Consider the following 57,671-nt stretch of genomic DNA (forward strand, 5'->3'; position numbering starts at 1 on the left):
TACCCGCATGATTATCGGCCCGGTGAAGGGCATTGAGAGAATGATTAACCGGCTGGGGGAGGGAAAATCCCTGGATGACGCCGCGCTGTTTACCGGTCCGCGCGAGTTGCGCTCCGTCGGCAAACGCATTATCTGGCTGAGCGAACGCCTTGCCTGGCTGGAATCCCAGCGGCATCAGTTCCTGCGCCATCTTTCCCATGAGCTGAAAACGCCGCTGGCCAGCATGCGCGAAGGGACAGAGCTGCTTGCCGACCGGGTGGCCGGGCCGCTGACGCCCGAGCAGCAGGAGATCGTGGAGATTCTGGATAACAGCAGCCGCAACCTGCAAAAGCTGATTGAGCAGCTGCTGGACTACAACCGCAAACAGGCCGATGGCCCGATTGCGCGCGAGACGGTCAACCTGGCCGATCTGGTGGAAAACGTGGTTTCCGCCCACAGCCTGCCAGCAAGAGCTAAAATGATGCATACCGAACTGGCGCTCAGCGAGCGTTTTTGCGAAGCGGAGCCTGCTCTGCTGGTGAGCGTACTGGATAATCTCTACTCCAATGCGGTGCACTATGGTGCTGAATCCGGTAACATTCGAATCCATAGCTATCGGCACGGCGAGCAGGTGCGCATTGACGTCATTAACAACGGCGAGCCGATCCCGCCCGCAGAGAGAAACATGATTTTTGAGCCTTTTTATCAGGGAAGCCACCAGCGTAAAGGGGCGGTAAAAGGCAGCGGTCTGGGGCTGAGCATTGCCCGCGACTGTGTACGGCAAATGCAGGGCGAGCTGAGCCTGGTTGATGATAAATCCGGGCTAATCTGTTTTCGTATCACGCTCCCCGTCGCCGAGTCTGGAAAAAATAACGTATAACTATCGGGTGATTATGTCCCACTTCTTCGCACTTGTCCGTCCCCTCAGGGGATGGCTGCTGTCAGGCATTTCGTGCCTGGCGCTGGCGGGATGTTCCGCCTCTACATCACCACACGCTGCGGATGGCAAAACGCTCTCCGCGCTGCCGCAGCACCAGGTCGCCGATTTTCTTTCGGTCGAGTGCGCCGACATCTGGACCCTGCAGAGCGACGCCAGCGATAAAAACCCGCTGTACTGGCTGCGGGGAATTGACTGCGCGGATCGCCTTGCTCCGGTACAGGCGCGGGCTGAAGCCCGGCAGCACGATGCCAACAGCTGGCAGGATGCCTTTAAGCGCGGCATTTTGCTGGCCGATGCCAAAATCACGCCCAATGAGCGTCGCGATCTGGTGGCCAGCCTGGATACCTTTAGCCCGCAAATTGCCGCCCAGGTTCGCCCGCTCTATCAGCTCTGGCGCGATGCCCAGGGCCGGCAGCTTCAGCTGATTGACGAGCGCTCCCGCTACGCCAAACTGCAGCAGTCAAGCGATGCGGAGCTTGAGACGCTGCGTCAGCAGGAAATTGAATTACGCAATCAGCTCGAGCTGACGACCCGCAAGCTGGAGAATCTCACCGATATCGAGCGTCAGCTCTCCAGCCGTAAACCCGGCGGGAACTTTAGCTCAGACGCCGGGCACGGCAGCGATAAAGTCCCGGAGGTGATTCATGACGATCCGTAAACCCGCCCGCCTGCTGTTAGTGGACGACGATCCGGGCCTGCTGAAGTTGCTGGGCATGCGTCTTGTCAGCGAAGGATACAGCGTGCTGACCGCCGAGAGCGGGCCGGAGGCGCTGCGCATGCTGGGCCGTGATAAAGTGGATCTGGTGGTCAGCGATCTGCGGATGGACGAGATGGACGGCCTTCAGCTGTTCAGCGAAATCCAGAAGGTGCAGCCGGGAATGCCGGTGATTATTCTCACCGCGCACGGTTCCATTCCGGACGCCGTCGCCGCGACCCAGCAGGGTGTGTTTAGCTTTCTCACCAAGCCGGTGGATAAAGACGCCCTGTATAAAGCCATTGATGACGCGCTGGAGCAGAGCGCGCCGACGACCGATGAGCGCTGGCGCCAGGCGATTGTGACCCGTAGCCCGCTGATGGAGCGCCTGCTGGAGCAGGCCGGGATGGTGGCGCAGTCGGACGTGAGCGTGCTGATTAACGGCCAGAGCGGTACCGGCAAGGAGATTATCGCCCAGGCCATCCATAACGCCAGCCCGCGCCGGGACAAACCCTTTGTCGCTATTAACTGCGGCGCGCTCCCCGAACAGCTGCTGGAGTCGGAGCTATTCGGCCATGCGCGCGGCGCCTTTACCGGCGCGGTCAGCAACCGGGAGGGGCTATTTCAGGCCGCGGAAGGCGGCACGCTGTTTCTGGATGAGATCGGCGATATGCCGGTGGCGTTACAGGTAAAACTGCTGCGCGTTTTACAAGAGCGTAAAGTCCGCCCGCTGGGCAGCAATCGCGATATCGACATTGATGTGCGGATTATTTCTGCGACCCATCGCGACCTGCCAAAAGCGATGGCGCGCGGTGAGTTTCGCGAAGATCTGTTTTACCGCCTGAACGTGGTGAATCTGAAAATCCCGCCGCTGGCCGAGCGTACGGAAGATATTCCGCTGCTGGCGAACCATCTGCTGCGCCAGTCTGCCGATCGCCATAAACCCTTTGTACGCGCATTCTCCACGGATGCGATGAAGCGGCTGATGGCCGCCAAATGGCCGGGCAACGTGCGCCAGCTGGTGAACGTGATTGAGCAGTGCGTGGCGCTGACCTCTTCGCCGGTCATTAGCGACGCGCTGGTGGAACAGGCGCTGGAAGGGGAAAACACCGCGCTGCCGACGTTTGTCGAGGCGCGGAACCAGTTTGAGCTCAATTACCTGCGCAAGCTGCTGCAAATTACCAAAGGTAACGTCACGCATGCGGCGCGGATGGCGGGGCGCAACCGCACCGAATTTTATAAGCTGCTGTCGCGCCACGAGCTCGACGCTAACGACTTTAAAGAGTAGCTCCGTAGGATGACGCAAGTTATGATACGGTTAGCAACCGGTTACGCGACTAAGACAGGAACACCATGAAAAAGATTGATGCGATTATTAAACCTTTCAAACTGGATGACGTGCGCGAAGCGCTGGCCGAAGTCGGCATCACCGGGATGACGGTAACGGAAGTGAAAGGCTTTGGCCGCCAGAAGGGGCATACCGAGCTGTATCGCGGCGCGGAGTATATGGTGGATTTTCTGCCGAAAGTGAAAATCGAAATCGTTGTCACCGATGATATCGTCGACACCTGCGTGGATACCATCATCCGTACGGCGCAGACCGGCAAAATCGGCGACGGTAAAATCTTTGTCTTCGATGTCGCGCGCGTGATTCGTATCCGCACCGGCGAAGAAGACGACGCGGCGATTTAAGCTTAAAAAACGGATGATGGCTTAAGAACTTCAATTCCGTCCAGATTTGTAGCCCCGGTAAGCGCACCGCCACCGGGGTTATTATACCGGGTTACAGCACCTTATGCGGCCCGAAACATTCGTAATGGATGTTGTCCTTATTGACTCCCAATTCAACCAGCTGCTGCGCGGCAAATTGCATAAACGCCACCGGGCCGCAGAGATAGAACTGCATCTGCGGGTCGCCGATCTTGTCGGCCAGGGCCGATAAATCCATCAAACCTTCGCTATCAAACGCGTCCGCCTGACGGTCCGCTTCGCTCGGACTGCGGTACCAGACGTGAGAAGTAAACTTCGGCAGCGTTTCACCCAGCGCTTTCACTTCGTCCGCGAAGGCGTGCACGTCGCCGTTCTCTGCCGCATGGAACCAGTTCACCTGCGCCGGATGCTGCGCTTTCGCCAGTACGTCAAGCATCGCCAGCATCGGCGTCTGCCCCACGCCGCCGGAGAGCAGCGTGACCGGCGTTTCTGGCGCCACGTTGAGGAAGAAATCTCCTGCTGGTGCCGCCAGATAAACCACATCGCCTTCTTGCGCAGAATCATGCAGCCAGTTCGACACCTGCCCGCCGTTTTCGCGCTTAACCGCAATGCGATAGCCTTTGCCGTCGGGTTTGCGGGTCAGGGAGTACTGACGAATTTCCTGATGCGGGAAACCTTCCGGCTTCAGCCAGACCGCCAGATACTGGCCCGGATGGTATTCAGCCACGGCGCCGCCGTCGACCGGCTCAAACTCAAAGCTGGTAATCAGCGCGCTGCGCGGCGTTTTTTTAGCGATGCGGAACGCGCGGGTGCCTTCCCAGCCGCCGGTTTTGCTGGCGCTTTCGTTATAGATTTGCGCTTCACGATTAATAAAGACGTTGGCCAGTACGCCGTAGGCCTTGCCCCAGGCATCCAGTACTTCCTGGCCCGGGCTGAACATTTCGTCAAGAGTGGCCAGCAGGTGGGTACCGACAATGTTGTACTGCTCGGGCTGGATCTGGAAGCTGGTGTGCTTCTGGGCGATTTTCTCCACCGCCGGCAGCAGGGCAGGCAGGTTCTCAAGATTGCTGGCATAGGCGGCAATAGCGTTGAACAGCGCCTCGCGCTGGTCGCCGTTGCGCTGATTGCTCATATTGAAGATTTCTTTGAGTTCAGGATTATGAGCAAACATCCGGTCGTAAAAATGGGCGGTCAGTTTCGGACCGGTTTCAACCAGCAGGGGGATGGTGGCTTTCACCGTAGCGATGGTTTGCGCGTCGAGCATAGCAGCTTCCTTTGTAGGTTATCTTAATGATGCATTTTGAATGCATCTTATAAAAATACCCCTGCTTTGTAAATGGTTCTTTAACGTTTTGCCCTACGGCAGTGACAACATGAAATATTCGCATCACAAACCTGAAAACAAATCCGTTGATAATTGCAGGAGCTTTATTGCTCAAAGCCTTGTGTTACGCGGAGCCAATCGTTTGCGTAAAATCCTTTGTCAAGACCTGTTATCACAGAATGATTCAGTTATACTGTGGGCCGTTGTCCAATCGGACCGCCTTTTAAGGCCGAAATTCTATTGTTAGCTGAGTCAGGAGATGCGGATGTTAAAGCGTGAAATGAACATTGCCGATTATGATGCCGAACTGTGGCAGGCTATGGAGCAAGAAAAAGTACGTCAGGAAGAGCACATCGAACTGATCGCCTCCGAAAACTACACCAGCCCACGCGTTATGCAGGCGCAGGGCTCTCAGCTGACTAACAAATACGCTGAAGGCTATCCGGGTAAGCGCTACTACGGCGGCTGTGAATACGTCGATATCGTTGAGCAACTGGCTATCGACCGCGCGAAAGAGCTGTTTGGCGCTGACTACGCTAACGTGCAGCCGCACTCCGGTTCCCAGGCCAACTTCGCGGTCTATACCGCTCTGCTGCAGCCGGGCGACACCGTTCTGGGTATGAACCTGGCGCAAGGCGGTCACCTGACTCACGGTTCTCCGGTTAACTTCTCAGGCAAACTGTATAACATCATTCCTTACGGCATTGATGAGTCCGGCAAAATTGACTACGAAGATATGGCGAAGCAGGCTCAGGAACACAAACCGAAGATGATTATCGGTGGTTTCTCTGCCTACTCCGGTATCGTTGACTGGGCAAAAATGCGCGAAATCGCTGACAGCATTGGCGCATACCTGTTCGTTGACATGGCCCACGTTGCCGGTCTGATCGCCGCAGGCGTTTACCCGAACCCGGTTCCGCATGCTCACGTCGTGACCACCACCACCCACAAAACCCTGGCTGGTCCGCGCGGCGGCCTGATCCTGGCGAAAGGCGGCAGCGAAGAGCTGTACAAAAAACTGAACTCTGCCGTATTCCCGAGCGCCCAGGGCGGCCCGCTGATGCACGTTATCGCGGCCAAAGCCGTCGCGCTGAAAGAAGCGATGGAGCCAGAGTTCAAAGTTTACCAGCAGCAGGTAGCGAAAAACGCTAAAGCGATGGTCGAAGTATTCCTGAACCGCGGCTACAAAGTGGTTTCCGGCGGCACTGAAAACCATCTGTTCCTGCTGGATCTGGTCGATAAAAACCTGACCGGTAAAGAAGCTGACGCAGCCCTGGGCCGCGCCAACATCACCGTCAACAAAAACAGCGTGCCGAACGATCCGAAGAGCCCGTTTGTGACCTCTGGTATCCGTATCGGTTCTCCGGCGGTGACCCGTCGCGGCTTTAAGGAAGCAGAAGTCAAAGAGCTGGCCGGCTGGATGTGCGACGTGCTGGACAACATCAATGACGAAGCGGTCATTGAGCGCGTGAAGGGTAAAGTGCTGGATATCTGCGCACGCTTCCCGGTCTATGCGTAAGCGTTAGCGTTGAGCTAAAAAAGGCCGCTGATGCGGCCTTTTTTGTGCCTGTTGATTAGCGGCGGTCGAGCGAAATCGCTCCGGGCCCGGTTATTGCCAGCAGCAGGAAGGCGCCGGCAATGCTGACGTTTTTCCAGAAGTTAATCATGTTCGGTAGTACCGCATCGCCGGACATATTCCAGTAGTGATGGCCAATCACCGCGGTGCCAAGAGTATAAAAAATAAAGATCACCGCCAGCGGGCGGGTGAAAAAGCCCAGCACAATTAAAATGGCCGCCGGCACCTCCATAATAATGGCAATGATGGCCGCAAGCGTTGGCATCGGCGCGCCGGAGGAGGCCATATACTGCACCGTGCCGCTAAAGCCGAGCAGCTTGGGATAACCGAAAAGAATAAACAGCACCACTACCGCGATACGCGCAATCAGCAGCAGCAGAGAGCGGGAGGAACCAAAGTCAAAGTAGCGTAGAGTGTTCATGATCAGCTCGTTATGAGAGACGTGTGATTTAAACGTAATACACAAATTTGCGCTCCGCCACGTCCCCTGACGATTAACGTAGCGTCTGCAGTTGCTCCTCAACATACAGATAACCGATCCCCATCAGCTGCTGAGCGCGGGTCAGTGTGCCAAAACCGATTTGGGTGGCATGCGCTCTCGGCGTATCGCCGTGGTCAAACGGATTAAAGCCGGTTTGTTTGACGATACTCTCCAGCCACTGTTCGCCAAAAGCACAGCTGCGACCGTATAGCCAGATCTGGTTAATATTTAAAATATTTAAGAAATTATAAAGGCTTAAGCCAATGGCGTTGGCCGCGCTGTCAACCCATGCGCGAATATGCACGTCCCCCTTTTCCCAGGCCTCAATGAGCGATGCCGTGGTTAACTGCTCCGGGGAGCGCTGCGCCTCAGGCTGGGTTTTGAGCCACATTCGCGCCTGTTTTTTCAACGCGCTGAGGGAGGCTACGGTTTCAAGACAGCCGTATCTGCCGCAGTCGCAGGCCTTGCCGTCAGGATTCACAATCGTGTGTCCAATCTGCCCGCTGCCGTAGAGGCTTCCTCGATAAATCTGATCGTTAATCACAAACGATGAGCCAATACCGTAATCGACGTTGATCACGCAAAAATCCGGTTGTGGGCCCTGATGCTGCCATTTCTCGGCCAGCGCCAGCATCACGCAGTCATTATCTACCCGCACCTGCACGCCGAGCTGTTCTTCCAGCAGATACTTTATTTCAATCGGCGTTTTCCAGCGCGCCTGGGGCATGGTTTGTGAAACGCCGGTTATCGGATCTACCTGACCATGGACGCCAAGCGCCAGATGAATACTGTGCTGCGGGTAGAGCCGGTGGATACGCCGCCAGCATGCAATAATGCTCTCCAGCAGGGCCTGCGGCGTAGGCGCGTCGATGGGCACATGCTGGCAGCCGTCAACTGCCAGTAGACGGGCGTCGGCAAGCTGATACTCAATACTGGTTGGCGTGATATTCATGCATAGCGTCCAGGCTCCGCGCGCGGGGATCTGGTAGCTTCCGCTGTTCATTCCGCGTTTGCTCATTTTTTCCGTGGAATGGTCGATCAGTCCCTCGCTGAGCAGCTCTTCAAGAATATTGCTCACCGCCGGAATAGAGAGTCCGGTGAGCTGAGAAAGCTGGGATTTACTCAGCTGCTTCTCCCGCCAGAGATGAGCCAGAAAAATGGATTTATTGGTCTGTCTGACCCGGGCGTTATTTAAACCGGTACGCTGCATACACTTAACTCCCTTAACTATATAGCGTGAGCATTGCGCATTTTAGCAGCTAAGTGACGATATAAACTCCTCTCATAGCGAATTTTACCTTACTTTGTTTAGTGGAGGCGTCATGTACGGTTCGGTTAAGGTCTGGCAGGAGATAATCACATTACCTACGTGGACAACGGGGGCGGAGGATCCGAATCCCATGTTTCTGGAAAAACGCGTTTATCAAGGTTCTTCCGGTAACGTCTATCCCTACGGCGTGATTGACACCCTGACCGGCGAACGTGAGATGCGCGATTATCAGGCAGTATGGATGGAGAATGATTTCATTCGAATTATGCTGTTACCGGAACTCGGCGGCCGTATACATCGGGCGTATGACAAGGTTAAACAGCGCGATTTCGTGTATTACAATGAAGTGGTGAAGCCCGCCCTGGTGGGGCTGCTGGGGCCCTGGATTTCCGGCGGTATCGAGTTCAACTGGCCGCAGCATCATCGCCCGACGACCTTTATGCCGGTCGACTTTTCGATCCAGTGCGGGGAAAACGGCGTGCAGACCGTATGGATGGGGGAAGCGGAGCCCATGCGCGGTTTGCAGGTCATGACCGGGTTTACACTTTATCCTGACCGCGCGCTGATTGAAATTACCGGCAAGGTCTTTAACGGTAACGCCACGCCGCGTCATTTCCTGTGGTGGGCCAACCCGGCGGTAAAAGGCGGCGATGCTCATCAGAGCGTTTTTCCGCCCGACGTCACCGCCGTGTTCGATCACGGCAAGCGTGATGTTTCCGCTTTCCCTATTGCCACCGGCACCTACTACAAAGTCGACTATTCTGCTGGCGTCGATATCTCCCGTTATAAAAACGTTCCTGTACCCACCTCGTATATGGCGGAGAAATCGGACTACGATTTTGTCGGCGCTTATCACCACGACGAGCGCGGTGGGCTACTGCATGTCGCCGACCACCACGTTTCGCCGGGCAAAAAACAGTGGAGCTGGGGCTATGGCGACTTTGGCCAGGCGTGGGACCGCAATCTGACCGACGAAAACGGCCCCTATATTGAGCTAATGACCGGCGTCTACACCGATAACCAGCCTGACTTTACCTGGCTTGCGCCTTATGAAGAGAAGGTGTTTGTGCAAAATTTCCTTCCCTATAGCGAGCTGGGGATGGTGCAAAATGCCAATACGCAGCTGGCGCTGAAGCTGGTTCGCGATTCTGAGCAGCTGCAGCTCGGCGTTTACGCCATTGCGCCGCTGGAAAATATTGTTGTTGAACTCAGCGCGGAAAAGCAGCCGCTGTATGAGACTCAGCTTACGCTGAAGCCGGGAGAGAGCTGGCGGCATACGCTGCCGCAAAATGACGCCGGTCGTTTGACCATTAAGGTAAAAACCGCAGACAACCAGCTGCTGCTGGATTATCGCGAACATATTACTCAGCAGACGTCGCTGCCCGAACCGGCCTCTGCGCCGGCGATGCCTGAAGAGATTCACAACTGTGATGAGCTCTATTTTATCGGCCAGCATCTTGAACAATACAATCACGCCAGCCGCTATGCCGCAGATTACTATCGCCGGGCGATAGCCCTCGATCCGCAGGATTATCGTAATAATGTTGCTCTCGGGACGCTGGCGTTTAACCAGGCCGACTGGGTTTTAGCGGAGCAATGTGCCCGCGCCGCGCTACTTCGCGCTCATCGTCTGAATAAAAATCCGCGCGATGGCGAAGCCAGTATGCTGCTTGCCAGCGCGCTGGAAAGGCAGGGAGATGAACAAGGCGCCTGGGATCACTATTACAAAGCATCCTGGAGCGGTAACTGCCGCGATGCTGCATGGTGGGCGCTGGCGCGGCTGGCGATGAAGCGCGGTGATACGGTCGACGCGCTGGAAAAGGTCAACACCAGCCTGCAGTTCAACGCCAGCAACCATCTGGCTATGGGGCTGAAAGCGCTGGCGTTAGCGAAGAGCGGGCGGACGAAAGCGGCGCAGGAGTATATTTTCGCCTGCCTTAAACCATACCCGTTGAGCTATCCGCTGCACTGCGTGCGCTGGATGATTGAGCCCGGCGACGAAGCGCGAGAGAACCTGCTGCGGGTAACGGGGCGCAGAGGGATCAACGGCAGCCTGCTGGCGGGCTGGCTGCTCTCCATCGGTCAGAAGCAGGCGGCGAAGGAGGTGCTTGAGGTTCTGGATTGCCAGGAAGCGCTGCCGATGCTGTGGCGCGCCTCGTTAAGTGATGACGCGAATAAACGGCAACAGTTAATTGCCGAAGCCGAGCGCTGCCATCCGCAAAAAGTGCGTTTCCCCAATACGCTCGATGAAGTCCGGATGCTGCAAACTCTGAGCGATAGCGCTTTTGCCCGCTATCTGCTCGGTTGTTTCTGGTACAGCAAACGTCGCTATGAAGAGGCGGTCAGCTGCTGGCGCGAGACGCTGGAAAAATCTCCCGACTACGCGCCCGCTCATCGCCTGCTCGGGGTCTACGCCTGGAACAAACAACAGGATGCCGCGCAGGCGCTGGCTTATCTGCAGCGGGCCGTAGAGCTTGAGCCCGAAAATGCGCGCTTCCTCTTTGAGCTTGATTTCCTGAAAAAATCGCTGGGTACGCCGGTAAACGAACGACTGGAAACGCTGGCGGCGCGCAAAGCGGTGGTGCTGAAGCGGGACGATCTGACCGCTGAGCTGCTAAGCCTGTGGAACGCGGCCGGCCATTATGCCGATGCCGCCGCTATTCTCGGTACGCGCGTGTTTCATCCCTGGGAAGGCGGGGAAGGGAGAATCACCGGTCAGTATTTGCTCAATCAGCTGCATCGGGCTTTGCAGTTTATCGAACGCGAGGCGTTTACGCAGGCCGCGCACTGTCTGAAAGACGCATTACGCTATCCCGATAATCTGGGGGAGGGGCGACTGCCCGGGCAGACGGACAACGATATCTGGTATTTGCTGGGCTACTGCGCGGAACAGGCTGGGGATGCGCAGCAGGCAGCAGAATATTACCAGCTTGCCCTACAAGGAGGCTCAACGCTGGACGCCGGGCGTTACTACAACGATCAGCCCGCTGATTACCTTTTCTGGCAGGGCATCGCGCTGCGTAAGGGCGGTAACCCGGCGCAGGCCGAGCAGCACTTCCAGAATTTTATCGCCTGGGCCGGGCAGCATCGGGATGACGTTCCGCAAGCCGACTTTTTTGCCGTCTCTCTCCCGGATTTGGTGGTGCTTGATGTCTCAGCGCAGCAGCAGCACCAGCAGCACTGTTTGTTTATTGAAGCGCTGGGCCATCTGGGGCTGGGCAACTTATCCGCCAGCCAGCAGGCGATGCAGCAACTGCTGCAGCTGAACCCGGCTCATGATAAGGCGCATTTGATTCGTCACGCCCTGCAAAGCGGCATGTTTTCCTGAACCTGAACCTGAAACGGGCGGGCCTGGCCCGCCTGAACCCTACTGTTCCCTGCGTTTCCCTTATAGAGGAATCATTATGAATAACGCGCAGACACATCTGAAAATGGGCTACGTCTGGACTATCTGTCTGGTCGCCGCCTGCGGTGGTTTACTGTTTGGCTATGACTGGGTAGTCATTGGCGGCGCAAAGCCGTTTTATGAAGCCTGGTTTTCCATTACCGACCCGGCGCAGTCCGGCTGGGCAATGAGCTCGGCGCTGGTGGGCTGCGTTTTCGGCGCATTAATCTCGGGATGGTGCGCCGATAAACTCGGGCGTAAGCTGCCATTAATACTTTCCGCCGTGCTGTTCAGCGCTTCCGCGTGGGGGACGGCGGTCGCCAGTAGTTTCGACATGTTTGTGGTTTATCGCATTGTGGGCGGCGTGGGGATTGGTCTGGCATCCGCTCTCAGCCCGCTTTACATTGCCGAAGTCAGTCCGGCAGAAAAAAGAGGGCGCTTTGTTGCGGTCAACCAGCTCACTATCGTGATTGGCGTGCTGGCCGCTCAGCTTATCAACCTGATGATTGCGGAGCCGGTGGCGACGGGGGCAACGCAGCAGATGATTGTGGAAACCTGGAACGGACAGATGGGCTGGCGCTGGATGTTCGGTGCGGAACTGGTTCCGGCGCTGGCGTTTCTGGTCCTGATGTTTTTTGTTCCCGAATCGCCGCGCTGGCTCATGAAGGCCGGTAAGCCGGAGCGTGCCCGAGCCGCGCTGGAACGCATTGGTTCCGCCGACTATGCCGACAGAATATTACGCGACATCGCGCACACGCTGGAAAAAGATAACCATAAAGTATCCTATGGCGCACTGCTGGCTCCGCAGGTTAAACCGATCGTTATCATTGGCATGGTTCTCGCCGTCTTCCAGCAGTGGTGCGGAATTAACGTCATCTTTAACTACGCACAGGAGATTTTTGCCTCAGCGGGCTTCGATATTAACAGCACGCTTAAATCGATCGTCGCGACGGGGGTTGTAAACCTGGTATTTACCCTCGCCGCGCTGCCGCTGGTGGATAAAATCGGCCGCCGTAAACTGATGCTGCTTGGCGCTTCAGGCTTAACCCTGATCTATGTGCTGATTGCCGGCGCTTACGCCATGGGAATTATGGGCTGGCCGGTACTGTTGCTGGTGCTGGCGGCTATTGCTATTTACGCCTTGACCCTGGCGCCGGTCACCTGGGTGCTACTGGCGGAAATCTTCCCCAACCGCGTTCGCGGACTCGCGATGTCTTTAGGCACCCTGGCGCTGTGGATTGCCTGTTTCTTGTTAACCTACACTTTCCCGCTGCTTAATGCCGGGCTGGGCGCGGCGGGCAGCTTCCTGCTGTATAGCGTCATTTGCGCTGCCGGCTATCTCTATATTCTGCGCAACGTGCCGGAAACGAAAGGGGTAACTCTCGAAGCCCTGGAAGAACAGCTGGCGCAACGCCATACGGGCGTTAATGCGGCGAAGCAGGAGCAGACGCGCTAATGGCGGAAGAGTGGATTCTGGAGAACGCGCATCTGCGGATGTGCGTCTCTTCTCTGGGCGGCAAAGTGCAAAGTTTATTCTCGCGGCAATACCAGGCGCCGGTGCTATATGAAAATCCCGCCGGCGGTATGTTTCCGATGCTGCCGATGGCCAATCGCGTCGCCGGAAACCGCTTTATTTTTCAGGGACGCGAGATAGTCCTGCCTCGTCACCACGCCGACGCGCATTTTTTTCTCCACGGCGACGGGTGGCTACAGCGCTGGGATATCATTGCGCGCGACGGCGACTTTTGCGTGTTACAGCTGCGTCGGCAACATGCCTGCGGTTTCGATTACCTGGCGCAGATCCGCTACCATCTGCTGCGTAACCAACTGATAGCATCGCTGACGCTTACCCACTGCGGTAGCACGCCTATCCCCTACGGCTGCGGTTTTCATCCCTTTTTCTCCTTTGATAAGCGCAGCACGGTGCAGTTTGCCGCCAGTGGCTACTGGCCGGAAGGGGAACAGCACCTTCCTCTGAACTGGCAAAGCCATCTTCCCGGCTATGCCGATTTCAGTCACCCGCAGTACGGTGAGGATCGCTGGCTAAACGTCGGCTATTCCGGCTGGAGTGGACGAGCGAGGATAGTAAGTAATGTGATGAATATCGCAATTCTTTCGCAAACTTCGTGGTTGATGCTCTTCAGAATGCAGGGTGAACCGTTCCTTTGCCTCGAGCCGCAAACTCACCCGGTAAACGCCCATAACATGGACGGTCAGCCGGGGCTGCGGGTTTTGGGCGCCGGAGATACGCTGAATTTTTCGCTAAAAATAGACGTTCAGGGGCGCGAGTAGCGCCATTTATGGGGCGAGGGCATCTTGCACCCGCCCCGCTTTATCGCCAGACTGTCGCCTCCATTCGGGAGGGAATTATGGTCTTGCACTCCACGCGCTGGCTGGCGCTAAGTTATTTCACCTACTTCTTTAGCTACGGCATCTTCCTGCCTTTCTGGAGCGTCTGGCTTTCCGGACTTGGCCTGACGCCGGAAACGATCGGCATGCTGCTCGGCGCCGGGCTGGTGTCGCGATTTCTTGGCAGCCTGCTGATTGCCCCGCGGGTCAGCGACCCGTCCCGTCTTATCTCTTCTCTGCGCATTCTGGCGCTGCTGACGCTGCTCTTCGCGCTCGCATTTTGGATCGGCCACCAGGTCGCCTGGCTAATGGTGATTATCGTCGGCTTTAACCTCTTTTTCTCGCCGCTGGTGCCGCTGACCGACGCGCTGGCGAATACCTGGCAAAAGCAGATCACCATGGACTACGGGCGCGTGCGCCTGTGGGGATCGATCGCTTTCGTGATTGGCTCGGCACTGACCGGGAAGCTGGTCAGCCTGTATGACTACCGGATGATTCTGGTGATGCTCAGCATCGGTATCGCGTCAATGCTGATCGGCATGCTGCTGAAACCGTCGGTGCAGCCGCAGGGGGAATCCCGCCACCAGGAAGCGGCCGGGCTGTCGGCCTGGCTTACGCTGGTGCGGCAAAGCTGGCGCTTCCTCGCCTGCGTCTGTTTGCTGCAGGGGGCGCACGCCGCCTACTATGGGTTCAGCGCAATCTACTGGCAGGAGGCGGGGTATTCCGCCTCCGCCGTGGGCTATTTGTGGTCGCTGGGCGTGGTGGCGGAGGTGGTGATTTTCGCGCTGAGCAAAAAAGTCTTCCGCCGTTTTAGTGCCCGCGATCTGCTGCTGCTGTCCGCGGCGTGCGGAGTGATTCGCTGGACGCTAATGGGCTGGACGACGGCGCTACCCTGGCTTATCGTCGCGCAGATCCTCCACTGCGGCACCTTTACGGTGTGCCATCTGGCGGCGATGCGCTATATCGCGGCTCGCCAGGGAAGCGAAGTGATCCGCCTGCAGGCTGTCTACTCCGCAGTAGCGATGGGCGGCAGCATTGCGGTAATGACGGTATTTGCCGGCTTTCTCTACCAGCATCTGCACCAGGGCGTTTTCTGGGTGATGGCGCTGGTGGCCTTACCGGCGCTGGTGGTGCGGCCAAAAGCGGTGGCTTAGGCCTCGAGCATCTTGCAAATCTGCTGCTGCTGATGAGCGCTGAACGTCTCGTCGGCATGAAACAGCGGCGGTGAAAACAGCGGTAGCGCCGTGGTATAGGGAGTGACGATCAGCGTCACTTCCTTCGGCGCGCCCTCTTTCTGAAAGGTGCTTACGCTCAAATACTTGATATTGAGCGGCAGCAGGGTTAACTCGCGCAGCTGCTGCTCCAGCGACTGCTCAAGGTCAGGATTATCATCGGTAAGCAGAACCACCTGCTTCTCCTGCAGATCGTTTTTTTGCATCAACCACGCGCCGAAAATCACCGCGATTAAACTGACTTCCTCCTGGCTAAAGCGGACCTGCCAGCTGGCTTCGAACTCCTCCAGCGCCGCCTGAGTGGTGCGCATCAAACGGGGATACAGACGGCCAATCTCCTCTGGCAACGCGTTATCGATACCGATAGCGAAAACGCTGCGGTGTAGCGCCTGCGAGAGATGTATATAGAGCTGATCGCTTAGACCCTGCTCATCGCTGAACGGACGCCCCGCCAGGTTCTGAAAGCGGTGAATCAGCCCGGAGATGGCCAGATGCAGACGCCGGTCCTGCTGGTGCCCGTCGCGGATGGGATCGGGGGTTTTCAGCAGCATAAACAGCAGGGTCAGAAACAGCTGTTCTCCGGCATGGGGCGTCGTCGCCACCCGACGCTGCCAGTGGCGAACAATCTCCTCCGCGAGGGTAAACTCGGCGGCGGCCTGCGCCCAGCGCTGCTGCTCGTGGGTGAAAGAGGGGCTCTGCCCAAGGTGGTGCTGCAGTAAACAATACTGTAAATAAAGACGCAGAAAATGCACGTCGCGGCAGTCAAACTGCCGGTTCAGGGTCCGGGCGCAGCGGTTCACCAGGGCCTGGAGATTGGTGTCGTCATACAGCGTGCGCGCGATACCTTGCTGTTTAAGCTGCGTTTTTAATGCCGGGGTAAAATGGTGGCTGACAAAATGCGGGCATAGACGCAGCCCGCGGCGCAGAGCGTGCAGCAGGCACAAGCGTTGATCGAGCGCGGCGCCTTCCATCCGATAGCTGCCGTCCGCTTGTGAAGTCAGGGTCAAGCGGTGATAACGCTGAATTTCGCGTCCCGTCTCCGCGATGTCCTGCCTGGCGGTATCCTCATCAACCTGAGTGAGGCTACCCAGCCATTCGGGCGTCACGGATTGCCCGGGCAGATAAAACATCAGGAGCACCTGGCTACGGCGCTGTGGACTGGAAAGCACAGATGGTGGTTCAATCACTGTCATCATCCGGTTAGTTCCAGTTAGGGTTTTCGTTAAGCGTAGTTAATGTATTCAGGGTGAGCAGGGCACGCCCGCGTCTTTACATCAGGATTGCTGGCGCGGTTCACAGAATTTTTCACGTGAGGAACAGATGAAGAGAGTGAAACAATGCGTCAGCGCAGCGTTTTTCATGTTTTTATCGCTATCCGCGGCGGCGCATCCGCACAGTTTCATCAGTTTGCAAACGGAGGCCGTGGCGGAAAATGGCCTGCTCACCGGCTTTAAAATGCGCTGGACGATGGATGAAATCACCTCCGCCGATCTGCTCTATGATGCGGGCAACGCTAAACCCGGTAGCGAAATCTGGAAAAAGCTGGCGGCGGAAGTGATGGCGAACGTGCTGGGCCAGCACTATTTCAGCGAGCTATGGCATAACGGCCAGCGGGTAAAGTTTGATAATCGACCCGACGGCTATGGCCTGGAGCGCAGCGGCCATCAGGCGGTGCTCACCTTTACCCTACCGCTGGCGAAGCCGCAGCCTCTGGCCGGGCAAACCTTTACCTTTTCAACCTACGACCCGACCTATTACGTTGATATGTATTATGACAAAGACGCTGATTTCGCTCTGCCGGCGGCGATGAAGACAAGCTGCTCGGCAAAAGTGATGACGCCGAAGCCTAACGAAAAAATGTTGTCCTACGCGCAGTCGCTGGATAAAGCGGATGCGCCGCCGGAGGATATGGAACTGGGGAATTACTTCGCGCAAAAGGTGACGCTGCAATGTCGCTGATTTTTACTCAAAACAGCCGTTCTCCGCGCTGGCGTCAGCTTTGGCCGCTGGCGCTCTTTTTGCTGCTGGCGGCAGGGGCTGGCTTCTGGCTATGGCAGGCCTGGCCGCAGGTGCTGCTGCAAAGCGCGGTCTGGCAGCGCGCGCTGAATCTTGAACTAAGCCGGCTTCTGCAGGCGGTAGCGGAAAATCCCTCCGCCGCCGGGCTGTCGCTGCTGGGGTTTAGCTTCGTCTACGGCGTCCTGCACGCGCTGGGGCCGGGGCACGGTAAAGTGGTGATTACCACCTGGCTGGCGACCCATCCTTCGAAGCTGAAATCCAGCATTGGCCTGACCCTGGCCGCCTCGCTGCTGCAGGGGCTGGTGGCCATCGCTTTAGTGGTGGTCGTGCTTACCCTGCTACGTCTTCCGGCAAGAGCGCTGCACCTGAGCAGCTTCTGGCTGGAAAAGGGAAGCTATTTGCTGGTCGGCGCGCTGGGCCTGTTGCTGTGCTGGCGGGCGCTGAAAAAGCTGCGGATGCTGCTGCGGCGACCGAAATTTACCGCTTTTACCCCGCATCATGTTCATCACGCCAACTGCGGCTGCGGGCATCAGCATCTACCGGCGCCGGAACAGCTGCAAAGCGGCGATGACTGGCGGGCGCGGCTGGCGATTGTGCTGTCGATGGGGATGCGGCCTTGCTCCGGAGCCATTATGGTGCTGCTGTTCAGTAAGGTTATCGGCGTATTTGGCTGGGGGATGGCGGCCGCGATGGCGATGGCGGCGGGAACCTCGCTCACCATTAGCGCGCTGGCGCTGCTGGTTCACGGATTCCGTCAACTGGCGGTCAGGCTGAGCGCGAACCGGGCGCCGGCGCCATGGAAGCAGGTAGGCTGGGCGACGCTGGCGCTGGCCGGCGGCGTGATTTTGCTGGCGGCGGCTATCGTGATGTGGAGTAGTGCGATACCTCCGGGCGGCGGCCTGCGTCCGTTTTAACGGGATAAAAAAAGGAAGCCGCGGCTTCCTTTTTGCTTTTCATTCAGTGAGAGATTAACGCTTCAGCGCTTCGCTCAGATGCTCGCGCATATTGGCCAGCATGGCTTTTACAACGCGCGGGTTGCCTGCAACGATGTTGCCGGTCAGCAGGTAGTTATGGCCGCCGGTAAAGTCGCAGACGATAGCGCCTGCTTCACGGGCGATCAGCTCGCCTGCCGCGAAATCCCACGGTTTCAGCGCGATTTCAAAGTAGCCGTCAACGCGGCCAGCGGCAACGTAGGCCAGATCCAGGGCCGCGGAACCGGTGCGGCGGAAATCCGCGCATTCGGTATACATGTTGCCGAGGATATTCATGTAAGAGGTCGCGTGCTGTTTTGCTTTGAACGGGAAGCCGGTGGCGATAATCGTGCCATCCAGATCGCGAGCGCTGCTGCCGCGCAGACGGTAGCCGTTCAGCTGCGCGCCCTGGCCGCGGGTCGCGGTGAACAGTTCGTTACGCATCGGATCGTAAACCACGGCGACTTCAGTACGGCCTTTAATGCGTACGGCGATGGACACGGAGAAGTGCGGCAGACGTTTTACGAAGTTGGTGGTGCCATCCAGTGGATCGATAACCCATTGAACATCCTGATCTTCACCTGCGTGTTCACCGCTTTCTTCGGTGATGATGGTGTGCTGCGGGTAAGATTTGCGAATGGTTTCGATAATCATCGCCTCGGCGGCTTTATCGACGTTAGTCACAAAATCATTGCTGCCTTTCTGGCTGGTTTCTACGGAGTCAGGGGTTTCGTAGTGCTTGGCAATTAAATTACCCGCCTTGCGCGCTGCGCGCACGGCGATGTTCAGCATCGGATGCATCGGTCTCTCTCACTGGATGTTAAAGAACGGGAAAAAACGGCGCATATAGTAACAGTGAAATCTGCCTATGTCTCCGTTTTATGATAGCATGCACGAATAATCTTTAGCCGAAGAACCATAATGCTGCAAAATATTCGAATCGTACTGGTAGAAACCTCACACACCGGCAATATGGGCTCTGTCGCCCGCGCAATGAAAACCATGGGGTTAACCAACCTCTGGCTGGTCAATCCGCTGGTTAAACCCGATTCTCAGGCCATCGCTCTGGCGGCCGGCGCCAGCGACGTGATTGGCAATGCCAACATCGTCGACACCCTCGATGAAGCGCTGGCGGGCTGTAGCCTGGTTGTCGGAACCAGCGCCCGCTCCCGCACGCTGCCGTGGCCGATGCTCGATCCGCGCGAATGCGGCCTGAAAAGCGTCGCCGAAGCGCAGCATGCGCCGGTTGCGCTGGTATTTGGCCGCGAACGCGTTGGCCTGACTAACGACGAGCTACAGAAGTGTCACTATCACGTGGCGATTGCCGCTAACCCGGAATACAGCTCGCTGAACCTGGCGATGGCGGTGCAGGTCATCGCCTATGAAGTGCGTATGGCATGGCTGGCGGCGCAGGAGCAAAATGAGCCCGTCGTCGAGCATGAAGAAACGCCTTATCCACTGGTGGATGATTTAGAGCGTTTCTACGGCCATCTGGAGCAGACGCTGCTGGCAACCGGGTTTATCCGCGCCAGTCATCCGGGCCAGGTGATGAACAAGCTGCGCCGTTTGTTTACCCGCGCCCGCCCGGAAAGCCAGGAGCTGAACATCCTGCGCGGTATGCTGGCGTCAATTGAGCAGAAGAATAAAGAATAGCGCTGTCTGTTTGCCGGGGGGCGCTGCGCTTACCCGGCCTACCGATCGCCTCCCCCGATGGGGGAGGGCATCAGATCGCGCTTAAGTAAAACGGCACGGAAAGCCAAATACCTGACTAAAACAGTCAAGTAAATAGTTGACCAATTTACTCGGGAATGTCAGACTTGCCTTGCTATGCAATACCCATATTAATAAAAAGCCCGGGCAGGGGCGAGTTTGAGGTTAAGTAAGACATGAGACTGACATCTAAAGGGCGTTATGCCGTGACCGCGATGCTTGACGTTGCGCTCAACTCTGAATCGGGTCCGGTTCCGTTGGCTGATATTTCAGAGCGTCAGGGAATTTCGCTTTCCTATCTGGAACAGCTGTTCTCTCGCCTGCGCAAAAATGGTCTGGTTTCCAGCGTACGTGGTCCAGGCGGCGGTTATCTGTTAGGTAAAGAAGCGGGTAGCATCGCGGTTGGCGAAGTTATCAGCGCAGTAGACGAATCCGTTGACGCCACCCGTTGTCAGGGCAAAGGCGGCTGCCAGGGCGGCGATAAGTGTCTTACTCACGCGCTGTGGCGCGATCTGAGCGAGCGACTGACCGGTTTTCTGAATAACATCACGCTGGGCGAACTGGTGAATAACCAGGAAATCCTGGATGTCTCCGGTCGTCAGCACAACCATGAATCCCAGCGTAATACCCGTGCTCAGGACGCTATTGACGTCAAACTGCGCGCGTAGTTCTCGTTCAGTTTCATCTTGCAGCTATTCGGCTGCAAGATGAAACGAGCTGAGCCAAAAAGATAAAAAAGATTTTCGAATCAGGCCGGGATGCTCCGCCATCCTGTGTACTCGGTCGTACATCCAGCCGGTTGCCTGATTCCTTGCATTGAAGCGATGTACGGAGTTTATAGAGCAATGAAATTACCGATCTATCTCGATTACTCCGCAACCACGCCGGTGGACCCGCGTGTTGCCGAGAAAATGATGCAGTTCCTGACTCTGGACGGGACCTTTGGTAACCCGGCCTCCCGTTCCCACCGTTTTGGCTGGCAGGCTGAAGAGGCGGTAGATATCGCCCGTAATCAGATTGCCGAGCTGGTCGGTGCCGACCCGCGCGAAATTGTCTTTACCTCCGGCGCGACGGAATCCGATAACCTGGCGATTAAAGGTGCAGCCAACTTTTATCAGAAAAAAGGCAAGCACATCATCACCAGCAAAACCGAACACAAAGCCGTGCTGGACACCTGCCGTCAGCTGGAGCGCGAAGGGTTTGAAGTCACCTATCTCGCCCCGCAGCGTAACGGTATTATCGATTTAAAAGAACTGGAAGCCGCGATGCGTGATGACACCATCCTTGTTTCCATTATGCACGTGAATAACGAAATCGGCGTGGTGCAGGATATCGCTACCATCGGCGAGATGTGCCGCGCCCGCGGTATCATTTACCACGTTGACGCGACCCAGAGCGTGGGCAAACTGCCTATCGACCTGAGCCAGCTGAAAGTTGACCTGATGTCCTTCTCCGGCCACAAAATCTATGGCCCGAAAGGTATCGGCGCGCTGTACGTGCGTCGTAAACCGCGTATTCGTATCGAAGCGCAGATGCACGGCGGCGGTCACGAGCGCGGCATGCGTTCCGGTACGCTGCCTGTCCACCAGATCGTCGGTATGGGTGAAGCTTACCGTATCGCGAAAGAAGAGATGGAAAGCGAAATGGCCCGCCTGCGCGGCCTGCGTAACCGTCTGTGGGACGGCGTGAAAGATATGGAAGAGGTTTATCTCAACGGTGACCTCGAGCAGGGCGCGCCGAATATCCTCAACGTCAGCTTTAACTACGTTGAAGGCGAGTCGCTGATTATGGCGCTGAAAGACCTGGCGGTTTCCTCCGGTTCAGCCTGTACTTCCGCAAGCCTCGAGCCGTCCTACGTGCTGCGCGCGCTGGGGATGACCGACGAGCTGGCGCATAGCTCTATTCGTTTCTCTTTAGGTCGTTTTACTACCGAAGAAGAGATTGACTACACCATCAATCTGGTCCGCAACTCCATCGGCCGTCTGCGCGAACTCTCACCGCTGTGGGAAATGTTCAAGCAGGGCGTGGATCTGAACAGCATTGAATGGTCACATCACTAATTCGGCACCAATAAGGAGAATTCATCATGGCTTACAGCGAAAAAGTTATCGATCATTACGAGAATCCGCGCAACGTCGGCTCTTTCGACAATAGCGACGAAAACGTCGGCAGCGGTATGGTTGGCGCGCCGGCGTGCGGCGACGTGATGAAGTTGCAGATTAAAGTCAACAATGAAGGTATCATTGAAGACGCGCGTTTCAAGACCTACGGCTGCGGTTCCGCTATTGCTTCCAGCTCCCTGGTGACCGAATGGGTAAAAGGGAAATCGCTGGACGAAGCTCAGGCGATTAAAAACACCGATATCGCTGACGAGCTCGAGCTGCCGCCGGTCAAAATTCACTGCTCTATTCTGGCGGAAGACGCGATTAAAGCCGCGATTGCGGATTACAAAAGCAAACGTGAAGCAAAATAATTAAGAGTTGAGGTTTGTTATGTCGATTACTTTAAGCGACAGTGCAGCAGCGCGAGTCAACGCCTTTCTGGCCAACCGCGGTAAAGGGTTTGGCCTGCGCCTGGGAGTCAGAACTTCCGGCTGTTCAGGTATGGCTTATGTACTGGAGTTTGTTGACGAACCAGCGGCAGAAGACACCGTGTTTGAAGACAAAGGCGTGAAGGTCGTGATCGACGGCAAAAGTTTGCAGTTCCTCGACGGTACGCAGCTGGACTTCGTCAAAGAAGGCCTTAACGAAGGGTTTAAGTTCACCAACCCGAACGTGAAGGACGAGTGCGGCTGCGGCGAAAGCTTTAACGTGTAATCGGTTATCCCTGACCCCACCGTAGTCTCGCTGCGCGTGGGGTTTGCTTTATCTCGTTAACCCTGAGGTTGCTATGGACTATTTTACCCTCTTCGGGTTACCGGCCAGCTATACCCTTTCGTTAGAACCCCTGGCTGCCCGGTACCAGGAACTACAGCGCCAGTATCACCCCGATAAGTTCGCCAGCGGCAGCGCGGCCGAACAGCTCGCCGCGGTGCAGCAGTCCGCCACCATTAATCAGGCGTGGCAAACCCTTCGCCACCCGCTGACCCGCGCCGAATATCTCCTTTCGCTTCATGGTTTCGATCTCGCCAGCGAGCAGCACACCGTGCGCGATACCGCGTTCCTGATGGAACAGCTGGAGCTGCGCGAAGAGCTGGATGAAATAGGCAAAGCGAAGGATGAAGCGCGGCTGGAAAGCTTTATCAAGCGGGTCAAAGCGCAATTTGATACCCGGCATCAGCTGATGGTTGAACAACTGAATAACGAGACGTGGGAGGCGGCGGCGGATACCGTGCGCAAGCTGCGTTTTCTCGATAAACTGCGAAGCAGTGCGGAACAACTCGAAGAAAAACTGCTCGATTTTTAATTTTCGGAAGCAATTATGGCCTTATTACAAATTAGTGAGCCCGGACTGAGCGCCGCGCCGCACCAGCGACGTCTGGCGGCGGGTATCGACCTGGGCACCACCAATTCACTGGTGGCTACCGTGCGTAGCGGCCAGGCCGAAACTCTGTCCGACCGTCAAGGGCGCTATTTGCTGCCGTCGGTGGTGAACTATCAGGCTTCGGGTTTGACGGTGGGCTATGACGCGCGGCAAAACGCCGCTCAGGATCCGGTCAATACCATCAGCTCGGTCAAGCGCATGATGGGACGTTCTCTGGCCGATATCGAGGCCCGCTACCCGCATCTGCCTTATCAACTGCAGGCAAGCGAAAACGGCCTGCCGATGATTCAGACGCCAGGCGGTCTGCTCAACCCGATTCGCGTTTCTGCCGATATCCTCAAGGCGCTGGCCGAGCGCGCTACCGAAGCGCTGGCGGGCGAGCTCGACGGGGTGGTGATTACCGTGCCGGCCTACTTCGATGATGCTCAGCGTCAGGGAACCAAAGACGCGGCGCGTCTGGCGGGCCTGCACGTGCTGCGTCTGCTGAACGAACCCACCGCGGCGGCGATTGCTTACGGCCTGGACTCCGGTCAGGAAGGGGTCATCGCGGTTTACGATCTCGGCGGCGGCACCTTTGATATCTCCGTGCTGCGCTTAAGCCGCGGCGTGTTTGAAGTCCTGGCTACCGGCGGCGATTCCGCGCTCGGCGGCGACGATTTCGACCACCTGCTGGCCGATTATCTGCGCGAGCAGGCTGGCCTGAGCGATCGCAGCGACAACCGCCTGCAGCGCGAGTTGCTCGATGCGGCGATCGCGGCGAAAATCGCCCTCAGCGATGCCGAGACGGCGCGGGTGAATGTCGGCGGCTGGCAGGGGGAAATCACCCGCAGCCAGTTTAACGATCTGATCGCGCCGCTGGTCAAACGCACTCTGCTGGCCTGCCGTCGCGCGCTGAAAGACGCCGGCGTTGAGGCGCAAGAGGTGCTGGAAGTGGTGATGGTGGGCGGCTCGACCCGCGTGCCGCTGGTGCGCGAGCGCGTCGGCGAATTCTTTGGCCGTACGCCGCTGACCTCTATCGACCCGGATAAAGTCGTCGCCATCGGCGCGGCGATTCAGGCGGATATTCTGGTGGGCAACAAGCCGGACAGCGAACTGCTGCTGCTCGATGTGATCCCGCTCTCCCTGGGGCTGGAAACCATGGGCGGTCTGGTGGAGAAGGTTATCCCGCGCAACACCACCATTCCGGTGGCGCGCGCGCAGGAGTTCACCACTTTCAAAGATGGTCAGACGGCGATGTCTATCCACGTCATGCAGGGCGAGCGCGAGCTGGTGCAGGACTGTCGCTCCCTGGCGCGTTTTGCGCTGCGCGGCATTCCGGCATTGCCGGCGGGCGGGGCGCATATTCGCGTCACCTTCCAGGTGGATGCCGACGGCCTGCTGAGCGTGACGGCGATGGAGAAATCGACCGGCGTCGAGGCCTCTATCCAGGTGAAACCGTCCTACGGTCTGACCGATGGCGAGATCGCCAGCATGATTAAAGATTCGATGAGCTACGCCGAACAGGACGTCCAGGCGCGCATGCTGGCCGAGCAAAAAGTTGAAGCCGCGCGCGTACTGGAAAGTCTGGTCAGCGCGCTGGCCGCCGACGCCGCGCTGTTAAGCGCCGCAGAGCGTCAGGCTATCGATGACGCCGCGGAGCAAGTGCGCGCCGCTGCGGCAGGCGATGATGCCGATGCAATCAAAGAAGCGATTAAAAATATCGACACACAAACCCAGGAATTCGCCGCACGTCGTATGGATCAATCGGTCCGTATCGCGCTGAAAGGCCAATCCGTGGACGAGGTTTAAAATGCCAAAAATTGTTTTTCTGCCCCACCAGGACCTGTGTCCGGATGGCGTAGTTGTGGAAGCTGAGACCGGTGAGACCATTCTTGATGCTGCTCTGCGTAGCGGCATTGAGATTGAACACGCCTGCGAAAAATCCTGTGCCTGCACCACCTGCCACTGCATCGTGCGCGAAGGCTTTGACTCGCTGGCTGAAAGTACCGAAGATGAAGACGACATGCTGGATAAGGCCTGGGGGCTTGAACCCGACAGCCGTCTGAGCTGCCAGGCGCGGGTGACTGACGAAGATTTGGTCATCGAAATTCCGCGTTACACCATCAACCACGCACGCGAGCATTAATATGGGACTTAAATGGACCGATAGTCGTGAAATCGGCGAAGCGCTGTACGACGCTTTTCCGGATCTCGACCCGAAAACCGTTCGCTTCACCGATCTGCATCAGTGGATTTGCGACCTGGAAGAGTTTGATGACGATCCAAACGCATCCAATGAAAAAATTCTTGAGGCGATTCTGCTAGTCTGGTTAGACGAAGCCGAATAATTTTCGCGTCATGATTTACCCGGTGGTTTTAAGCCGAGTAAATCAACGAGCGAAAGAACTTTACGGGCTGCCATACGGCGGCCCGTTTGCTAAGAAGGATAATGATAATGACCGAAGCTATGAAAATTACGCTTACCGCTCAGCCAGCCGATGCGCGCTGGGGAGAAAAAGCGTCTTACAGCATTAATAACGACGGCATCGCCCTGCACCTGAACGGCAAAGACGACCTGGGTTTGATTCAGCGCGCGGCGCGGAAAATTGACGGCATGGGCATCAAACACGTTGCGCTTGATGGCGAAGGCTGGGACACCGACCGCGCATGGGCGTTCTGGGCGGGTTATAAGGGGCCGAAAGGCAGCCGCAAAGTGGAGTGGCCGGCCCTCGACGATGCGCAGAAAAGCGAACTGGATAACCGCTTGACCATTATTGACTGGGTCCGTGACACCATTAACGCCCCGGCGGAAGAGCTGGGGCCGGAACAGCTGGCGCAGCGTGCGGTAGACCTGCTGTGCAGCGTGGCCTGCGATAACGTCTCTTATCGTATCACCAAGGGTGAAGACCTGCGCGAGCAGAACTACCTGGGCCTGCACACGGTCGGTCGCGGCTCCGAGCGCCCGCCGGTCCTGCTGGCGCTGGACTATAACCCAACCGGCGATAAAGAAGCCCCGGTGTACGCCTGCCTGGTCGGTAAAGGCATCACCTTTGACTCCGGCGGATACAGCATCAAGCAGAGCGCCTTTATGGACTCGATGAAGTCCGACATGGGCGGCGCGGCAACGGTGACCGGCGCGCTGGCGTTTGCCATCACTCGCGGCCTCAATAAGCGCGTGAAGCTGTATCTGTGCTGCGCCGATAACCTGATTAGCGGCAACGCCTTTAAACTTGGCGATATTATTCACTATCGCAACGGTAAAACCGTGGAAATCATGAATACCGATGCGGAAGGTCGCCTGGTGCTGGCTGACGGCCTGATCGATGCTTCTGCGCAAAAGCCTGAGCTGATTATCGATGCCGCCACGCTGACCGGCGCCGCGAAAACCGCGCTGGGTAATGATTATCACGCGCTGTTCAGCTTTGACGATGGTCTGGCGAATCGCCTGCTGGCGAGCGCGCAGGCTGAAAACGAGGCCTTCTGGCGTCTGCCGCTGGCTGAGTTCCACCGCGGCCAGCTGCCGTCGAACTTCGCCGAGCTGAACAATACCGGCAGCGCGGCCTATCCGGCGGGCGCCAGCACCGCAGCGGGCTTCCTGTCCCACTTCGTGGAGAACTATCACCAGGGCTGGCTGCATATCGACTGTTCGGCGACCTACCGTAAATCTGCCGTTGAGCAGTGGTCGGCGGGCGCGACCGGCCTCGGCGTGCGCACCATTGCCAACCTGCTGACGGCAGAGTAATGGATTTTGCCGGGTGGCGCTGCGCTTACCCGACCGACAAAACTCGTGGGCCCGTGCGAGCGCAGCGCCGCCGGGCGATTTTGAAGTAGCGAAACTATGTCCGAAACTAAAAATGAGCTAGAAACCCTGCTGGAGAAGGCGGCGACCGAGCCAGGCCACCGTCCGGCGTTTTTCCGTACTTTGCTCGAAGCCACCGTTTGGGTGCCGGGAGCCGCCGCTCAGGGCGAGCAGGTTGTGGAAGATAGCGTACTGGACCTGCTGCACTGGGAAAAAGATGATGGCACATCGGTTATTCCTTTTTTCACCTCGCTGGAAGCGCTGCAGCAGGCCGTTGAGGACGAACAGTCTTTCGTGGTGATGCCGGTGCGCACGCTGTTCGCGATGACCCTGGGCGAAACGCTCTATCTCAATGCCAAACTCCCTACTGGCAAAGAGTTTGCGCCGCGAGAAATTAGCCATCTGCTGGGGGAAGAGGGCAGCCCGCTCAGTACCCAGACCGTGCTTGAGGGCGGCGAGTCGCTGCTGCTGTCTGAGGTTGCCGAACCGCCCGCGCAGATGGTGGACTCGCTGACCACGCTGTTCAAGACGCTGAAAACGGTGAAGCGCGCGTTTTTATGCTCTATTAAAGACAGCGCCGATGCCCCGGCCAACCTGCTGATTGGCATTGAAGCGGAAGGCGATATTGAGGCGGTGATTCAGGCCACCGGTAGCGTTGCGACCGATACGCTTCCCGGCGACGAGCCGATTGATATCTGCCAGGTGGTGGAGGGTGAAAAGGGGATTAGCCACTTTATGATTGCCCACATTACGCCGTTCTATGAAAAACGCTGGGGCAGCTTCCTGCGTGACTTTAAGCACAATCGCATTATCTAACCGAACGGGGGCTTACGCCCCCGTTGCTTTGTCTACTGCGCCGGTTCAATCGGCAAATCCGTCCGCGCGCCCCATTCGCTCCATGAGCCGTCATACAGGCTGACGCCGTTAACGCCCAGCGTGGTTAGCGCCAGCACCACGACCGCCGCCGTCACGCCGGATCCGCAGCTGGCAATAATCGGCTGCTCAAAGTCGACGCCCTGGCGAGCGAAAATCTCGTTCAGTTCATCGGTGGTTTTGAGTTCGCCGTTAATCACCAGTTCGCTCCAGGGGACGTTTAGCGCGCCGGGAATATGCCCGCTGCGCAAACCCGGGCGCGGCTCGGCCACCTGACCATTAAAACGCCCGGCCGGGCGAGCATCGACGATCTGCGCCGATCCTTCATGGCTGACCAGCAGCACATCGGTCAGACGCTTGATCGCCTGCGGATCGAGACGAGCGTCAAAATCACCTTCCGGCAGTTCAGGGAGGCCCTGCTCCAGCGGCAGCTCATCGCGACGCCAGCCTTCGAGGCCGCCGGCAACAATAGACACTTTTTCAACGCCGAAGGTGCGCAGCATCCACCAGGCGCGCGGCGCGGAGAAGAGATTGCCTTCATCGTATACCACCAGATGCTTATCGCTGCTGACGCCCAGTTCGCGCATGGCGACGGCAAACGCCTCCGCGCGCGGCATCATGTGCGGCAGCGGGCTGGTATGGTCGGAGAGGGCTTCGATATCGAAAAAAACGGCGCCGGGAATATGGCCCGCCTGATACTCAGCGTTAAGATCGCGCTGTTCCTGTCCCGGCGGAGCCATACGGGCGTCAATAATCTGGATTTCCGGGTCATCAATATGTTCCGCCAGCCAGTCGGCAGCGACAAAAAACGAGGTAGACATCGGCGTCTCCTTTTTTATTGTTCAAGAGTGAATTGTCGACGTTTTCCGGGAGAGTGACAAGTTATGGATCCCAGAGTGGCGACCGTATCACGGATGATTCACTCTCGGGAGTTTGATTCTATTCTCGTCGCTGTTGGTAATGATATTGTTAACGCATAATAATGTGTTCACTTAATGTATCCGGCCTGCGGGCCGAGGGGTTAGAAGGATGAAACCATTTCGTTTGGCGGCACTATCTCTGGCGCTGCTTACCGCGCTATCGTTGACCGGCTGCGACGACAGCGGCAAACCGCAGGCAGCTGCGCCCGCGGCGTCTGCGGCGACGGATAAGGCTAGCGCGAAGCCGGATGCCAGCCAGCTGGCGGCGCTGGCGGAAAAAAGCAAAGGCAAAGCGCTAACGCTGCTGGATGCCTCGGAAGTACAGCTCGACGGCGCGTCGACGATGGTGCTGACCTTCTCAATCCCTCTGCAGCCGGACCAGGATTTCTCCCGTAGCGTACATCTGGTCGATAAAAAAAGCGGCAAAGTTGATGGGGCCTGGGAGCTGGCGCCTAACCTGAAAGAGCTGCGGCTTCGCCATCTTGAGCCAAAACGCGAGCTGATTGTATCGGTAGATCCAACCCTGGCGGCGCTGAATAAAGCGACCTTTGACAGCAGCTTTGAAAAAACCATTACCACCCGCGATATTGCCCCGAGCATCGGCTTTGCCAGCCGCGGCTCGCTGCTGCCGGGGAAAGTAGTGGCCGGATTGCCGGTGATGGCGCTGAATGTCGATAACGTCGACGTCAATTTTTTCCGTATTAAACCGGAATCACTTTCGGCCTTCGTCAGCCAATGGGAATACCGTAATTCATTGAGCAATTGGGAGTCGGACGAGCTGCTGAAGATGGCCGATCTGGTCTATACCGGCCGTTTTGACCTCAACCCCGCGCGTAATACGCGTGAAAAACTGCTGCTGCCGCTGGCGGATATCAAACCGCTGCAGGAGCCGGGCGTGTATATCGCGGTGATGAACCAGGCGGGCCGCTACAGCTACAGCAACGCCGCGACGCTGTTCACCCTCAGCGATATCGGCGTATCCGCGCACCGTTACCACAACCGGCTGGATGTCTTTACCCAAAGTCTGGACAACGGCGCGGCGCAGTCCGATATCGATGTTCAGCTCTTGAACGCCAAAGGGCAGACGCTGGCGCAGGCGAAGAGCGACGGCCAGGGCCATGTGACGCTGCAAACGGACAAAGAAGCGGCGCTGCTGCTGGCGCGTAAGGACGGGCAAACCACCCTGCTGGATCTCAAACTCCCGGCGCTGGACCTGGCTGAATTTTCCATTGCCGGCGCGCCGGGGTTCAGCAAGCAGCTATTTATGTTTGGTCCGCGGGATCTCTATCGTCCGGGCGAAACGGTGATCCTCAACGCTTTACTGCGCGATAGCGACGGTAAACCGCTCCCCGAGCAGCCGGTGAAGCTGGAAGTGGTGCAGCCGAACGGCCAGGTCATTCGTTCGACGGTCAGCAAACCGGTTAACGGCCTGTACCAGTTTACTTATCCCCTAGATAGCGGCGCGGCGACCGGGATGTGGCACATTCGCGCCAGCACCGGCGACAACCAGCCGCGCGAGTGGGATTTTCACGTCGAAGATTTTATGCCTGAGCGTATGGCGCTAAATCTCACGCCGCAAAATGCGCCCGTCTCTCCGGCTGCGGATGTTAGCTTTGCGGTGACCGGTGCTTATCTGTACGGCGCGCCGGCCAGCGGCAACTCGCTGCAGGGCAAACTGTTCCTGCGTCCGCTGCGCGACGCCGTGCCCGCGCTGCCGGGCTTCCAGTTTGGCGACATTGCCGAAGAGAACCTTTCCCGCAGCCTGGATGAAGTACAGACCACGCTGGACGATCGGGGCCATGCGGAAGTCACCGCCACCAGCCAGTGGCACGAGAGCCGCTCTCCGCTGCAGGTGATCCTGCAGGCCAGCCTGCTGGAGTCCGGCGGACGTCCGGTCACGCGCACCGTCAGACAGCCAATCTGGCCTGCCGATACGCTACCGGGTATCCGGCCAGAATTTGCCCTGAAAGAGGTTTATGACTATCGCACCGACAGCACCGTCAAGCAGCCGGTGGTGGATGAAAACGGCGCCGTCGCGTTTGAGATTGTGTATGCCGATGCGAAAGGTGAGAAGAAGGCGGTCTCCGGGCTACAGGTGCGGTTAATTCGCGAACGCCGCGACTACTACTGGAACTGGTCCGATAGCGAAGGCTGGCAGTCGCAGTTCGATCAAAAAGATCTTCAGGAAGGCGAGGAGTCGCTGGATATTTCAGCCGGACAAACGGCGAAAGTGAGCTTCCCGGTCGAGTGGGGTTCTTATCGCCTGGAAATCAAAGGGCCAGATGATGTGGTCAGCAGCGTGCGCTTCTGGGCCGGATACAGCTGGCAGGATAACAGCGACGGCCAGGGGGCGGCGCGTCCGGACCGCGTCACCATGAAGCTGGATAAACCGGCCTATAAACCGGGCGATACCATCAAGCTTCATATCGCCGCGCCGGCAGCCGGTAAAGGCTATGCGCTGGTGGAATCAAGCGAAGGGCCGCTGTGGTGGCAGGAGATTGACGTCCCGGCGGAAGGGATGGACTTATCGATCCCGGTGGATAAAGCGTGGAATCGTCACGACCTGTACCTCAGCGCGCTGGTTATTCGTCCGGGGGATAAATCCCGCTCCGCGACGCCAAAACGGGCGGTGGGCCTGCTGCACCTGCCGCTCGGCGACGAAAACCGTCGTCTGAATCTGGCGCTGGAGGCGCCGGCTAAAATGCGCCCGAACCAGCCGCTGACGGTGAAGGTTAAGGCCAGCGTCAAAGAAGGCGAGATGCCGAAACAGGTTAACGTGCTGCTCTCCGCCGTGGATAGCGGGGTACTGAATATTACCGACTACGCGACGCCGGACCCGTGGAACGCTTTCTTCGGCCAGAAACGCTACGGGGCCGATATTTACGATATCTATGGTCAGGTGATTGAAGGGCAGGGGAGACTCGCCAGCCTGCGCTTCGGCGGCGACGGTGATGAACTTAAGCGCGGCGGCAAACCGCCGGTTAACCACGTGACGATTATCGCCCAGCAGGCGCAGCCGGTGGTGCTGGATGAGAAAGGCGAAGGGACGGTGACTCTGCCGATTGGCGACTTTAACGGCGAACTGCGGGTGATGGCCCAGGCGTGGACCGCTGACGATTTTGGCAGCAGCGAAGGGAAAACGATCGTGGCTGCGCCGGTCATTGCCGAGCTGAACATGCCGCGCTTCCTCGCCAGCGGGGATACCACGCGGCTGGCGCTGGATCTCAGTAACCTGACCGATAAGCCGCAAACCCTCAACGTTGCGCTGGCCGCCAGCGGTCTGCTGCAGCTTGAAGGGGGAGAAATACCGCCGGTGCAGCTGGCGCCCGGCGCGCGCAGCACCCTGTTTGTACCCGTCCGCGCGCATGAAGGTTTCGGCGATGGTCAGGTGAATGCCATCATCAGCGGCGTGAACCTGCCAGGTGAAACGTTCACGCCAATGCAAAAACAGTGGAAGCTCGGCGTGCGTCCGGCTTTCCCGGCGCAAACTGTCAATTCGGGCGCCGTCCTGCAACCAGGCGAAAGCTGGCAGGCTCCGGCGGCGCAAAGTGAGGGCTTCTCGCCGGCGACGCTGCAGGGACAGCTGGTGTTCAGCGGCAAGCCGCCGCTGAACCTGGCGCGCTATATTCGCGACCTGAAAGCCTATCCCTATGGTTGCCTGGAGCAGACCACCAGCGGGCTGTTCCCGTCGCTCTATACCAACGCCGTCCAGCTTAAAGCGTTGGGCATCAGCGGCGATAGCGATGAAAAACGACGCGCGGCGGTGGATATCGGCATTTCTCGCCTGCTGCAGATGCAGCGCGATGATGGCGGTTTCGCCCTGTGGGATAAAGAGGGTCCGGAGGAGTACTGGCTAACGGCCTACGCGATGGACTTCCTCGTCCGGGCGGGCGAGCAGGGCTACAGTGTCCCGACTAACGCCGTCAACAGCGGTAACCAGCGTCTGCTGCGTTATTTACAGGAGCCGGGGCTGATGACCGTCCGCTATAGCGATGATGCCCAGGCCAGCCGCTTTGCCGCTCAGGCCTATGCCGCGCTGGTGCTGGCCCGGCAGCAGAAAGCGCCGCTCGGCGCGCTGCGCGAGATCTGGAGTCGTCACGACCAGGCGCGTTCCGGTCTGCCGCTGCTGCAGTTGGGCGTCGCCTTGAAATTGATGGGCGATGCGCCGCGCGGCGACGAGGCCCTGAAGCTGGCGATGGCCACGCCGCGCCAGGATGCGAACCGCTGGCTCGGCGATTACGGCAGCGAGCTGCGCGACGATGCGCTGAAGCTGGCGCTGCTGGAGGAGAATAAACTGCTGCCGGAAGCGCAAAATACGCTGCTCAGCAATCTGGCGGAAGAGTCATACGGCCAGCGCTGGCTTTCGACGCAGGAGAGTAATGCTCTGTTCCTGGCCGGGCGTACGTTGCAGGACCGTTCCGGCAGCTGGCAGGCGCAAACCTCCGTGCAGGCCGAACCGCTCTCCGGCGATAAAGCGCAAACCCGCAACCTGACCGGCGACCAGCTGGCGGCGCTGCAGGTCACCAACACCGGCCAGCAGGCGCTGTGGCTTCGCCTCGACAGCAGTGGATATCCGCAGAGCGCTCCGCAGCCGGGAGGCAACGTGCTGGGAATCGAACGGCAAATTTTCGATACCCAGGGCCAGCAGAAATCGCTCGCTTCGCTGCGCAGCGGCGAACTGGTGCTGGTGAAGCTGGAAGTCACGGCCAAACGCAACGTGCCGGACGCGCTGGTAGTGGATTTACTCCCGGCGGGGCTGGAGCTGGAAAACCAGAATCTGGCTAACAGCAGCGCCAGCCTGCAGGAAAATGGCGAAGCGGTGCAGAATTTGCTTAACCAGATGCAGCAGGCGGATATCCAGCACATTGAGTTTCGCGACGATCGCTTCGTCGCCGCGGTGGCTATCAATGAAGGCCAGCCGGTGACGCTGGTTTATCTGGCGCGCGCGGTGACGCCGGGCACTTATCAGGTACCGCAGCCGCAGGTCGAGTCAATGTACGTGCCGCAGTGGCGGGCAACCGGCGCGGCCAGCGGACCGCTAACCGTTGCGCCCTAAATGCGGGTATTGAAGCGTATAAAACGCCGCTGGCGCTGGCTGGCGGCGTTTATTTTTTTGCTGTGGCTATTGCTGCTGGCGGCCGATCGGCTATGGCCGCTGCCGCTGCATGAGGTTACGCCTGCCAGAGTGGTGGTGGCGGAAGACGGCACGCCGCTGTGGCGCTTTGCCGATGCGCAGGGCGTCTGGCGCTATCCGGTGACGCTGGCCGACGTTTCGCCGCGCTATTTACAGGCGCTGATCCACTATGAAGATCGCTGGTTCTGGGATCATCCCGGCGTCAATCCGCTCTCGATCGCTCGCGCCGCCTGGCAGGATCTCACTTCCGGCAGAGTGATCTCCGGGGGCAGCACCCTCACCATGCAGGTGGCGCGCCTGCTCGATCCTCATCCCCGCACCTTTGGCGGCAAGCTGCGGCAGCTATGGCGAGCGCTGCAGCTGGAGTGGCATCTGTCAAAAAGCGAGATCCTCACGCTCTACCTCAACCGCGCGCCGTTCGGCGGTACGCTGCAGGGGATCGGCGCGGCCAGCTGGGCCTATCTGGGTAAACCCCCCGCGCAGCTAAGCTACGGCGAAGCGGCGCTGCTGGCGGTATTGCCGCAGGCGCCGAGCCGCTTACGTCCGGACCGCTGGCCCGAGCGGGCGCAGGCAGCGCGCGATAAAGTCCTGCTGCGAATGGAAAGCCAGGGCGTGTGGCCGTCGCAGCCGGTGGGAGAAGCTCTCGAAGAGCCCGTCTGGCTGTTTCCGCGGCAGATGCCGCAGCTGGCGCCGCTTTTTGCCCGCCGCGCGCTGGCGAGCAGCCGCGCAGAGAAGGTGGTCACGACGCTGGATGCCGGGCTACAGCGGCAGCTGGAAGATCTGGCGCTGAACTGGAAATCGCGCCTGCCGCCGCGCAGTTCTTTAGCGATGATCGTGGTCGACCATACCAATATGAAGGTGCGCGGCTGGGTAGGATCGGTGGATATTGGCGATGATAGCCGCTTTGGTCATATTGATATGGTCTCGGCGATCCGCTCCCCCGGCTCGGTACTGAAGCCGTTTGTCTATGGTATGGCGCTGGATGAGGGGCTGATCCATCCGGCCTCATTACTGCAGGACGTGCCGCGACGCTTTAGCGACTACCGACCGGGTAACTTTGACAGCGGGTTTCACGGGCCGGTGAGCGCCAGCGACGCGCTGGTTCGCTCGCTGAACCTTCCGGCAGTGCAGGTGCTGGAGGCCTACGGACCGAAGCGTTTTGCCGCCAGGCTACGCAATGCCGGATTGCCGCTGATGCTGCCCGCTGGCGCGGAGCCGAATTTATCGCTGATCCTCGGCGGCGCCGGCGCGCGTCTGGCGGATATCGTGGCGGCGTACAGCGCGTTCGCCCGCCACGGCAAGGCGGGACAATTGCGCATCACGCCGGACTCGCCGCTGGTTGAGAGGCCGCTGCTGTCGCCGGGGGCCGCGTGGATCGTGCGGCGCATACTGGCCGGCGAAGCGCAGCCGGTGCCCGATGCGTCGCTGGTGAAGGTGGTGCCGCTGGCGTGGAAAACCGGCACCAGCTACGGCTATCGCGACGCCTGGGCGATCGGCGTGAATGCCCGCTATCTGATTGGTATCTGGACCGGACGGCCCGACGGCACGCCGGTCGTCGGACAGTTTGGCTTCGTCAGCGCGGTGCCGCTGCTGAATCAGGTCAATAATCTGCTGCTGGCGCGACCGGCTATGAGCCGCGGCGGATTACCGGCCGATCCTCGCCCGTCGTCGGTCAGCGCCGGGACCGTGTGCTGGCCCGGCGGGCAGAATTTAGCGGCGGGCGACGCGAACTGCCGCCGACGGCTGGCAACCTGGTTGCTCGACGAGAGCCAGCCGCCGACCCTGCTGCTGCCTGGTCAGGAGGGGATTCGCGGGATTCGTTTTCCGGTATGGCTGAATGAGAAAGGGGAGCGGGTGGCGGCAGATTGCCCAGGCGCGGTGGCGAAAAGCCTCGACGTCTGGCCGCTGCCGCTTGAACCCTGGCTGCCCGCGGGCGAACGGCGTCGCGCCAGGTTGCCGGCGGTTTCGGCGGACTGCCCGCCGGTGCAAACCGTCGATGCCGCCCCGCTGGTGCTATCCGGCATCCGTGAAGGCGCGGTGGTTAAACGTCTGCCCGGCGAGCTGAAGGTGATGCTGCCGCTGCAAACGACCGGCGGGGAAGGGCGGCGCTGGTGGTTTCTGAACGGCGAACCGCTGACCGCGGAAGGCGCCAGCGCCATCCTTAACCTTGAGCGCCCCGATAGTTATCAGCTAGTGGTGATGGATGAGGCGGGGCAGATTGTTGCCGCTAACTTCACCGTGCAATAAACAGAACTTGCCTGAATTAGCCGGATTTGTTGTTTAAGGTCGCTTTTTTTTAAAAAAATGTTACCTAAACACATAGGCAACCGCCTTAGATGATGATTATAATTCGCGCCGTATTTATCGGTCTCATCTGCGAAACAGAACAACATATATAAAGAGGTTATCATGGCTATTGAACGTACTTTTTCCATCATCAAACCAAACGCGGTGGCAAAAAACGTTATTGGCGGCATCTTTTCTCGCTTTGAAGCTGCAGGGTTCAAAATTGTTGGCACCAAAATGCTGCATCTGACCGTTGAGCAGGCTCGCGGCTTCTATGCTGAGCACGAAGGTCGCCCGTTCTTTGACGGTCTGGTTGAATTTATGACTTCCGGTCCGATCGTGGTTTCCGTGCTGGAAGGCGAAAATGCGGTTCAGCGTCATCGTGACCTGCTGGGCGCAACCAACCCGGCGAACGCGCTGGCGGGTACCCTGCGCGCAGACTACGCTGACAGCTTCACCGAGAACGGCACCCACGGTTCCGATTCTGTTGAATCCGCCGCGCGCGAAATCGCGTTTTTCTTTGCTGAAGGCGAGGTTTGTCCGCGCACCCGCTAATCTTCGTCGGCTTTTCGACCGTCGCGGTATTGGCTGCGCGCGTTCACCCGGTCACATAGTTATCTATGCTCCCGGAGCTTCACTTGCTTGCCGCCTTGCGACAATCGAAAATCCTTATAGGATCTGCCAGGCAGTTACAGATTTTTTCATCATTGCAGCGTGCAAACGTGGTATTGATGGGCCAGAATTTGTAGAATACAGCGCCCCGGATGAGCAGTCGCTCCCGGGGCGTTTCTTTTTTCAACCCTCCAGGGGCCATAACGTGTAATAACGAGGCCGGAATCAATTATGTCTGAACAAATAGTCACGCCTGATAGCGCCGCTCTGACGGTGCCGAACAAAGATGCCAAAATCAACCTGCTGGATTTGAACCGTCAGCAGCTGCGCGAGTTTTTCAAAAACATGGGCGAAAAGCCTTTTCGCGCCGATCAGGTGATGAAATGGATGTATCACTACTGCTGCGATAACTTTGATGAGATGACCGACATCAACAAGGTTCTGCGCGGAAAATTAAAGGAAGTCGCGGAGATCCGCGCGCCGGAAGTCGTGGAAGAGCAGCGCTCGAGCGACGGCACCATCAAGTGGGCGATTGCCGTTGGCGATCAGCGCGTCGAAACCGTGTACATCCCGGAAGACGATCGCGCCACCCTGTGCGTTTCTTCCCAGGTGGGCTGCGCGCTGGAGTGTAAATTCTGTTCTACGGCCCAGCAGGGTTTTAACCGCAACCTGCGGGTTTCGGAAATTATCGGCCAGGTCTGGCGCGCGGCGAAAATCGTCGGCGCGGTGAAGACCACCGGCGTACGTCCGATTACCAACGTGGTGATGATGGGGATGGGCGAGCCGCTGCTGAACCTGACTAACGTGGTTCCGGCCATGGAAATCATGCTTGACGACTTCGGCTTTGGTCTTTCTAAGCGTCGCGTCACGCTCTCCACCTCCGGCGTGGTGCCAGCGCTTGATAAGCTTGGCGATATGATTGACGTCGCGCTGGCCATCTCTCTGCACGCGCCGAACGATACCATTCGCGACGAAATCGTGCCGATCAACAAGAAATACAACATCGAGACCTTCCTGAACTCGGTGCGCGGCTATATTTCGAAGTCCAACGCCAACCAGGGCCGCGTCACTATCGAATACGTCATGCTGGATCACGTCAACGACGGCACCGAGCATGCGCATGAGCTGGCCGCGCTGCTGAAAGATACGCCGTGCAAGATCAACCTGATCCCATGGAACCCCTTCCCTGGCGCGCCGTATGGCCGTAGCTCCAACAGCCGTATCGACCGTTTCTCCAAGGTGTTAATGGAGTATGGTTTCACCACGATCGTGCGTAAAACCCGCGGCGACGATATCGACGCCGCCTGCGGTCAGCTGGCCGGCGATGTTATCGACCGTACCAAGCGTACGCTGCGTAAACGTATGCAGGGCGAAGCGATCGACGTGAAGGCGGTCTGATCATAAATGATGCAGCGCACAGCCTGGGCGGTGCGTTGCATATTTGTGGAATAGCCGGGCGAAATACGCTGTTGTGGTTAATAATTACGGTGCGTTTTTGTCGACTTTGAGGCAGTATGTAGCGGTACAACAACCGCTTAGCATTCAATTTTGATAAGTCTCTGTGATACCAGGTCATACGGACTTATACTGTTTGTCTGACGTTGAGCAGATGTCTCGCGGCGCGGGGTAACCGGCGCTGAATTTTAAATTTCACGTACCAGTAGTTGTAGCGAATGAATACTGAAGCCACTCAAGACCATCAAGAAGCAAACACTACGGGCGCGCGTCTGCGTAATGCCCGCGAACAACTCGGGCTCAGCCAGCAGGCGGTGGCTGAACGCTTATGCCTGAAGGTTTCCACGGTTCGTGATATTGAAGACGATAAGGCACCCGCCGATCTTGCTTCAACCTTCCTGCGCGGCTATATCCGCTCTTATGCTCGCCTTGTGCACATTCCAGAAGAAGAGCTGCTGCCGATGATGGCCAAGCAGGCTCCGATTCGGGCGGCGAAAGTTGCCCCCATGCAGACCTTCTCGCTGGGTAAACGTCGCAAAAAGCGCGACGGTTGGCTGATGAGCTTTACCTGGCTGGTGCTGTTCGTGGTGATCGGCCTCAGCGGCGCCTGGTGGTGGCAGGACCACAAAGCGCAGCAGGATGAGATCTCCACGATGGCCGATCAATCCTCCGCCGAACTGAATTCTGGCGATAACAACAGCCAAAGCATCCCGCTGGATAATCAATCGGCGAATTCCGCACCGGACACCGCTGCCAACAGCGCGCCTGTCGAGACCTCTCCGGCGCCGGCTCCAGCACCTGCCCCGGCTCCGGTCGAGAATAACGCCGTGGTCGCGCCTTCGCAGGCAAACGTTGATACGGCGGCAACTACGCCGTTACCGACCGATCAGGCAAACGTGACCGCTGCGGCGGCCTCCGCGCAGGATCTGGTGCTGAACTTCACCGCCGACTGCTGGCTGGAAGTGAGCGATGCGACCGGTAAAAAGCTGTTCAGCGGTTTGCAGCGTAAAGGCGGTAACCTCAACCTGAGCGGCCAGGCACCTTATAAACTGAAAATCGGCGCCCCGGCAGCGGTACAGATTCAGTATTTGGGTAAACCTGTCGATTTAAGTCGTTTTATCAGAACTAACCAGGTTGCACGTCTGACCCTTAATGCCGAACAATCACCGGCGCAGTAACAGACGGGTAACGCGGGAGATTTTTCATGCATAACCAGGCTCCGATTCAACGTAGAAAATCAAAACGAATTTACGTTGGGAATGTGCCGATTGGCGATGGCGCCCCTATCGCCGTACAGTCGATGACAAACACGCGTACCACCGATGTGGCGGCGACGGTAAATCAAATTAAAGCCCTCGAGCGCGTTGGCGCGGATATCGTGCGCGTTTCGGTGCCGACGATGGATGCGGCGGAAGCGTTCAAACTTATCAAACAGCAGGTTAACGTCCCGCTGGTTGCCGATATCCACTTCGATTACCGCATTGCGCTGAAGGTAGCGGAATACGGCGTTGATTGCCTGCGTATTAACCCGGGCAATATCGGCAACGAAGAGCGTATCCGCATGGTGGTGGACTGTGCTCGCGATAAAAATATTCCTATCCGTATCGGGGTAAACGCCGGTTCTCTGGAAAAAGATCTCCAGGAAAAATACGGCGAACCGACCCCGCAGGCGCTGCTGGAATCGGCAATGCGCCATGTCGATCATCTCGATCGTCTCAACTTCGATCAGTTTAAAGTCAGCGTAAAAGCCTCCGATGTGTTCCTCGCGGTTGAATCCTATCGCCTGTTGGCGAAACAGATCGATCAGCCTCTGCACCTCGGGATCACCGAAGCGGGCGGCGCGCGCAGCGGCGCGGTGAAGTCCGCGATCGGCCTCGGCCTGCTGCTGTCTGAAGGGATCGGCGATACGCTGCGCGTCTCTCTGGCGGCGGATCCCGTTGAAGAGATCAAAGTGGGCTTCGATATTCTCAAGTCGCTGCGTATTCGCTCTCGCGGGATCAACTTTATTGCCTGCCCGACCTGTTCACGTCAGGAGTTTGACGTTATCGGTACCGTTAACGCGCTGGAGCAGCGCCTGGAAGATATCATTACGCCGATGGATATTTCGATCATTGGCTGCGTGGTAAACGGTCCCGGCGAGGCGCTGGTTTCCACCCTCGGCGTAACCGGCGGCAATAAGAAAAGCGGCCTGTACGAAGACGGCGTACGTAAAGACAGGCTGGATAACGACGATATGATCGATCAGCTGGAAGCGCGTATTCGCGCTAAAGCATCGATGCTGGATGAGGCGCGTCGCATCGATATCCAGCAGGTTGAAGCGAAATAACGTGTTGGGAAGCGATACGCTTCCCGTGTATGATTGAACCTGCGGGCGCGAGGCGCCGGGGTTCATTTTTGTATATATAAAGAGAATAAACGTGGCAAAGAACATTCAAGCCATCCGTGGCATGAACGATTATCTGCCGGGCGAAACCGCTCTCTGGCAGCGCATTGAAGGCTCACTGAAGCAGGTGCTTGGTAGCTACGGTTACAGCGAAATCCGTTTGCCGATTGTAGAGCAGACCCCGTTATTCAAACGCGCTATCGGCGAAGTGACCGACGTGGTTGAAAAAGAGATGTACACCTTTGAGGACCGTAACGGCGATAGCCTGACTCTGCGTCCGGAAGGCACGGCTGGCTGCGTACGCGCCGGTATCGAACATGGTCTCCTGTACAATCAAGAACAGCGCCTGTGGTACATTGGGCCGATGTTCCGCCACGAACGTCCGCAAAAAGGGCGCTACCGTCAGTTCCACCAGATTGGCGCCGAAGCGTTTGGCCTGCAGGGGCCGGATATCGATGCCGAGCTGATTATGCTGACCGCCCGCTGGTGGCGCGAGCTGGGCATCTCCGGCCACGTTGCGCTGGAGCTGAACTCTATCGGTTCGCTGGAGGCTCGCGCTAACTATCGCGATGCGCTGGTGGCCTATCTTGAGCAGTTTAAAGATAAGCTGGATGAAGACTGCAAACGCCGCATGTACACCAACCCGCTGCGCGTGCTGGATTCTAAAAACCCGGACGTCCAGGCGCTTCTGAACGACGCTCCGACGCTGGGCGACTATCTTGATGAAGAGTCGAAAGCGCACTTCGCCGGGCTTTGCGCGCTGCTGGACGATGCCGGTATCCGCTATACCGTGAACCAGCGTCTGGTGCGCGGTCTCGACTATTACAACCGCACCGTGTTTGAGTGGGTCACCACCAGCCTCGGTTCTCAGGGCACCGTCTGCGCCGGGGGCCGTTATGATGGTCTGGTTGAGCAGCTTGGCGGTCGCGCTACCCCTGGCGTCGGCTTTGCGATGGGGCTGGAACGTCTTGTTTTACTGGTTCAGGCAGTGAATCCGGAATTTAAAGCCGATCCTGTTGTCGATATATACCTGGTAGCCTCCGGAACTGACACCCAGTCCGCAGCAATGCGTCTGGCTGAACAGGTACGCGATGCGTTACCCGGCGTTAAGCTGATGACCAACCACGGCGGCGGCAACTTTAAGAAGCAGTTTGCGCGCGCTGATAAATGGGGCGCTCGCGTTGCGCTGGTGCTGGGCGAATCAGAAATCGCCGACGGAAACGTGGTAGTGAAAGATTTACGCTCAGGTGAGCAAACTACCGTAACGCAGGATAGCGTTGCTGCGCATTTGCGCACACTTCTGGGTTAATCTCCCGGGAATCATTAGTCAGGAGAAGGACTGCGTGGAACTTTACAATAACGAAAACGATCAGGTCGATGCGTTAAAGCGTTTCTTTGCTGAAAATGGCAAGGCGCTGGCCGTCGGGGTGATTTTGGGCGTTGGCGCGCTGGTTGGCTGGCGCTACTGGACCTCCCATCAGCTGGATACCGCCAGGGGCTCGTCTCTGGCATATGAAAATGCGATTTCCGCGCTCAAATCGGATAAACCAGAAGCGCTGAACGCGGCGCAGAAATTTGCCGCCGACAGCAAAAACACCTATGGTGCGTTTGCATCTCTTGAGCTGGCGCAGCAGTTTGTCGATAAAAACGACCTGCAGAACGCTGAAAAGCAGCTTCAGCAGGGGCTGGCAGCCGCTTCTGATGATAACCTGAAATCGGTTATCAATATGCGTCTTGCTCGCGTACAGCTGCAGCTTAAGCAGCCTGATGCCGCGCTGAAAACCCTGGATGCCGTGAAAGGCGAAGGCTGGACCGCGATTGTCGCCGACCTGCGCGGCGAGATCCTGCTGAGCAAAGGCGATAAGCAAGGGGCGAAAGCGGCATGGGAAGCGGGCGCGAAAAGCGATGCTTCACCGGCGCTCAGCGAAATGATGCGTATGAAAATAAATAATTTGTCCATCTGAGAGGGACTCGATGCAATTGCGTAAATTACTTTTGCCAGGGCTGCTTTCCGTTACCTTATTGAGCGGTTGTTCGCTGTTTAACAGCGAAGAAGATGTGGTGAAAATGTCGCCACTGCCGACGGTGGAAAACCAGTTTACGCCGTCCACGTCCTGGAGCACCTCCGTTGGCGGCGGTATTGGCGAATTCTACTCTAACCTGCACCCGGCGTTTGCTGATGGCGTTGTGTATGCCGCCGATCGTAAAGGCACCGTTAAAGCTCTGAATTCAGGCGACGGCAAAGAGGTGTGGTCGGTTAACCTGGCCGAGAAAGACGGCTGGTTCTCCCGCGCGCCTGCGCTTCTCTCCGGCGGCGTGACCGTCTCCGGCGGCCATGTTTATATCGGTAGCGAAAAAGCGAAAGTTTACGCGCTGAACACCAGCGACGGTACCGTTGCATGGGAAGCGAGCGTGGCGGGTGAAGCGATTTCCCGTCCGGTCGTCAGCGACGGTATGGTGCTGATTCATACTACTAACGGTCAGCTGCAGGCGCTGAACGAAGCTGACGGCGCGGTGAAATGGACCGTTAACCTGGATATGCCAGCGCTCTCTCTGCGCGGCGAATCCGCTCCGGCTACCGCGTACGGCGCAGCGATTGTGGGCGGCGATAACGGTCGCGTCAGCGCGGTGCTGATGCAGCAGGGCCAGATGATTTGGCAACAGCGTATCTCTACCGCCACCGGTCCGACTGAAATCGACCGTCTTAACGACGTCGACACGACGCCGGTTATCGTGAACGGCGTGATTTATGCGCTGGCCTATAACGGCAACCTGACGGCGCTGGATCTGCGCAGCGGCCAGATTATGTGGAAACGCGAGCTGGGTTCAGTGAACGATTTCATCGTCGACGGCAACCGTATATACCTGGTTGATCAAAACGACCGTCTGCTGGCGCTTACCACCGACGGCGGCGTGACGCTGTGGACGCAAAGCGATCTGCTGCACCGTCTGCTGACGGCGCCTGTGCTGTATAATGGCAACCTGGTGGTTGGCGATAGCGAAGGCTATATGCACTGGGTCAACCCGGAAGATGGTCACTTTGTGGCTCAGCAGAAGGTAGACAGCTCAGGCTTCCTGACCGATCCGGTTGTGGCTGACGGCAAACTGCTGATTCAGGCGAAAGACGGCACGCTGTACGCGATTACGCGTTAACAACAGCGGTAGTCTATTTTTGAGAAACGGCCCCTGGCAGACAGGGGCCGTTTTGGCTTTTTTAAAAACGCCGTGAAAATGGCGTTGTATCGATTTTAGTATGAGGCATTTAACATGATACCTGTGGTCGCGCTTGTCGGGCGCCCTAACGTTGGAAAATCCACGCTTTTTAACCGCTTAACGCGCACTCGCGATGCGTTGGTCGCGGATTTTCCGGGGCTGACTCGTGACCGTAAGTACGGTCGTGCTGAAGTGGAAGGCCGCGAATTTATCTGTATCGATACCGGCGGGATCGACGGTACCGAAGATGGCGTAGAAACGCGGATGGCGGAACAGTCGCTGCTGGCGATTGAAGAAGCGGACGTGGTGCTGTTTATGGTCGATGCGCGCGCGGGCCTGATGCCGGCGGATTCGGCAATTGCGAAACATCTGCGCTCTCGTGAAAAACCGACCTTCCTGGTGGCAAACAAAACTGACGGCATCGATGCCGATCAGGCGATTGCCGATTTTTGGTCGCTGGGTTTAGGCGAGATTTATCCCATCGCCGCTTCACACGGTCGCGGCGTCACCAGCCTGCTGGAGCATGTGCTGCTACCGTGGGTTGACGAGGTGAACCCGCCGGAAGAAGTGGACGAGGACGCGGCATACTGGGCGCAGTTTGAAGCGGAGCAGAACGGCGAAGAAGTTGAAGAGCCGGAAGATGATTTTAACCCGCAGGATCTGCCGATTAAGCTGGCGATTGTGGGCCGCCCGAACGTGGGTAAGTCAACGCTCACCAACCGTATTCTGGGCGAAGATCGTGTGGTGGTTTACGATATGCCGGGAACCACTCGCGACAGCATCTACATCCCGATGCAGCGCGATGAGCGGGAATACGTTCTTATTGATACCGCAGGCGTGCGTAAGCGCGGCAAAATTACCGATGTCGTCGAAAAATTCTCGGTGATCAAAACGCTGCAGGCGATTGAAGATGCCAACGTGGTGCTGTTGGTCATTGATGCGCGCGAAGGGATTTCCGATCAGGATCTCTCCCTGCTGGGCTTTATTCTCAACAGCGGCCGCTCGCTGGTGATTGTCGTCAATAAATGGGACGGCCTGAGCCAGGAAGTGAAAGAGCAGGTGAAAGAGACCCTCGACTTCCGTCTGGGCTTTATCGACTTTGCCCGCGTGCACTTTATCTCCGCGCTGCACGGCAGCGGCGTTGGCAACCTGTTCGAATCCGTACGCGAGGCGTACGACAGCGCCACCCGTCGCGTGGGCACCGCTATGCTGACCCGCATTATGACTATGGCTGCCGAAGACCATCAGCCGCCGCTGGTGCGCGGCCGTCGCGTGAAGCTGAAATATGCCCACGCCGGTGGTTATAACCCACCGATCGTGGTGATTCACGGTAACCAGGTTAAAGACCTGCCGGATTCGTACAAACGCTATCTGATGAACTACTTCCGTAAATCGCTGGAAGTGATGGGTACGCCGATTCGTATTCAGTTCAAGGAAGGGGAAAACCCGTTTGCCAACAAACGTAATACCCTGACGCCGAACCAGATGCGTAAGCGTAAGCGCTTGATCAAGCATATTAAGAAAAGCAAGTAAGTTAGCCGCCAGCCTCAAAAATCTAAAGCCCGCACCCGTCGGGCTTTTTTATTATCGCTATTGTTCATGCGCAGAATAATAATAAACTCGCTTGAGGCCGCGTTATAAATGTGAGAAAAACCAAGGAGGATAGATATTTTTGTGACAATGAGGTCAGAATGAAAAGCCTTTTAACTCTCCTGATGCTGTGTCTTATTCCCATAGCCTGTGCTGCTGAATCACAAGCGATTGAACCGCGCGTTAAGCCTGCTTATCCCGCGAAAGCTGAAAAAAAAGGAATACCAGGTCAGGTTAAAGCGCAATTTGACGTTGATGAGAACGGGCGGGTGATTAACGTTCAGTTATTAAGCTCCGATCCTTCAGGAATGTTTGATAATGAAGTCAGGGCCGCAATGGAAAAATGGCGATACGTCAAAGGGAAGCCTTCCAGCAATAACATCATTACCATTCATTTCACGCCCGGGCCGTCTTGCGTAGAGGTGCCAGCGCCAAACCAGCCCGGCAGTATTCAAAGCAGGGGCGTCCCTTTTCGCTAAAGTTGAACGCACGTGAAATAACGTAGGGACAATCGTAATAAACGCCGGGGACAGGGATATGAAAAAAACAATAGTGATGGTCGGTTTGGTTATTTTAGCCAGCAGCTGTGCGCCGTTTCATCCTTCTGACTGCCATAAAACATCAGCGCTTGGGAGCTGTAGCTCCGGACGATTCAGCGATGACGATGAATATGGCAGGCAGGCGAGAGCGATAAAAGAGTCTATTGATTCCCGGTTATCCAATCGCTACGGCTGGACGGGTAAAAAATGCACGATACATCTGAGTTTTAGCGATGAGGGTAAACTGAATAGCGTGACAACGAGCGAAGGTAATAAAGCATATTGTGCCGCGCTGGTTGATGCCGCTAAACGGGCCACTTTTCCGCCGTTCACCGATAAGCAGGTCTATGACGCTTTTGCTCAGTCCCGATTCAGTATGCAGGGTGAATAAAATTAAACGCGGCGGCCAGGCAGGGGGCGAATAGCCTGCGGAGGGTTAATGAGCGGCAGCAGCCACAGATTATGCAACCGTGATAAAATAAAGCTATATACCCATTGTCAGGAGTCACCATGGAATTTGATTGCCCCGTGTGCCATGCGCAGCTTGCTGTGCAGGGCAATAGCGCCCATTGCGAGCGTTGTGCGAAAGATTATGCTGTTGAAGCCCGCTGCCCGGATTGCCACCAGCCGCTAGAAGTATTAAAAGCCTGCGGCGCGGTGGATTACTTCTGCCAGCACGGCCACGGGCTGATTTCAAAAAAACGCGTCGAGTTTGTGCCTATTTAATCTTTATCGCTGACGCAGCCTTCACCGTCGCGCCAGAGTTCAATCAGTGAATTTGGCGCACGCTCCTCGGGAATGAGGATAATCAGGCTGTGATAATGCTGTTCGCTAATTATCTGAATGCGGAAGAAACGCTGGTCGCCGCTCCCCGGCGAGTCGGGCTGACCTGGCGGTTTGCCCAGCGGTAGCGACTGTTGGAGAATCGTCGCGATCCGCTGCCTTTGTTGCTCGTTAAGCCGGGCAACGACAATCTTCCGCATCCCGCTGAGCGCCGGGATCCAGGCGACGCCACCCTCGCGCGCCAGCTCAATGACCGCGTCATCGCTCAGATCGGGGAGTTTCATAGCGCGACTCCGACCCGCTCCCAGGCCTGAGTAATCGCATCAGCGGCCTCTTTGCCAGAGCGTTTCTCGCCATGGTGAATCGTCAGTCTGGCAAAGGTGGAGAAGTCGGCGTCTTTTGCCAGAGAGTGATCGCATACCGCGTCGTACCAGGCATATCCCGCTTTTTCCCATGCAAAACCGCCGATTGCGCTGGCGGCGAGATAAAAGGCGTGATTAGGAATACCGGAGTTAATATGAACGCCGCCGTTATCCTGCTGGGTATGAACAAAATCTTTCATATGCGCGGGTTGCGGGTCTTTGCCAAGGATAGGGTCATCATAAGCGGTGCCAGGCTGCGACATAGAGCGCAGACCTTTGCCGTGGATGCCTTTCGCGAGTAGCCCTTCGCCAATGATCCAGTCCGCTTTGTCAGCCGTCTGCTGGCGCTGATATTGTTTGACCAGCGATCCAAAGACATCCGATAGCGATTCGTTGAGCGCGCCGGATTGTTCGAAATAGATGAGACCGGCTTCGCTCTCCGTCACGCCGTGGCTTAGCTCGTGCGCCACCACGTCAATAGCGATAGTAAAACGATTAAAAATCTCGCCATCGCCGTCGCCGAATACCATTTGTTGGCCGTTCCAGAACGCGTTTTGATATTCGTGACCATAGTGCACGCTGCCGGTGAGCTTCAACCCGCGGTTATCCAGCGAATCTCGCTGGTAGCTCTTCCAGAAAAAATCATGGGTGATGCCGAGATAGTCATAGGCTTCATCAACGGCTACGTCGCCGTTAGAGGGCTGTCCCTCAAAACGGACCTGGGTACCCGGCAGATCCTGGGTCTGCCCGGCATCATAAATGTCACGCTCAAGCAGGCCCGGCGTCGTGACGTGGGCGGCGGCGGGGCGGCCCGGAACGTGCGCCATCAGAGTCTGAACATGGCTGAGGGTATTCTGCGCGCAGCGCTGCTGCTGAAGAGAACCACGATCGACAATACGACGTAAGATGTAGGGCGGGATCACATAACGGGGATAAGCTTCTGGCATGTCACGCTCCTTAGCCGGGTAAAACCGTTTTAAAAGGGCATGACTGCAGTATAGTTATCACCGGTCGAAATGGCAGGATAATCAGGCTTTTTTGCGGGTACGGGTTTTCTTCACCGGCGTGATGTTCTTCACTTCGCTCTCTACCCAACCATCGTTCAGGCGGGTCGTGAGAAGGTCACCCTCGCGCACCTGCGTCGTTTGTTTCAGCACTTTGCCGTCGCTGACGGAAGTGACGCTATAGCCGCGGGCGAGCGTCGCCAGCGGGCTGACGGCTTCCAGATGCGTGACCATATTACCGAAGCGTTCACGTTGATCGCCAAGACGCGCGCGGATGTTTTCCGCCAGCCGGTATTCCAGCTGTTGAATACGGCTCTGGGCGCGGTGAATGCGCGGCTGCGGATTTTGTTGATTCAGGCGCTGCGCGGCGCGCTGTTGGCGCTGGTCGGCGCGCTTCATCTGCGTCTCAAGAGCGAAACGCATGCGTTGGCGCAATCTTTCGAGTTCCGTTTGCTGACGGGCCAGCCGCAGCTGGGGATGCTGCTGCTGCAGGCGGTGAAAAATTTGGGTAAATCGGCGATGGCGGTTGGCAAGGAAGTAGTCCATTGCCATTTCGAGACGCTGCTGCCCGGACTGGAGCTGGCGCAGCAGCTCCTGCTGGTTGCGGCTGACAATTTCTGCCGCGGCGGAAGGCGTTGGCGCGCGCAGGTCGGCAACAAAGTCGGCGATAGTGACGTCGGTCTCATGGCCTACGGCGCTGACGATGGGAATAGGGCTGGCGAAAATCGCCCGCGCCACCCGCTCGTCGTTAAAGCTCCATAGATCTTCCAGCGAACCGCCGCCGCGTCCGACAATCAGCACATCGCACTCATGGCGCGCGTTGGCCAGTTCAATGGCGCGAACGATCTGCCCCGGCGCATCTTCACCCTGTACGGCGGTCGGGTAGATAACGACCGGCAGGGAAGGATCGCGGCGCTTGAGCACGTGCAAAATATCGTGCAGCGCAGCGCCGGTTTTAGAGGTAATAACGCCAATGCAGTGCGCGGGGGAGGGGAGCGCTTTTTTATGCTGCTGATCGAACAAGCCTTCCGCGGCCAGCGCTGCCTTGAGCTGTTCATACTTCTGCTGCAGCAGACCTTCGCCCGCCGGCTGCATGCTTTCGACGATAATTTGATAATCGCCGCGCGGCTCGTAAAGCGTGATATTAGCGCGTACCAGCACCTGCTGCCCGTGCTGCGGGCGGAAGGTCACGCGGCGGTTGCTGTTGCGGAACATCGCGCAGCGCACCTGGGCGTTATCGTCCTTTAAGGTGAAGTACCAGTGACCAGAAGAGGGTTGGCTGAAGTTTGAAATCTCGCCGCTAATCCACACCTGGCCCATTTCACGTTCCAGCAGCAGTCGAACCGACTGATTGAGGCGGCTAACCGTGTAAATTGAGGGGGATTGAGATGGCAACATGTGAGCAAGATCAAATTTTAAATCAGCAGGTTATTCAGTCGATAGTAACCTGCTGGGAGGGGATCGCAAGTATTATTTGCAAAAAAGGGTAGATGCAATCGGTTACGCTCTGTATAATGCCACGGCAATATTTATCCACCCTGGTCGAGATATTGCCCATGCTACGTATCGCTAAAGAAGCCCTGACGTTTGACGACGTCCTCCTCGTTCCCGCTCACTCAACCGTTCTGCCAAATACCGCCGATCTCAGCACTCAGCTGACGAAAACCATTCGTCTGAATATTCCTATGCTTTCCGCTGCAATGGATACCGTGACTGAAGCGCGTCTGGCAATTGCCCTGGCACAGGAAGGCGGCATCGGCTTTATTCATAAAAACATGTCTATTGAACGCCAGGCTGAAGAAGTAAGGCGCGTGAAAAAGCATGAATCCGGCGTGGTGACCGACCCGCAGACCGTCCTGCCAACCACCACCCTGCGCGAAGTCAAAGTACTGACCGAACGCAACGGTTTTGCTGGCTATCCGGTGGTGACCGAAGACAACGAGCTGGTCGGCATTATCACCGGTCGCGACGTGCGTTTCGTCACCGACCTGAATCAGCCGGTGAGCGTTTATATGACGCCGAAAGAGCGTCTGGTGACCGTTCGAGAAGGCGAAAGCCGCGAAGTGGTCTTTGCCAAAATGCATGAGAAACGCGTTGAGAAAGCGCTGGTTGTGGATGACAGCTTCCACCTTCTCGGCATGATCACCGTTAAAGATTTCCAGAAAGCAGAACGTAAACCGAACGCCTGTAAAGATGAGCAGGGTCGCCTGCGCGTTGGCGCGGCGGTTGGCGCGGGCGCGGGCAACGAAGAGCGCGTTGATGCGCTGGTTGCCGCGGGCGTAGATATTTTGCTGATCGACTCCTCTCACGGCCACTCTGAAGGCGTATTGCAGCGTATTCGCGATACTCGCGCTAAATACCCTGACCTGCAAATCATCGGCGGCAACGTGGCGACCGGTGCGGGCGCTCGCGCGCTGGCGGAAGCCGGCTGCAGCGCGGTGAAAGTGGGTATCGGCCCTGGCTCCATCTGTACGACCCGTATCGTGACCGGCGTGGGCGTTCCGCAGATCACCGCCGTTTCCGACGCGGTTGAAGCGCTGGAAGGCACGGGTATCCCGGTTATCGCCGACGGCGGTATCCGTTTCTCCGGCGATATCGCGAAAGCGATTGCCGCGGGCGCGGCCGCCGTCATGGTCGGTTCGATGCTGGCGGGTACCGAAGAGTCTCCTGGCGAAATCGAACTCTATCAGGGCCGTTCTTACAAGTCTTACCGCGGTATGGGTTCCCTGGGCGCGATGTCTAAAGGTTCCTCCGATCGCTACTTCCAGACCGATAACGCCGCCGACAAACTGGTGCCGGAAGGTATCGAAGGTCGCGTCGCCTATAAAGGGCGTCTGAAAGAGATTATTCACCAGCAGATGGGCGGCCTGCGCTCCTGTATGGGCCTGACCGGTTGTGGTACCATCGACACCCTGCGGACCAAAGCGGAATTCGTGCGCATCAGCGGCGCGGGTATCCAGGAGAGCCACGTTCACGACGTGACCATCACTAAGGAATCCCCGAACTACCGCATGGGCTCCTGATTTTCATCGCCCGGCCACGCGCCGGGCGATTTATTTAACCTGTATCACTTGCCTCGGAATTATCGTCAATGACGGATAACATTCATAAACATCGTATTCTTATCCTGGACTTCGGTTCTCAGTACACCCAGCTGGTTGCGCGTCGCGTTCGTGAATTAGGTGTCTATTGCGAACTGTGGGCATGGGACGTGACTGAAGCTCAAATTCGTGAGTTTAATCCTAACGGCATTATTCTTTCCGGCGGCCCGGAAAGCACCACCGAAGATAACAGCCCGCGCGCGCCGCAGTATGTCTTCGAAGCCGGCGTGCCGGTTTTCGGCGTATGCTACGGCATGCAGACCATGGCGATGCAGCTGGGCGGACACGTTGAAGCGTCTAATGAGCGTGAGTTTGGCTATGCCCAGGTTGAGGTTCAAACCGATAGCGCCCTGATCCACGGTATTGAAGATGCGCTGAGCGCGGATGGTAAGCCGATGCTGGACGTCTGGATGAGCCACGGCGACAAAGTCACCGCCATCCCGTCTGACTTCGTCACCGTTGCCAGCACCGAAACCTGCCCGTTCGCCATTATGGCTAACGAAGAGAAGCGCTTCTACGGCGTGCAGTTCCACCCGGAAGTGACCCACACCCGTCAGGGTCTGCGCATGCTGGAGCGTTTCGTACGCGATATCTGCCAGTGTGAGGCGCTATGGACGCCAGCCAAAATTATCGACGATGCTATTGAGCGCATTCGTCAGCAGGTTGGCGACGATAAAGTGATCCTCGGCCTCTCCGGCGGCGTGGATTCTTCCGTGACCGCCATGCTGCTGCACCGCGCCATCGGCAAAAATCTGACCTGCGTCTTCGTGGATAACGGTCTGCTGCGTCTGAACGAAGCCCAGCAGGTTATGGACATGTTCGGCGACCGTTTCGGCCTGAATATCGTTCACGTTGAAGGCGAGGCGCGTTTCCTGTCTGCGCTGGCGGGGGAAAACGATCCGGAAGCGAAGCGTAAAATCATTGGTCGCGTGTTCGTGGAAGTGTTTGACGAAGAAGCGCTGAAGCTGGAAGACGTTAAATGGCTGGCGCAGGGCACGATCTACCCTGACGTCATCGAATCCGCCGCTTCCGCAACCGGTAAGGCGCACGTCATCAAATCTCACCACAACGTGGGCGGCCTGCCGAAAGAGATGAAGATGGGCCTCGTTGAGCCGCTGCGCGAGCTGTTCAAAGATGAAGTGCGTAAGATTGGCCTCGAGCTGGGTCTGCCGTACGACATGCTGTACCGTCACCCGTTCCCGGGCCCGGGTCTGGGCGTGCGCGTGCTGGGCGAAGTGAAGAAAGAGTACTGCGACCTGCTGCGTCGCGCGGACGCAATTTTCATCGAAGAGCTGCACAAAGCTGACCTGTACAACAAAGTGAGCCAGGCGTTCACCGTGTTCCTGCCGGTTCGCTCCGTCGGCGTCATGGGCGATGGCCGTAAGTACGACTGGGTGGTCTCCCTGCGTGCCGTCGAAACCATCGACTTTATGACCGCGCACTGGGCGCACCTACCGTATGATTTCTTAGGCCGCGTGTCCAACCGCATCATCAATGAAGTCAACGGTATTTCCCGCGTGGTGTATGACATCAGCGGTAAGCCGCCGGCGACCATTGAGTGGGAATAAAATTTATTCTTTGTGTTAATTGAATAAAATAATGCCATTAGTGATTGACGTCATTAATGGCATTTTTTATAGGAATTACCGTAACTTACGGCATCCTCTAAAACGATGAATACGGTTTGTCTTACCGATAAATCAAAGTCACCGGATTCATACTGTTAGCCCCGTTCTTCAATCTCCGCGGGCGTCTTCTCACGGTGATCCCATGCAATTGACATCGCCAGGCCGAAAACCACCAGCGCCAGCGCGGCGGAAACCGCTAAACTGCCCCTCATCCCAAGATGATGATTTAGCCACGCGTAGACAAACGGCGAGGCGGCGGCCAGCAGCTGCGCGGGAATCAACAGAATGCCGGTTCGCCGGGCATAATCCTCCGCGGCGAAAAGCTGCAGCGGCAGGGTGGCTTTAAATACGGTCGTCAGGCCGTTGATCGCGCCGTAACCCAGTACAAATCCGCCGGCCGCCCAGGAGAGATAAGACCCGCTCAGACCGAGCGCAAAGCAGAGCGGCATCACCAGGGTGGTCAATAGCGTTAACCTTAACGGCGTAAGGGCGGAACCGGACGCTACTTCGAGAAAGCGCGCGCCGGTTTGCCCAATCCCCCACAGCATTCCCACTGCGACAGGCAGCCCGACGCTGGCGATAAACTCCGGGAGATGCGTCGAGGTACCGTTGGAAACGAAGGTCACCAGCGCAATCAGCGACGCGTAGAGCAGGGCGGAGCGCTTATCGCGGCCGGAGAGCCGCTGGCGTTTAATTGTCCGCCGGGGGGAGGGCAATTTATGATTTGGCATTTTCCACAGCAGCATAGCGCTAAGCAGGCCGAACAGGGTATAGATCAGCAGCGCATGCCGCCAGCCCATCAGCGTCAGCAACCCTGCCCCGAGCGGCCAGAACAGAGCCGAAGCCAGCCCTCCGGCCAGCGTCACGCGCGAAATGGTGAGTCTGGCGCTTTGCCCATAACTATTCACCAGCGCGGCGAACAGCGCGTCATAGAGCGCCAGGCGCATGCCGACTCCGGTCAAGGCCCAGGCGGCAAACCAGGCCGACAGGCTATGAACGTAAGCCATGATCAGGCAGCCTGCTGAAATCATCAGCGTACCTGTGACCACTATCCGTTGGCCGCCAAAGTGGGCCAGTAGCCGGGCGACAAACGGGGAGAGCATCGCCATCATCAGCATGGCGATAGTCAGGCCAAAGTAGATTTCCGTTGCGGCCCAGCCGGTTTCATGGGCGATAGCCCTGGCGAAAGTGCCGGGCATATAAAACGATATGCCCCAATTAATCAGTTGGTTGCACCCGGCGGCAAGCGTGACAAAGCCCGGCGCGGAGAGTGATTTTGTAGGTGTATCCATGATCGTCCATTTTGTTACGCTGTTGTCGCAGCATACCCTGCACGCTATTGTGGAGGCAGGCCGGTCCATTTATGACCCTTATAAGAGAAACTTTGTGATGACGACGCTCAATCTGGGAAATCTGGCGACGTTCCGCCTGGTGGTACAGCGCGGAAGCTTCTCAGCCGCAGCTGACCTGCTAGGGCTGTCGCAGCCAGCGGTAAGCCTACAGGTACGTCAGCTGGAACAATTTCTGCAGACCAGACTGCTGGAGCGCACCGGGCGGGGCATTAAGGCGACGGCGGCCGGAATCGCCTTGCTGGCGCATAGCGATCGAATTGAGCAGGCGGTGAGCGCAGCGGTGCAATCGGTTAGCGAATTCAACCGGGAAATTAGCGGTTCGGTGACGCTGGGGAGCGGGGCAACCGCCTGTATCCATCTGTTACCTTCGCTGTTGCAGAAGCTGCATCAGGATCATCCTCTGCTGACGGTGAAGGTCACGGTCGGCAATACGCTGGAAGTGGTTCGGGCTATCGAAGAGAATCGGCTCGATCTCGGGCTTTGTACGCTGCCGGCGAACGGACGCAGCCTGGCGGTAACGCCGGTATTAGATGAAGAGTTTGTCTGTATTTTTAGCGATGGACAGGACGAGCCGCCCTTGCCGCTGACGCCAGAAATACTGCAATCCTTGCCGTTAATTGCCTTTGAAGCGGGAAGTGGAACCCGGGATCTGATTGATGGCTGGTTTCGTCATGATGGACTGATGGTTGTGCCCGTCATGCAGTTAGGCAGCATTGAGGCAATTAAGCGTATGGTGCGCGCGGGACTGGGGTACAGCATTGTGCCGCGTATGGCGGTAGAGCATCCGCAGGATCGCATCGGCCTGAATGTGCAATCGTTGACTCCGCTGCTGTATCGCCAGCTAGGCGTCGTCATGCGCCAGGATAAAATCATCAGCAAAGGCATTGCTGAAGTGCTGCGTTTGCTACCTCAAATCGGTTGCTGAACGCGGTACGCAGCGCTTACTTTTGCACAGGCGTTTTCAGCGAGTCGGAAGGATCAACGGTGATGGTGGATTGTTGCGACTGCTTTTTATCCTGATGATGATACCAGGCGCCGATGGAGGAGTAGACAAAGCGTCCAAAGAAGAAGATAAAGCTGATAAGCAGTACGATACGGGTCATGCGACGGTTAAATCGATGTCGTTTACGCATACTGGGTGCCTGACTCACAAAAGGTTCCTTAAAGTATACCCAAAAGATGGGCGATGTGCGTATTAAGGCACAGTAAAGCGGAAGGGTCAATTGATGAGGATGTAAAAATCCCAGGGATAAAACATTAATTAATGTTATATAAGATAATCCTCGTATTTACATGCTTTCTGCTTATCGCAGATTGATGTTAAAAAAAAGGCATTATTAATATTAGCCTCGAGATTTCTTGATTTATATCAATCGTCTATTTTTTTCGACAACTAAAATCACCAGCCAGTTCCGCGTTGTTATTCCTTGCGCGATAATGAAGGTTGGTTGGATGCCCGCCTGAATATACCCTGCAGGATTTAGGGTTATCCGTAGAGCATCTATGAAAATAATTAAACTGTACAGGCAATATCGGGATAAATGGTGGGCGTTGCCGCTGATCTTGCCTGTTCTTTTACTCCCTCTGGCAAGATGGGCTAACACCGATGCATTACTCGATGGTAATGAAGTTTATCTTTACTATTTACCCCTGGCGTTAGTACTGAGCCTGATGCTGTTTTTCGGCTGGGCCGCTTTGCCGGGAATCGTTCTCGGTTTGTTGCTTACCATTACGCGCGGCATGACGCTGGAAGATTCCATCGGCGTGATTTTTCATTTTCTTATTCCGACGGTTCTTTCCTGGGGCGGGTATCGCGTTTTTGTCCCGCGCAGGCAGCAAATCTCGCATGGCAATGTGAGACTGATGCCTCAGAGATTGGTCTGGCAGATGCTGCTACCATCGCTGATCTTCCTTGTTCTTTCCCAACTCGCTGAGTACCTTGGAATTCATCCCCGCGCTACTGGGTTGATTGGTGTTAATCCCTTAAGCTTGCGTTCGCTTATCACCTTTCAGGCCCTTATGGCTGGGTGCTTGACCGGCGTGCCGTTATGCTATTTTCTTATTCGAATTATCCGCAACCCTCTCTATATTCGAGGGTTTGTTTCTCAGATTCGCCTGCAGATCGATCCAAAAATAAAACGCTTAGAATTTATTTTATGGGCGGCAGTGCTGATCATTTTATTGGTGCTGCTATTAATGCCGTTGAATAGTACGAGCACTATTTTTAGCACAAATTATACCTTGTCTTTACTTATGCCAGTGATGCTTTGGGGCGCTATGCGCTTTGGTTATCGCTTCATTTCATTGGTCTGGTCTCCTGTTTTAATTGTTATAATTCACTTTCATAATCAATATCTCCCACATTCACCGATTTACAACAATCAGCTGGCTATTACCTCCTCCAGCTATCTGGTGTTTTCATTTATTATCGCCTATATGGCGATGCTGGCGACGCAGCAGAGAATTTTTTATGCGCGCATGCGCAGGATGGCCTTCATGGATCCGGTTGTACGCTTGCCCAATATTCGGGCGCTGAGCCGGGCGTTAAATAAATCCTCCTGGTCAGTGTTGTGCTTCTTACGCATTCCTGAGCTGGAAATATTAGGCCGCCATTACGGCGTTCTGTTGCGTATCCAGTACAAGCAGCTGCTGGCCGAGTCACTCAGCGAGCTATTGCAGAGTGGGGAGGATATCTATCAGATGGCCGGGCATGAGCTGGTAGTCCATCTGAACAGCGAAGAGCATCAGCAGCGAATCCCCCTGCTTTATGAGCATCTCAAAAAGTTTCGTTTTGTCTGGAATGGCATGCCTTTGCAGCCACCCGTGGGGTTCAGCTATTGCAACGTTCGCTCTCCGGTGATTCATCTGCATTTACTGCTGGGTGAACTCAGCAGCGCGGCCGACCTTTCCCTCGCCACCGGCAGTCCTGAAAATTTACAGCGTCGCGGAGCCATCAATACGCAACAGGAGCTGAAAGACAAAGTCACTATAATGAATCAGCTGGTGAAGGCGCTGGAGCAGGATCGCTTCATGCTGATGGCGCAACCCATTGTCGGCATCCGGGGGGATAGCTACCACGAAGTTCTGCTCAGGATGCTGAACGACGATGATGAAGTCATCATGCCGGATACCTTTTTACCGGTGGCGCACGAGTTTGGACTGTCGGCGCGTATTGATAGCTGGGTCCTTGAACATACGCTCATCTTTATGGACAAGCGGCGCAAAAAGCTTCCGGGAATGCGTCTGGCGATAAATATCTCACCTTTTTCTGTGAGTAACAGCCATTTCCATCAGCAGGTAAAAACGCTGCTGGAGCATTATGACATCGAACCCTGGCAGATTATTTTTGAGCTGACGGAGAACCATTCGCTGACCAATCCCGAACAAGCGCGGAAAACCCTCGCGCAGCTTCAGGACCTGGGCTGTCGGGTCGCGATTGATGATTTTGGCACCGGCTATGCCAGCTACGCGCGGCTGAAAACGATGAATGCGGATCTGCTGAAAATTGACGGCAGTTTTATTCGTAACCTGGTGACCA

Annotated in this window: 50 protein-coding genes (2 of these 50 cut by a window edge); 39 read left to right on the plus strand and 11 right to left on the minus strand. The window is 57.1% G+C overall.

From position 1 onward, the window contains the following. The 4 genes from ACE3MN_RS06610 to glnB form a co-directional block, all read left to right on the plus strand. A protein-coding gene (locus ACE3MN_RS06610; protein WP_375364387.1) for a sensor histidine kinase crosses the window boundary here: on the plus strand, positions 1-859 show its 3' portion. The gene continues 578 nt to the left of window position 1, outside the view; 859 of the gene's 1,437 nt are visible here — the last part of the coding sequence; its start codon lies off the left edge, out of view; it ends in the stop codon at positions 857-859. Between the two features lie 13 nt (positions 860-872). Further along, the gene (gene qseG, locus ACE3MN_RS06615; protein WP_024359366.1) at positions 873-1,577 is read left to right on the plus strand and encodes a two-component system QseEF-associated lipoprotein QseG; all 705 of its coding nucleotides are present in this window, start codon (positions 873-875) and stop codon (positions 1,575-1,577) included. After that, a complete protein-coding gene (gene glrR / locus ACE3MN_RS06620; protein ID WP_024359365.1) occupies positions 1,564-2,901 on the plus strand; it encodes a two-component system response regulator GlrR in 1,338 nt (445 codons plus the stop codon). Before qseG ends, glrR begins: the two co-directional genes overlap by 14 nt. A 65-nt stretch (positions 2,902-2,966) precedes the next feature. After that, a complete protein-coding gene (gene glnB / locus ACE3MN_RS06625) occupies positions 2,967-3,305 on the plus strand; it encodes a nitrogen regulatory protein P-II (protein WP_002914032.1) in 339 nt (112 codons plus the stop codon). A 91-nt stretch (positions 3,306-3,396) separates the two neighbouring features. On the opposite strand, the gene hmpA is transcribed toward glnB, so the two are convergent. Next, positions 3,397-4,587 (minus strand): NO-inducible flavohemoprotein, encoded by a 1,191-nt coding sequence (gene hmpA / locus ACE3MN_RS06630; protein ID WP_049085700.1) that lies wholly within the window; start codon positions 4,585-4,587, stop codon positions 3,397-3,399. A gap of 325 nt (positions 4,588-4,912) precedes the next feature. Between hmpA and glyA the strand changes: the two genes are divergently transcribed. Further along, positions 4,913-6,166, plus strand: coding sequence for a serine hydroxymethyltransferase (glyA, locus tag ACE3MN_RS06635; RefSeq protein WP_015370305.1), 1,254 nt, complete (start codon positions 4,913-4,915; stop codon positions 6,164-6,166). Between the two features lie 55 nt (positions 6,167-6,221). Here the strand turns inward: glyA and ACE3MN_RS06640 are convergent, their stop codons facing one another. Together ACE3MN_RS06640 and ACE3MN_RS06645 are read right to left on the minus strand one after the other, a co-directional pair. After that, the gene (locus tag ACE3MN_RS06640; RefSeq protein ID WP_024274561.1) at positions 6,222-6,644 is read right to left on the minus strand and encodes a DoxX family protein; all 423 of its coding nucleotides are present in this window, start codon (positions 6,642-6,644) and stop codon (positions 6,222-6,224) included. Between the two features lie 73 nt (positions 6,645-6,717). After that, a complete protein-coding gene (locus tag ACE3MN_RS06645; RefSeq protein WP_004134920.1) occupies positions 6,718-7,914 on the minus strand; it encodes an ROK family transcriptional regulator in 1,197 nt (398 codons plus the stop codon). 112 nt (positions 7,915-8,026) lie between these two features. On the opposite strand from ACE3MN_RS06645, the gene ACE3MN_RS06650 reads away from it, so the two are divergent. The 4 genes from ACE3MN_RS06650 (at position 8,027) to ACE3MN_RS06665 (ending at position 14,862) form a co-directional block, all read left to right on the plus strand. Further along, the gene (locus ACE3MN_RS06650) at positions 8,027-11,302 is read left to right on the plus strand and encodes a DUF5107 domain-containing protein (RefSeq protein WP_148866037.1); all 3,276 of its coding nucleotides are present in this window, start codon (positions 8,027-8,029) and stop codon (positions 11,300-11,302) included. A 76-nt stretch (positions 11,303-11,378) separates the two neighbouring features. Next, positions 11,379-12,815 carry a sugar porter family MFS transporter gene (locus ACE3MN_RS06655; protein WP_375364317.1) on the plus strand — a complete coding sequence of 479 codons (1,437 nt, stop codon included), beginning with the start codon at positions 11,379-11,381 and terminating at the stop codon, positions 12,813-12,815. Continuing rightward, positions 12,815-13,651, plus strand: a complete 837-nt coding sequence (locus ACE3MN_RS06660) for an aldose 1-epimerase (RefSeq protein WP_148866035.1) — start codon at positions 12,815-12,817, stop codon at positions 13,649-13,651. Before ACE3MN_RS06655 ends, ACE3MN_RS06660 begins: the two co-directional genes overlap by 1 nt. Before the next feature lie 77 nt (positions 13,652-13,728). Beyond that, complete coding sequence (locus ACE3MN_RS06665) at positions 13,729-14,862, plus strand: 3-phenylpropionate MFS transporter (RefSeq protein WP_004134925.1); 1,134 nt, start codon at positions 13,729-13,731, stop codon at positions 14,860-14,862. Here the strand turns inward: ACE3MN_RS06665 and csiE are convergent. Then, positions 14,859-16,136, minus strand: coding sequence for a stationary phase inducible protein CsiE (csiE, locus tag ACE3MN_RS06670; protein ID WP_004134927.1), 1,278 nt, complete (start codon positions 16,134-16,136; stop codon positions 14,859-14,861). The genes ACE3MN_RS06665 and csiE overlap by 4 nt on opposite strands. Before the next feature lie 124 nt (positions 16,137-16,260). Between csiE and ACE3MN_RS06675 the strand changes: the two genes are divergently transcribed. Further along, positions 16,261-16,899, plus strand: coding sequence for a DUF1007 family protein (locus ACE3MN_RS06675; RefSeq protein ID WP_049085708.1), 639 nt, complete (start codon positions 16,261-16,263; stop codon positions 16,897-16,899). Next, a complete protein-coding gene (locus tag ACE3MN_RS06680; protein ID WP_064410815.1) occupies positions 16,890-17,870 on the plus strand; it encodes a nickel/cobalt transporter in 981 nt (326 codons plus the stop codon). The genes ACE3MN_RS06675 and ACE3MN_RS06680 overlap by 10 nt, the downstream gene beginning before the upstream one ends. Before the next feature lie 54 nt (positions 17,871-17,924). Here ACE3MN_RS06680 and suhB read toward each other — a convergent pair whose 3' ends face one another. Continuing rightward, complete coding sequence (gene suhB / locus ACE3MN_RS06685; RefSeq protein ID WP_024359357.1) at positions 17,925-18,728, minus strand: inositol-1-monophosphatase; 804 nt, start codon at positions 18,726-18,728, stop codon at positions 17,925-17,927. Between the two features lie 120 nt (positions 18,729-18,848). Between suhB and trmJ the strand changes: the two genes are divergently transcribed. The 11 genes from trmJ (at position 18,849) to sseB (ending at position 27,714) form a co-directional block, all read left to right on the plus strand. After that, positions 18,849-19,580: a tRNA (cytosine(32)/uridine(32)-2'-O)-methyltransferase TrmJ gene (gene trmJ / locus ACE3MN_RS06690; protein WP_004134934.1), complete on the plus strand. Its 732-nt coding sequence runs from the start codon at positions 18,849-18,851 to the stop codon at positions 19,578-19,580. A gap of 233 nt (positions 19,581-19,813) precedes the next feature. Further along, the gene (gene iscR, locus ACE3MN_RS06695; protein WP_004104510.1) at positions 19,814-20,305 is read left to right on the plus strand and encodes a Fe-S cluster assembly transcriptional regulator IscR; all 492 of its coding nucleotides are present in this window, start codon (positions 19,814-19,816) and stop codon (positions 20,303-20,305) included. A gap of 177 nt (positions 20,306-20,482) precedes the next feature. After that, complete coding sequence (gene iscS / locus ACE3MN_RS06700; RefSeq protein ID WP_004134936.1) at positions 20,483-21,697, plus strand: cysteine desulfurase; 1,215 nt, start codon at positions 20,483-20,485, stop codon at positions 21,695-21,697. 26 nt (positions 21,698-21,723) lie between these two features. Next, a complete protein-coding gene (gene iscU, locus ACE3MN_RS06705; protein ID WP_002913991.1) occupies positions 21,724-22,110 on the plus strand; it encodes a Fe-S cluster assembly scaffold IscU in 387 nt (128 codons plus the stop codon). A 19-nt stretch (positions 22,111-22,129) separates the two neighbouring features. Beyond that, entirely contained in the window at positions 22,130-22,453 is a 324-nt protein-coding gene (iscA, locus tag ACE3MN_RS06710; protein ID WP_002913979.1) for an iron-sulfur cluster assembly protein IscA, read from the plus strand. Positions 22,454-22,526: 73 nt separating this feature from the next. Continuing rightward, positions 22,527-23,042, plus strand: a complete 516-nt coding sequence (gene hscB / locus ACE3MN_RS06715) for a co-chaperone HscB (protein WP_004104505.1) — start codon at positions 22,527-22,529, stop codon at positions 23,040-23,042. A gap of 15 nt (positions 23,043-23,057) precedes the next feature. Continuing rightward, complete coding sequence (gene hscA / locus ACE3MN_RS06720; RefSeq protein ID WP_049085712.1) at positions 23,058-24,908, plus strand: Fe-S protein assembly chaperone HscA; 1,851 nt, start codon at positions 23,058-23,060, stop codon at positions 24,906-24,908. A 1-nt stretch (position 24,909) separates the two neighbouring features. Further along, the gene (fdx, locus tag ACE3MN_RS06725) at positions 24,910-25,245 is read left to right on the plus strand and encodes an ISC system 2Fe-2S type ferredoxin (protein WP_004104503.1); all 336 of its coding nucleotides are present in this window, start codon (positions 24,910-24,912) and stop codon (positions 25,243-25,245) included. 1 nt (position 25,246) lies between these two features. Next, positions 25,247-25,447, plus strand: a complete 201-nt coding sequence (gene iscX / locus ACE3MN_RS06730) for a Fe-S cluster assembly protein IscX (protein WP_004104502.1) — start codon at positions 25,247-25,249, stop codon at positions 25,445-25,447. Positions 25,448-25,554: 107 nt separating this feature from the next. Then, positions 25,555-26,841 carry an aminopeptidase PepB gene (pepB, locus tag ACE3MN_RS06735; RefSeq protein WP_004123606.1) on the plus strand — a complete coding sequence of 429 codons (1,287 nt, stop codon included), beginning with the start codon at positions 25,555-25,557 and terminating at the stop codon, positions 26,839-26,841. 96 nt (positions 26,842-26,937) lie between these two features. Further along, complete coding sequence (gene sseB / locus ACE3MN_RS06740) at positions 26,938-27,714, plus strand: enhanced serine sensitivity protein SseB (RefSeq protein WP_004136447.1); 777 nt, start codon at positions 26,938-26,940, stop codon at positions 27,712-27,714. A gap of 32 nt (positions 27,715-27,746) precedes the next feature. Here sseB and sseA read toward each other — a convergent pair whose 3' ends face one another. Next, entirely contained in the window at positions 27,747-28,592 is an 846-nt protein-coding gene (gene sseA, locus ACE3MN_RS06745) for a 3-mercaptopyruvate sulfurtransferase (protein ID WP_024359354.1), read from the minus strand. 208 nt (positions 28,593-28,800) lie between these two features. On the opposite strand from sseA, the gene ACE3MN_RS06750 reads away from it, so the two are divergent. The 13 genes from ACE3MN_RS06750 to ACE3MN_RS06810 all read left to right on the plus strand — a co-directional run bounded on the left by ACE3MN_RS06750 (position 28,801) and on the right by ACE3MN_RS06810 (position 46,629). Further along, complete coding sequence (locus tag ACE3MN_RS06750; protein ID WP_375364318.1) at positions 28,801-33,747, plus strand: alpha-2-macroglobulin; 4,947 nt, start codon at positions 28,801-28,803, stop codon at positions 33,745-33,747. Continuing rightward, positions 33,748-36,072 (plus strand): peptidoglycan glycosyltransferase PbpC, encoded by a 2,325-nt coding sequence (gene pbpC / locus ACE3MN_RS06755; protein WP_049133075.1) that lies wholly within the window; start codon positions 33,748-33,750, stop codon positions 36,070-36,072. It begins immediately after the preceding gene. A 162-nt stretch (positions 36,073-36,234) separates the two neighbouring features. Further along, positions 36,235-36,666, plus strand: coding sequence for a nucleoside-diphosphate kinase (gene ndk / locus ACE3MN_RS06760; RefSeq protein ID WP_004114414.1), 432 nt, complete (start codon positions 36,235-36,237; stop codon positions 36,664-36,666). Positions 36,667-36,954: 288 nt separating this feature from the next. After that, complete coding sequence (locus ACE3MN_RS06765) at positions 36,955-38,121, plus strand: bifunctional tRNA (adenosine(37)-C2)-methyltransferase TrmG/ribosomal RNA large subunit methyltransferase RlmN (protein ID WP_004123586.1); 1,167 nt, start codon at positions 36,955-36,957, stop codon at positions 38,119-38,121. A 275-nt stretch (positions 38,122-38,396) separates the two neighbouring features. Further along, positions 38,397-39,356, plus strand: coding sequence for a cytoskeleton protein RodZ (rodZ, locus tag ACE3MN_RS06770; protein ID WP_049085717.1), 960 nt, complete (start codon positions 38,397-38,399; stop codon positions 39,354-39,356). Positions 39,357-39,382: 26 nt separating this feature from the next. Continuing rightward, positions 39,383-40,504, plus strand: coding sequence for a flavodoxin-dependent (E)-4-hydroxy-3-methylbut-2-enyl-diphosphate synthase (ispG, locus tag ACE3MN_RS06775; protein WP_004136451.1), 1,122 nt, complete (start codon positions 39,383-39,385; stop codon positions 40,502-40,504). A 91-nt stretch (positions 40,505-40,595) separates the two neighbouring features. After that, the gene (hisS, locus tag ACE3MN_RS06780; RefSeq protein WP_049100569.1) at positions 40,596-41,870 is read left to right on the plus strand and encodes a histidine--tRNA ligase; all 1,275 of its coding nucleotides are present in this window, start codon (positions 40,596-40,598) and stop codon (positions 41,868-41,870) included. Positions 41,871-41,904: 34 nt separating this feature from the next. Continuing rightward, entirely contained in the window at positions 41,905-42,525 is a 621-nt protein-coding gene (locus ACE3MN_RS06785) for a YfgM family protein (protein WP_004123578.1), read from the plus strand. 10 nt (positions 42,526-42,535) lie between these two features. Further along, a complete protein-coding gene (bamB, locus tag ACE3MN_RS06790; protein WP_004104478.1) occupies positions 42,536-43,714 on the plus strand; it encodes an outer membrane protein assembly factor BamB in 1,179 nt (392 codons plus the stop codon). 114 nt (positions 43,715-43,828) lie between these two features. Then, positions 43,829-45,307 carry a ribosome biogenesis GTPase Der gene (gene der, locus ACE3MN_RS06795; RefSeq protein ID WP_024359349.1) on the plus strand — a complete coding sequence of 493 codons (1,479 nt, stop codon included), beginning with the start codon at positions 43,829-43,831 and terminating at the stop codon, positions 45,305-45,307. A 158-nt stretch (positions 45,308-45,465) separates the two neighbouring features. Beyond that, positions 45,466-45,843: a TonB family protein gene (locus ACE3MN_RS06800; RefSeq protein ID WP_004136454.1), complete on the plus strand. Its 378-nt coding sequence runs from the start codon at positions 45,466-45,468 to the stop codon at positions 45,841-45,843. A 58-nt stretch (positions 45,844-45,901) separates the two neighbouring features. Beyond that, the gene (locus ACE3MN_RS06805) at positions 45,902-46,294 is read left to right on the plus strand and encodes a cell envelope integrity TolA C-terminal domain-containing protein (protein WP_024359348.1); all 393 of its coding nucleotides are present in this window, start codon (positions 45,902-45,904) and stop codon (positions 46,292-46,294) included. Positions 46,295-46,413: 119 nt separating this feature from the next. Then, positions 46,414-46,629 carry a zinc ribbon domain-containing protein gene (locus ACE3MN_RS06810; RefSeq protein ID WP_004136456.1) on the plus strand — a complete coding sequence of 72 codons (216 nt, stop codon included), beginning with the start codon at positions 46,414-46,416 and terminating at the stop codon, positions 46,627-46,629. On the opposite strand, the gene ACE3MN_RS06815 is transcribed toward ACE3MN_RS06810, so the two are convergent. From ACE3MN_RS06815 to xseA, 3 genes are all read right to left on the minus strand, one after another. Then, a complete protein-coding gene (locus tag ACE3MN_RS06815; RefSeq protein WP_004136458.1) occupies positions 46,626-46,970 on the minus strand; it encodes a protealysin inhibitor emfourin in 345 nt (114 codons plus the stop codon). The two genes, ACE3MN_RS06810 and ACE3MN_RS06815, sit on opposite strands and share 4 nt — an antisense overlap. After that, positions 46,967-47,995 (minus strand): M4 family metallopeptidase, encoded by a 1,029-nt coding sequence (locus ACE3MN_RS06820; RefSeq protein ID WP_154902475.1) that lies wholly within the window; start codon positions 47,993-47,995, stop codon positions 46,967-46,969. The genes ACE3MN_RS06815 and ACE3MN_RS06820 overlap by 4 nt, the downstream gene beginning before the upstream one ends. Before the next feature lie 81 nt (positions 47,996-48,076). Continuing rightward, positions 48,077-49,450, minus strand: a complete 1,374-nt coding sequence (gene xseA / locus ACE3MN_RS06825) for an exodeoxyribonuclease VII large subunit (RefSeq protein WP_024359344.1) — start codon at positions 49,448-49,450, stop codon at positions 48,077-48,079. A gap of 158 nt (positions 49,451-49,608) precedes the next feature. On the opposite strand from xseA, the gene guaB reads away from it, so the two are divergent. Further along, complete coding sequence (gene guaB, locus ACE3MN_RS06830; RefSeq protein ID WP_004123540.1) at positions 49,609-51,075, plus strand: IMP dehydrogenase; 1,467 nt, start codon at positions 49,609-49,611, stop codon at positions 51,073-51,075. A 68-nt stretch (positions 51,076-51,143) separates the two neighbouring features. Further along, positions 51,144-52,721, plus strand: a complete 1,578-nt coding sequence (guaA, locus tag ACE3MN_RS06835) for a glutamine-hydrolyzing GMP synthase (protein ID WP_024359343.1) — start codon at positions 51,144-51,146, stop codon at positions 52,719-52,721. A gap of 155 nt (positions 52,722-52,876) precedes the next feature. Here guaA and ACE3MN_RS06840 read toward each other — a convergent pair whose 3' ends face one another. Continuing rightward, on the minus strand, positions 52,877-54,073 hold the full coding sequence (locus ACE3MN_RS06840) for an MFS transporter (RefSeq protein WP_154914833.1): 1,197 nt from the start codon (positions 54,071-54,073) through the stop codon (positions 52,877-52,879). 97 nt (positions 54,074-54,170) lie between these two features. On the opposite strand from ACE3MN_RS06840, the gene ACE3MN_RS06845 reads away from it, so the two are divergent. Beyond that, positions 54,171-55,058: a LysR family transcriptional regulator gene (locus ACE3MN_RS06845; RefSeq protein WP_024359341.1), complete on the plus strand. Its 888-nt coding sequence runs from the start codon at positions 54,171-54,173 to the stop codon at positions 55,056-55,058. Positions 55,059-55,074: 16 nt separating this feature from the next. Here ACE3MN_RS06845 and ACE3MN_RS06850 read toward each other — a convergent pair whose 3' ends face one another. Then, the gene (locus ACE3MN_RS06850) at positions 55,075-55,266 is read right to left on the minus strand and encodes a YfgG family protein (RefSeq protein ID WP_024359340.1); all 192 of its coding nucleotides are present in this window, start codon (positions 55,264-55,266) and stop codon (positions 55,075-55,077) included. 370 nt (positions 55,267-55,636) lie between these two features. On the opposite strand from ACE3MN_RS06850, the gene ACE3MN_RS06855 reads away from it, so the two are divergent. Then, on the plus strand, positions 55,637-57,671 hold the 5' portion of the coding sequence (locus tag ACE3MN_RS06855) for an EAL domain-containing protein (RefSeq protein ID WP_049131347.1). The gene runs 188 nt beyond the window's last position; the window shows 2,035 of its 2,223 coding nt (coding positions 1-2,035); the start codon lies at positions 55,637-55,639; the stop codon falls past the right edge of the window.

This window comes from Klebsiella grimontii, assembly GCF_042137965.1.
Taxonomy (GTDB): domain Bacteria; phylum Pseudomonadota; class Gammaproteobacteria; order Enterobacterales; family Enterobacteriaceae; genus Klebsiella; species Klebsiella grimontii.

What these genes read in the sequence shown, in the direction of transcription:
- ndk (WP_004114414.1), top strand. Translation starts at nt 36,235, where the DNA reads ATGGCTATTGAACGTACTTTTTCCATCATCAAACCAAACGCGGTGGCA.
- ACE3MN_RS06810 (WP_004136456.1), top strand. Translation starts at nt 46,414, where the DNA reads ATGGAATTTGATTGCCCCGTGTGCCATGCGCAGCTTGCTGTGCAGGGC.
- xseA (WP_024359344.1), bottom strand. Translation starts at nt 49,450, where the DNA reads ATGTTGCCATCTCAATCCCCCTCAATTTACACGGTTAGCCGCCTCAAT.
- iscX (WP_004104502.1), top strand. Translation starts at nt 25,247, where the DNA reads ATGGGACTTAAATGGACCGATAGTCGTGAAATCGGCGAAGCGCTGTAC.
- sseB (WP_004136447.1), top strand. Translation starts at nt 26,938, where the DNA reads ATGTCCGAAACTAAAAATGAGCTAGAAACCCTGCTGGAGAAGGCGGCG.
- glrR (WP_024359365.1), top strand. Translation starts at nt 1,564, where the DNA reads ATGACGATCCGTAAACCCGCCCGCCTGCTGTTAGTGGACGACGATCCG.
- ACE3MN_RS06645 (WP_004134920.1), bottom strand. Translation starts at nt 7,914, where the DNA reads ATGCAGCGTACCGGTTTAAATAACGCCCGGGTCAGACAGACCAATAAA.
- ACE3MN_RS06680 (WP_064410815.1), top strand. Translation starts at nt 16,890, where the DNA reads ATGTCGCTGATTTTTACTCAAAACAGCCGTTCTCCGCGCTGGCGTCAG.
- csiE (WP_004134927.1), bottom strand. Translation starts at nt 16,136, where the DNA reads ATGATGACAGTGATTGAACCACCATCTGTGCTTTCCAGTCCACAGCGC.
- ACE3MN_RS06660 (WP_148866035.1), top strand. Translation starts at nt 12,815, where the DNA reads ATGGCGGAAGAGTGGATTCTGGAGAACGCGCATCTGCGGATGTGCGTC.
- iscU (WP_002913991.1), top strand. Translation starts at nt 21,724, where the DNA reads ATGGCTTACAGCGAAAAAGTTATCGATCATTACGAGAATCCGCGCAAC.
- ACE3MN_RS06640 (WP_024274561.1), bottom strand. Translation starts at nt 6,644, where the DNA reads ATGAACACTCTACGCTACTTTGACTTTGGTTCCTCCCGCTCTCTGCTG.
- ACE3MN_RS06845 (WP_024359341.1), top strand. Translation starts at nt 54,171, where the DNA reads ATGACGACGCTCAATCTGGGAAATCTGGCGACGTTCCGCCTGGTGGTA.
- ACE3MN_RS06675 (WP_049085708.1), top strand. Translation starts at nt 16,261, where the DNA reads ATGAAGAGAGTGAAACAATGCGTCAGCGCAGCGTTTTTCATGTTTTTA.
- ACE3MN_RS06655 (WP_375364317.1), top strand. Translation starts at nt 11,379, where the DNA reads ATGAATAACGCGCAGACACATCTGAAAATGGGCTACGTCTGGACTATC.
- ACE3MN_RS06750 (WP_375364318.1), top strand. Translation starts at nt 28,801, where the DNA reads ATGAAACCATTTCGTTTGGCGGCACTATCTCTGGCGCTGCTTACCGCG.
- fdx (WP_004104503.1), top strand. Translation starts at nt 24,910, where the DNA reads ATGCCAAAAATTGTTTTTCTGCCCCACCAGGACCTGTGTCCGGATGGC.
- iscA (WP_002913979.1), top strand. Translation starts at nt 22,130, where the DNA reads ATGTCGATTACTTTAAGCGACAGTGCAGCAGCGCGAGTCAACGCCTTT.
- guaA (WP_024359343.1), top strand. Translation starts at nt 51,144, where the DNA reads ATGACGGATAACATTCATAAACATCGTATTCTTATCCTGGACTTCGGT.
- bamB (WP_004104478.1), top strand. Translation starts at nt 42,536, where the DNA reads ATGCAATTGCGTAAATTACTTTTGCCAGGGCTGCTTTCCGTTACCTTA.
- ACE3MN_RS06805 (WP_024359348.1), top strand. Translation starts at nt 45,902, where the DNA reads ATGAAAAAAACAATAGTGATGGTCGGTTTGGTTATTTTAGCCAGCAGC.
- guaB (WP_004123540.1), top strand. Translation starts at nt 49,609, where the DNA reads ATGCTACGTATCGCTAAAGAAGCCCTGACGTTTGACGACGTCCTCCTC.
- iscS (WP_004134936.1), top strand. Translation starts at nt 20,483, where the DNA reads ATGAAATTACCGATCTATCTCGATTACTCCGCAACCACGCCGGTGGAC.
- ACE3MN_RS06650 (WP_148866037.1), top strand. Translation starts at nt 8,027, where the DNA reads ATGTACGGTTCGGTTAAGGTCTGGCAGGAGATAATCACATTACCTACG.
- qseG (WP_024359366.1), top strand. Translation starts at nt 873, where the DNA reads ATGTCCCACTTCTTCGCACTTGTCCGTCCCCTCAGGGGATGGCTGCTG.
- rodZ (WP_049085717.1), top strand. Translation starts at nt 38,397, where the DNA reads ATGAATACTGAAGCCACTCAAGACCATCAAGAAGCAAACACTACGGGC.
- glyA (WP_015370305.1), top strand. Translation starts at nt 4,913, where the DNA reads ATGTTAAAGCGTGAAATGAACATTGCCGATTATGATGCCGAACTGTGG.
- ACE3MN_RS06820 (WP_154902475.1), bottom strand. Translation starts at nt 47,995, where the DNA reads ATGCCAGAAGCTTATCCCCGTTATGTGATCCCGCCCTACATCTTACGT.
- glnB (WP_002914032.1), top strand. Translation starts at nt 2,967, where the DNA reads ATGAAAAAGATTGATGCGATTATTAAACCTTTCAAACTGGATGACGTG.
- suhB (WP_024359357.1), bottom strand. Translation starts at nt 18,728, where the DNA reads ATGCATCCGATGCTGAACATCGCCGTGCGCGCAGCGCGCAAGGCGGGT.
- hmpA (WP_049085700.1), bottom strand. Translation starts at nt 4,587, where the DNA reads ATGCTCGACGCGCAAACCATCGCTACGGTGAAAGCCACCATCCCCCTG.
- der (WP_024359349.1), top strand. Translation starts at nt 43,829, where the DNA reads ATGATACCTGTGGTCGCGCTTGTCGGGCGCCCTAACGTTGGAAAATCC.
- hscB (WP_004104505.1), top strand. Translation starts at nt 22,527, where the DNA reads ATGGACTATTTTACCCTCTTCGGGTTACCGGCCAGCTATACCCTTTCG.
- ACE3MN_RS06665 (WP_004134925.1), top strand. Translation starts at nt 13,729, where the DNA reads ATGGTCTTGCACTCCACGCGCTGGCTGGCGCTAAGTTATTTCACCTAC.
- ACE3MN_RS06815 (WP_004136458.1), bottom strand. Translation starts at nt 46,970, where the DNA reads ATGAAACTCCCCGATCTGAGCGATGACGCGGTCATTGAGCTGGCGCGC.
- trmJ (WP_004134934.1), top strand. Translation starts at nt 18,849, where the DNA reads ATGCTGCAAAATATTCGAATCGTACTGGTAGAAACCTCACACACCGGC.
- ACE3MN_RS06765 (WP_004123586.1), top strand. Translation starts at nt 36,955, where the DNA reads ATGTCTGAACAAATAGTCACGCCTGATAGCGCCGCTCTGACGGTGCCG.
- pbpC (WP_049133075.1), top strand. Translation starts at nt 33,748, where the DNA reads ATGCGGGTATTGAAGCGTATAAAACGCCGCTGGCGCTGGCTGGCGGCG.
- ACE3MN_RS06850 (WP_024359340.1), bottom strand. Translation starts at nt 55,266, where the DNA reads ATGCGTAAACGACATCGATTTAACCGTCGCATGACCCGTATCGTACTG.
- pepB (WP_004123606.1), top strand. Translation starts at nt 25,555, where the DNA reads ATGACCGAAGCTATGAAAATTACGCTTACCGCTCAGCCAGCCGATGCG.
- iscR (WP_004104510.1), top strand. Translation starts at nt 19,814, where the DNA reads ATGAGACTGACATCTAAAGGGCGTTATGCCGTGACCGCGATGCTTGAC.
- hscA (WP_049085712.1), top strand. Translation starts at nt 23,058, where the DNA reads ATGGCCTTATTACAAATTAGTGAGCCCGGACTGAGCGCCGCGCCGCAC.
- ispG (WP_004136451.1), top strand. Translation starts at nt 39,383, where the DNA reads ATGCATAACCAGGCTCCGATTCAACGTAGAAAATCAAAACGAATTTAC.
- ACE3MN_RS06800 (WP_004136454.1), top strand. Translation starts at nt 45,466, where the DNA reads ATGAAAAGCCTTTTAACTCTCCTGATGCTGTGTCTTATTCCCATAGCC.
- ACE3MN_RS06840 (WP_154914833.1), bottom strand. Translation starts at nt 54,073, where the DNA reads ATGGATACACCTACAAAATCACTCTCCGCGCCGGGCTTTGTCACGCTT.
- sseA (WP_024359354.1), bottom strand. Translation starts at nt 28,592, where the DNA reads ATGTCTACCTCGTTTTTTGTCGCTGCCGACTGGCTGGCGGAACATATT.